We start from the raw sequence: 57032 nt of genomic DNA on the forward strand, positions 1-57032 counted from the left end.
AGGCACCGGATACCTGCTAAAAGATCGGGTAGCGGACGTGGCGTCCTTCCTGCAGTCCTTATCTGTGGTTGCTGATGGCGGCACCGTCATTGACCCATCCGTTGCCTCAGCCCTCATGTCCGCCGGCCGTTCGGGGCTAGGGGAACTCACCCCACGCGAGAAGGAAGTCCTGGAACTGATGTCACGAGGACTCTCCAACTCTGAAATCGCCACCTCGCTGGTGATCTCTGGCGCGGCAGTAGCCAAACATGTGTCCAACATCTTCCTCAAGCTGCGTCTGCCTCCCGAGGAAGAAAACCGGCGCGTGAAAGCTATTTTGGAGTACCTGACGGCTACCTAACGCGTATCCGCTACGGCTTGGGCACCCTTTTTTTTGTGAACCTTGCAGCGAATAGTTGTGAACCTTACCTCCGATTAGGTCACCCTATCCCATGGCTCGATACACTGATCCCAAAAAGTAATCCACGCAGGGAGACACAATGCAGGATCAAACAAAGCTCATCCACTCCGGCTACCAGCCAGGCAATACCGACCCCCGTCAAGTGCCGATCGTCCAGTCGACCACCTACACCTTCGACTCCTCGGATGACATCGCAGCGGTTTTTGACGAGCCCACCCACGCCCTGATCTACTCCCGCTTCGCGAACCCCACCGTGATGGCAGTAGAGGCGAAGGTCGCTGATCTCGAGGGCGGCGCCGCAGCCATGGCAACCTCCTCCGGACAGGCCGCCACCGCAATGGCGATCATGAACATCTGCTCCGCAGGCGATTCTTTCGTTTCCTCCTCGCAGATCTACGGCGGTTCCTCCAACCTGTTCGCAACCACACTCAAGCGCTTCGGCATCGACGTCATCTTCGTAGACCCGGACGCCTCCGAAGAAGAGATCGCCGCCGCGTTCCAGCCGAACACGAAGGCATTGTTCGGGGAAATTATGGCGAATCCGTCGATGACGGTACTGGACGTCGAAAAGTTTGCGCGCATTGCCCACAGCCAGGGCGTGCCGCTCATCGTCGACAACACCTTCGCCACGCCCGTCCTGTGCAAGCCGATTGAGCACGGGGCCGACGTCGTGGTGCACTCCACCTCGAAGTACATGGACGGCCACGCTATTCAGGTCGGCGGCATGATGATCGACGCCGGCACCTTCGACTACACCAACGGCAAATTCCCGGGGTTCACCGAGCCGGATGAGTCCTACCGCGGCGTGGTGTACACCAAGGATTACGCCGCAGCGCCGTTCGTCATTAAGGCCCGCATGCAGCTGCAACGCGACTTCGGCGCGTACCCATCCGCGCACTCCGCGTTCATGCTCAGCAACTCCCTGGAGAGCCTGGACGTGCGAATGCAGCGCCACTGCGCCAACGCGCTGCAGGTTGCGGAGTTCCTGGAGGGACGCCCCGAAGTCGCGGAAGTCCGCTATCCAGGACTGAAGTCCTCGCCATACTACGAGCTCGCCCAGAAGTACTTGCCACACGGCGCCTCCGGTGTGGTTACCATCGACCTCGCCGGCGGTCGTGAAGCCGGCACGAAGTTCATGGACGCGCTCAAGATCGTCACCCGCCAGGTGCACGTCGCCGACGCCCGTTCCTGCGTCCTCCACCCAGCGTCCACCACGCACCGCCAGGTCCCGGACGAGCAGCTGCCAGCCGTCGGCATCACGCCAGGCCTCGTGCGGCTATCCATTGGCCTTGAGCACATCGACGACCTGCTCGAGGACATTCAGCAGGCGCTGGAGGCACTTTAGACCCATAATGAGCATATGGTCTGCTCTCGTCGTTTATTCTTGCTCGGCACCGCGACCACGTTGTCCGGTGCTGCACTAGCCGCCTGCTCCGCGCTGGGGGAGAAGCCCGAGCCGGAACACATCGCCACGTTTGATGCTTCGGAGATCCCGGTGGGAGAGGCGGTGAGTTTCGGTAACTTCTTCGTCGCGCAGCCACGCGAGGGCCTATACAAGGCCTACAGCTCCGAGTGCACGCACCAAGGCGGCACCGTGGATACCTTTGAAAACGGTAAGGGTCGGTGCCGGGAGCATAACTCCACCTTCGACTTGGAAACCGGAGAAGTGACCTGGGGCCCGGCGCGCGAGCCACTCAAGCCCGCCTCACTGGAAAACCGCGGGACCACGCTCTATCTGAACCCTTGACGGTTTCACGTGAAACATCTCGGTTGAGAGGGGCGGGAAACGTGATAGGGATTCGTAGCGCGGGACAAATCCCTTCGCTTTGTCTTTGTATCTGCCCAGCACACCGAGCCACAACGGCGTAGGGATTGGAATACGAAAACAAATCGCTATCAGCCACCCCCAAACCAACCACTAGCCAAGAAAAAAGCACCCCGCAGGGTGCTTCTTACTTCTGGATTACTTTCCGAAGACCTCTCGGGTGAGTTCTTCCTCGCCCTCCAGGTTGGTTTCCTTCACGAGCTTCCCGCCAGCGAACTTGTTCACCATGATGGCGATGGCGCCATCGCCGGTGACATTACATGCGGTACCGAAGGAGTCGATGGCGATGTACGCGGCGATCATCAGCGCTACCTGACTTTCATCGAAGCCCAGGTTGGATTGCAGCAGGCCAACGGCGGCCATGATTGCGCCGCCCGGCACGCCTGGGGCCGCGATCATCATGATGGCCAGCAGGAAGATGAAGCCAAACATTTGGGCAGGTGGCATATCCATGCCGTTCATCCACATGATGGAAAAGGCGAAGAGGCCGATCTTCATCATCGATCCCGACAGGTGGATGGTGGCGCACAGTGGCACCACGAAGCCGGCCACGGCCTCGGATACCCCATTCTTCAAGGTGGAAGCGTAGGTGACTGGGATGGTTGCTGCGGAAGAAGACGTGCCCAGGGCGGTGCCGTAGGCCGGCAGCATGTTCTTCAGTGCAACGAATGGGTTCTTGCCAGATACGGCGCCCGCAATCACGTACTGCAGGAGCAGGACGATCCAGGTCATGATCGTCGCCAAGAGCAGCACCTTACCGAAGGCCGTCAGCGTCAGCATCAGGTTGCCGTTCATGCCCATGGACAAGAAGAGGCCGAAGATGAACACCGGCAGCAGCGGGATAACGAACTTAGCGATCACCTTCATGATCACCTCGTTCAGTTCATCCGCCGCCGCGAACAAGGTGTCGGACTTCACGGCCGTCATGCCCAGGCCGACAGTAAAGGCGAGCAGCAGCGCCGCCATCACTTCCATCGGCGCGGGCATCTCCACCTCGAAGTAAGGGGAGAGGGCAGTGGCGTCAATATCTTTACCTTCCACCATCTGCTGACCTTTAAGCAGCCACGGGTAGACGGTCACGGCGATGAGGTACGCGATGGAACCGGACACAATCGTGGAGGTGTAGGCAATGCCCGTCGTGACGCCCAGCCATTTGCCCGCGCCACGGCCGAGCGACGCGATCGCCGGGGTGATGAGGGCAAAGATAAGAATCGGCACAAAGAAGCCGAGGAAGTTACCAAACAAGCCGTTGAATGTCACGAAGACGCGGGCGAGCCATTCCGGGAAAATGAAGCTGCAGACGATGCCTAGGATGATCGCGACGATCACCTTAAACAGCAGCGATCCAGTGAATTTTTGCAATGGATTACCTTTCTAAGAAAAACCACTTGTAGTATGCACGATCCTGGAATATATACAAAGTTTTTAGGTCGTAAGATAAGGCGTATGACGATTATCTCGATTGTGGTTCTGGTTCTCGCGGTGCTGGCAATGGCCGTCGGTATGCTGGCGTGGACCCGCCACCTACCTGGAAACGGCCTCGTGGGCTTGAAGGTGCCTGAGGTGCGTAAGTCGAAGGAGACGTGGGATGTCGCCCACGCGGTGGCCGCCCCAATGTGGACCGCGGCGGGCGTATCGATGCTGTTTGGTGGGTTGGTAGGACTGCGCTTATCGACGCTCCCCGGGCTCATTTTCCTCATTGTCACCGTGTTCGTCGCCCTTGTTTTCTTAGGAATTGGTGCAAATCTCGGCGCTAAAGCGACCTATTTGATGGACCGGCAAGAAGACGAGGGCTGCGGCGACTCTTGTGGCTGTGGCAGTGAGGAGGAGAAGCCTGAGGTTGATGTCGCGGCGCTCCGGAGGGCAATGGGCAGTGACTCCTGATTTCATTCTCCAGCTGCGCGAGAAGGTGGGGCACCAGGAGCTGTGGTTGCCGGGAGTGACGGCAGTGATCCTTGATGGCGATCGGGTGTTGCTGGTCAAGCGCTCTGATAACGGCCAATGGACTCCGGTCACCGGGATCTGTGAGCCTCAGGAAGAGGCTCACCTCACGGCAATCCGTGAGGCCAAGGAAGAAACTGGCGTGGATATCAACGTCGAGCGGCTGCTGTGGGTTCAGGCAGTGGGGCCGGTGGAGTATCCCAACGGCGATGTCACCAGCTATATGGACACCGCGTTCGTTTGTTCCCTGGAAGAGGACTCGCCCGAAGCGTATGTTGCCGACGATGAATCCACTGAGGTGCGATGGTTCCCCCTCGATGCGTTACCCCCGATGAAACCCCGCTTTACGCACCTCATTCACGCAGCTAACACAGGAATTTCGGGATTCGGTTCCCAAAACTGAACAAACCGTGTTACTCTAACCACATGACTTATTCGAATGCACAGTGGTGGTGGCCCTACTAGCGGGCCCCCTTTGGCATCTCGAAACAAGGCCCGCACCGCACAGGTAGCGGGCTTTTTGCATGTCTGTCTACCTGTTTCACACAAACAAAGGAGACAAACAATGCGCAAGACCCTACTTCCCGCTTACTTCGGTCAGTTCGGTGGCCAGTACGTTCCCGACGAGCTGCTTCCCGTCCTCGACCAACTCGAACAAGCGTATGTGGATGCGATGAATGACCCGAGCTTCCGGGAAGAGCTCGATGACTTATACCGGAACTACCTGGGACGCCCGACCCCGATTACCGAAACCAAGAACATTACGTTCCCTAACGCGCGGATCTTCCTCAAGCGCGAGGACCTCGTTCACGGTGGCGCCCACAAGGGCAACCAGGTGGTAGCCCAGGCGCTGCTGGCCAAGCGACTAGGTAAGACCCGCCTGATTGCGGAAACCGGCGCTGGACAGCACGGCACCGCGACCGCGATGGTCGCCGCCCTCTTTGGCATGGACTGCACCATCTACATGGGTGCCAAAGACGTCGCTCGCCAGCAGCCCAACGTGTACCGCATGGAGTTGATGGGTGCCACAGTGGTACCGGTAGAGGAGGGTGGCAATGGTCTCGGCAACGCCATCGACGTAGCGCTGCAGGACTGGGTCGATTCCTACGACACCACCCACTACCTGCTCGGCACCGCGGCCGGCCCGCACCCATTCCCGACGATCGTGAAAGAATTCCAGGCCGTCATCTCGCGGGAATCCAAGCCACAGATGATCGAGCGCACCGGCGGGCTTCCCGACGTCGTCGTGGCGGCCGTCGGCGGTGGCTCCAACGCGATCGGCGCGTTCGCTGACTACCTTGACGACGCCGACGTGAAGCTGGTCGGCGTAGAACCCGCCGGGGAAGGCTTGGATACCCCACGACATGGGGCGCCACTGTGCCGAGGCAAGGTAGGTGTGCTGCACGGCTCGAAATCCTACGTGGTGCTCAGCGGTGAGTCCCACTCCATCTCCGCGGGACTCGACTACCCGGGCGTCGGCCCGGAGCATGCCCACCTGCTGGAGTCGGGGCGCGCTCAGTACGTGGGAATCACCGACGACGAAGCCCTCGCCGCGCTCCGACTGCTGGCACGCAAGGAAGGAATCATCCCGGCCCTGGAGTCGAGTCACGCGTTGGCCTACGCATTGAAGCTGGCTGAGGACGCCACTGAACCAACAAACATCCTGGTCAATCTGTCCGGTCGGGGTGATAAGGACATCGAGTACATCCGGGGGCTCGGCCGATGAAGATCCCTTACGAAGACGCAGCAACGATCTACGCACGCTACCGCGGCCCCAACACGGCACTGCTGGAGTCCGCCGATGCTTCCAAACGGCCCATTAAATCACTCGCTATTTTGCAGGCGAAGGGCAAACTTACGTGCCACGGCGACACCGTAACAGCGACCGGGGCCATCGTCCCGGAACTAGATCGGCAGTTGGAGAAATACGGCAGCGGGGGAGTGTACCGCTTCCCCCGGGCAACGGCATTGGACGAGCGTGAGCGGCTCCTTGAACCCAGCTCCACCCTTCCGCTGAAACTCCTGGAGCACGAGTTGCTCATCGGTGGTTTCGCCTTCGACTATTTGGAGTCCTTCGAAGAGCTGCCACCGGTCGCGCCGGGGCGCAACACCTTCCCGGATTACGAGTTCTTGGTCTCCGAGATTTCGCTCCACATCGACCACGCCTCCGAAACCGCCGAAATCATCGGGGGCGTTCCACGTGAAACATCATGTGAATCGCAGCCCGCGGGCGAGGCTCCGGAAGGTATGACCGACGCCGAGTTCGAGCAGTGGGTGGTCGAGCTGCAGGACAACATCCATGCTGGCGATATTTACCAAGCCGTGCCCTCGCGTGCCTTCTACCGGCCCTGTAGCGATGCCTTCGGCGCATACCTCAGACTCAAGGACTCGAACCCCAGTCCGTATCTGTTCTTCCTCCAGGGAGAAGACTACGAGTTGTTTGGGGCCAGCCCCGAGTCCTGTTTGAAGTTTGACCCGGTTTCACGTGAAACCGAGCTCTATCCCATCGCTGGCACCCAGCCCCGTGGCGCGACCCCGGAGGAGGACACCCGCCTCGAGCTTCTGTTGCGCACCGACGCCAAAGAGATCGCTGAACACACCATGCTGGTGGACCTTGCCCGCAATGACCTGGCCCGGGTCTGCTCCGAGCGACAAGTCACGCGACTGATGGATGTAGATAAATACTCGCGGGTGATGCACCTGGTGTCTGAGGTGAGCGGCACCTTGGAAGAGGGCCTCGACGCCCTCGACGCATATCGCGCCTGCATGAACATGGGCACGCTTACCGGGGCTCCAAAAATCCGCGCAACGGAGCTGATTCGGGGCGTCGAAAAACAGCGGCGCGGGTCCTACGGCGGTGCGGTCGGTTACCTCCACAATGGAGCCATGGACACCTGCATTGTCATCCGCTCCGCCTTCGTGCAGGACGGGGTGGCGACTGTCCAAGCAGGCGCCGGCGTGGTCCGAGATTCCGTACCCGCCAGCGAGTCGGCAGAAACCCGACACAAAGCCCGAGCAGTTCTGGAGGCGCTATGCGAGTCCTAATCGATAACTTCGACTCTTTCACCTACAACCTGGTGGATGCGATCGGTGATGTTACCGTCGTGCGTAACACCGCGACCCCGCAGCAAATCCGCGAGCTAAATCCCACCACCATCATTTTGTCGCCTGGGCCGGGCCGCCCGATTATGCGACCGATCATCGAGGAATTCTTCGGCGAGGTTCCGATCGTGGGCATTTGCCTAGGATTCCAGGCCATCGTGGAATATTTCGGTGGCGAGATCAAGGAGGTCGGGCCGGTGCACGGTTTCCGCGATACTCTGGTCTCAGATCACCCTGTTTTCGCGGGACAATCGGTTGCTCGTTATCACTCGCTGGGCTGCACCGAGTTGCCTGACGGCTTGGAACTGCTCGCCACGTGCGAAGGGATTGTCATGGCAGCGCGGTCCACGGAACACAAGGTTATCGGTCTGCAGTTCCACCCTGAATCCATCCTGACCCCTAACGGCGGGGCACTACTCGATTTCTGTTTGGAGTGTTTCACGTGAAACTTCTCGAATTCCTGGATAACCCGAACCCCACCGTCGACGAAGCACGCGAAGTCTTCGAACCTTTAACCATCGGCGAATATGAGGACGTTCATATCGCCGCGCTGCTTGCGACGATCCGCACCCGTGGCGAAACCATCGCCGATGTCACCGGCGCCGCACTCGCGTTCCTCAATGCTGGTCGCCCGTTCCCCATCACGGGGGAGGGGATCTTGGACACTGCGGGAACAGGTGGCGACGGCGCCAACACCATTAACATCTCCACCGGCGCCTCCCTCGTCGCTGCCGCCGGGGGCTGCAAACTGGTCAAGCACGGCAACCGCTCCGTGTCCTCCAAGTCAGGATCCGCCGATGTGCTGGAAGCTCTGAACATCCCGCTCGACCTCAACGTGGATCGCGCGGTCAAACAGTTCGAAAACGCGAACTTCACCTTCCTCTTCGCCCCGGCCTACAATCCTGCGGTAGCACACGTGCAGCACGTGCGACGCGCATTGAAAGTTCCGACACTTTTTAACACCATGGGCCCGCTGCTGAGCCCCGCCCGCCCGGAATTCCAGCTCATGGGGGTGGCCCGGCCGGAGCAGGGCGAGCTCGTCATCCACACCATGCGCGAACTGGGACGCGGCCGCGCACTCGTCGTCCACGGATCTGGCACTGACGAGATTGCCGTACACGGGCCGACCACGGTCTGGGAACTGCGGGACGGTGACATCCAGCAGTACACGGTGACCTCGGAGGAGATGGGCGTCGGTAAGCATGCGCTGGCAGACCTCCGCGGTGGCGACGGTACGGAAAACGCCCGGCACCTGCGCGCCGTGTTTGCTGACGAAGCACCGGCGGCGCATCGGGACGCGGTAGCCCTCAACGCCGGCGCAATGTTCTATCTGTGCGGCCACGCTGCCACCATCGCGGAAGGCACACAGAAAGCGCTCAGGCTGCTTGCCGACGGCACCGTGCACGAATGGCTACGCAAGCACGAGGAGGCGGACTACGGTGCTTGATCGGATTGTCGCATCGCGACGCACGCAATTAGACGATATTTCCTATGGGTCCGCCCCTAGGTCAGAGCGCTCCCTAGAAACGTCACTGTTACGAAACGGGCCACAGTTCATTATGGAGTGCAAATCGGCCTCACCATCGCTGGGGGAGATCCGTGCCGACTATAAGCCCGCGGAACTGGCCAGCATCTACTCCCGCTACGCGGCCGGCATCTCTGTCCTCTGCGAACCGACCTGGTTCGGCGGGTCTTATGCACACCTCGCCACCGTCGCTGCCACCACGCACCTGCCAGTGCTGTGCAAGGATTTCATCGTCGACGAACGCCAGGTGCGGGCAGCACGCTACTACGGGGCCGACGCAATTCTGCTCATGCTATCCGTGCTTGACGACGACGAATACCGCCACCTAGCGGCCGTCGCGGGGGAACTCAGCTTAGACGTCCTTACCGAGGTGGTGGACGAGGACGAGTGTGCGCGAGCCAACGCGCTGGGCGCCCGGATCGTCGGGATTAACCACCGCGAACTTGCCACTCTCACCATCGACCTGAACCGCTCAGCGCGACTTCGCCCGCTGATCGACGCGCCCGTAGTGATCGGGGAGTCGGGAATTCGCTCGCACGACACCGTTCGCAGCATGGATTTTCTGGACGGTTTCCTCGTTGGCTCCCATCTCTCCGGCTGCGAAGATGTGGATGCAGCGGCGCGGGCGCTCGTGTTCGGGGAGCACAAGGTCTGCGGTATCACCTCACCCGAGATTGCTCAAACGGTATGCGCGGCCGGCGCAACCTATGGCGGATTGATCTTCGCGCCGGAATCACCACGCAATGTTTCACGTGAAACATCAGAAAAAATCATGGCCGCGGAGCCCGGATTGAAATACGTCTATGTCACGCGCGAGCACAGCGGGTGGGATCTTCCGGACGGCATCCATGCCATCCAGATTCACGGGGAAGCAGCGGACGAAGACGCCTTGCTTCGCGAGGCGCGAGCTACCGGGGTAGAGGTGTGGCGCGCGGTGGATATGTCCCGCGGCTTCCACTATGAGTACGACGTTGACCGGATCGTCCTCGATGTCGGCAACGGTGGCACCGGACAGACCTTCGACTGGGACACCATCCCATCAGGGGTCAATGCCATGCTGGCCGGAGGATTAACTCTCGACAACCTGACGCAGGCCCTCGATACCGGCCTGCCACTCGACCTTAACTCCGGGCTTGAACGCGAACCTGGGGTGAAAGATCCCGGCGCGATCCTCAGCGCCTTCCGAACCATTAAGGAGCACCGATGAAACTACCTGCATATTTCGGCGAGTTCGGCGGCCAATTCGTTCCCGAGGTCCTCATCCCGGCCCTCGACCAGCTCGAAGCGGCCTTTGTCGACGCCCAACAGGACCCACAGTTCCAGGCCGAACTCAATGCGCTGCTCAAGGACTATCTCGGCCGGCCGACCCCACTGTATGAGTGCCGCAACCTGGGTGGGCCCGCCCGGATTTTCCTGAAGCGAGAGGACTTGGTCCACGGTGGCGCACACAAGACCAACCAGGTACTTGGACAAGCGCTATTGGCTAAGCGCATGGGTAAGACCCGTATCATCGCCGAGACTGGCGCGGGCCAGCACGGCACGGCGACCGCCCTGGCCTGTGCATTGCTGGGACTTGAGTGCGACATCTACATGGGCGCTCATGACGTCGCCCGTCAGCAGCCAAACGTGTACCGCATGGAATTGATGGGCGCCCGTGTCATCCCCGTAGACACCGGCTCCGGAACCCTGAAAGACGCCGTGAACGAGGCACTGCGAGACTGGACGGCCACCTTTAACGAATCCCACTACCTGCTTGGTACCGCGGCCGGACCGCACCCATTCCCAACGATCGTACGGGAATTCCACCGCGTCATCTCCACGGAAGCGAAAGCGCAGCTGCTGAAGCAAACTGGGGGATTGCCCGACATCGTCGTGGCCGCTGTCGGTGGTGGCTCCAACGCGATCGGCATCTTCGCTGATTTCATCGACGAGCCGGACGTTCAGCTTGTGGGTGTCGAGCCGGCGGGCGAAGGCCTGGATTCCGGCAAACATGGCGCCACCATCAATGCTGGAAAAATTGGAATTTTGCACGGTGCCCGCTCCTATCTGATGCGCACCTCTGAGGGCCAAGTGGAGGAGTCTTACTCCATTTCTGCGGGATTGGATTACCCGGGCGTCGGCCCGCAGCATGCCCATCTGCACGCCACTGGACGCGCGCAGTATGTCGGCATCACCGACCAGGAGGCGTTGGAGGCCTTCCAGCTGCTGTCGAAGAAGGAAGGCATTATCCCGGCGCTCGAATCCAGCCATGCGCTCGCATATGCCTTGAAACGTTCCGATGAGCCAGTAAACATTCTGGTGTCCCTATCCGGCCGTGGCGATAAGGATATCGACCACGTGAAACGAACCTTGGAGGGTAACTAATGGACCGCTACGCAGTACTGTTCGCCGAATGTACCGGCGTTTTTGTCCCCTTCCTCATGCTGGGCGATCCGAGCTACGAAAAATCGAAAGAGCTCATCCGTACGGCCGTGCACAACGGTGCGGATGCACTCGAACTTGGTATTGCGTTCTCTGACCCGGTCGCTGACGGCCCCACAATTCAGAAGGCTCACCTGCGTGCGATGGACACTACACCGGCTCGCGCACTTGAGCTGGTGAAGGAGATACGCGAGGAATTTCCCAACCTCCCGATCGGGCTCCTGGTGTACGGCAACGTGGCATTCTCCATGGGCTCTGACGAGTTTTACGCTGCGGTAGCAGCCGCCGGCGCCGATTCTGTTCTCATCCCAGACGTGCCGGTCCGCGAGTCTGCGCCGTTCCGTGAGGCTGCACATCGGCACGGAATCAGCCAAGTGTTCATCGCGCCACCACATTCCAGCCAGGAGACGCTACAGATGGTGGCAGAGCACTCCGAGGGCTACATTTATGCCGTATCGCGCAACGGTGTGACTGGCACTGAACGTGAAGCGCGGTTCGAATCGATCGGGGATACGGTGGCCAACGCGCACACGCCGGTGCTGCTTGGGTTCGGCGTGTCCACACCGGCACATGTGGAGGCAGCGCTGGAAGCCGGCGCTGATGGCGCCATTGTGGGCTCTGCCCTTGTCAAACTGATCGAAGAAGAGCGCTACGAGGACTTCGCCTCCACTGTTGCAGCTCTGAAAGCTGCAACTCATACAGGGAAGCAGGGATAGCCCCGAGCACGGCAATGTTTCACGTGAAACATTGACAGTGACGTAACGTCACAGCGTTTAATGGAGGCGTGCGGATAAAAGAACTCGCCGACACCGCCGGAACCACTGTCCGGACGGTGCGGTACTACCACGAAGCGGGGCTGCTCCCCACACCATCCGGGACGCCCCGAAACTACACCTTCGAGCACCTCGTGCGCCTGATCAGGATAAGAAACCTGGTTTCCAGCGGCCTGAGCCTAGAGCAGGTGAAGAAACTGATCGGTCGAGGTCGGGTTAACCCCGCTGAGGAACTTCGCCAAACTAAGCAATCGATCGACGAGCGCATCAGCCAACTACTGGAACAACGCCGGCGGATCGAGGCTCTGGAGCAACGCCAGAACCAAACCCCCACAGCCATTCCACTCCCACAGCGGGTCACTAATTTCTACCGCTTGTTGCTTGAGCGCGAAACCGATCCCACCCTGCGCCGCGTTATTAAACGCGAGCAACGAATGGTAGAGGTGCTGTCTCATCTTGGCTGTTTGGATAGTCTCGACCATCTTTGGGATGCCAACCCTTCCGAAGAATACCTCGACGTCGCCCGACGCATGTTCCATTCCTTTTACCACATCACAGAGCTACCGCCAGAAGAGGCGGAAGAGGAAATCGACCAACTACTGGACGAACACCTCCAAAAATCTGGTTTCGACCGGGAGGATGTCCCCGAAATCTTAGAGAAGTTCCTCAGCATGCCCAGAGCGCTGGATCTCATTTATCTCGCTTATCCGCATCCGAATCACAAAATGTACGTCAACAAATTCATCAGCACTTACCTGCAGAGGCCATCATGAACGTCATCAACATTGAGCAACTCACCGTCACGTTTGGAGCTTTCCGAGCCCTCGATGGCCTCACCATGGAGGTAGCACAGGGTAGCATTCATGGTTTCCTCGGCCCCAACGGGTCTGGCAAGTCGACAACGATTCGCACTCTTCTCGGGCTGTTACATCCTTCAGCAGGCAAGGTTAGGGTGTTGGGGGAGGACCCTCGTGCGCACCCGGCAGTATTGCAGCGCGTGGGTTATGTGCCCGGTGACGTGTCGCTGTGGCCGAACCTCACCGGCGCCGAGACGCTCCGGGCTCTGGAGGCACTGCGGGGAATACCGAGCAATCGCGCTCGGGAGGCTGAGCTTATCGACGCCTTCGACCTCGATCCCACGAAGCGCGCGAAGTCCTATTCCACGGGCAACCGTCGGAAGGTGCTTCTTGTAGCGGCACTCAGTATGGATGCGGAGCTCCTCATCCTGGATGAGCCCACCGCAGGGTTGGATCCGCTCATGGAACGAGTGTTCCAGGAGCAGCTGCGCCAAGAAAACCACAATGGGGCTACAGTGTTGCTATCAAGTCACATTTTGAGCGAGGTGGAAGCCCTGTGTGATAACGTCACTGTGATTAAACAGGGAAGGGTTGTAGGTGGTGGCTCGATCGAGTCGCTGCGCGAACTTTCGGGCCACAAAGTCACGGCAAACGTGGATGGCGAACATATTACGCGCACCATTCCCGAGACGGAAGTGAATGCATTGCTCGCAGACCTCCTCCGCCGTGGTGCCACCAACATTGGCGTCACCACCGCCAGCTTGGAGGAAACCTTCCTACGTCACTATGAGACAGGGGAGACGCGATGAATGCTTTAACAGTCGCTCGTTTGAATCTACGACTCAATCGTGCCTTTCTCCTATCATGGCTTGTCCCATTATGGAGTATTCCCATCCTTTTTATCCCCAGCTATAAGAATTACTATCCTGAGCTGGGCGATCGAGCCACCCTAGTCCACGGGATGAGGGTCAACCTGGGAATGCGAGCCATGTATGGCGAAGTGTATGAGCCCGGCACCCTGGGTCAACTTATATCCTGGGAGGGCGCCGGATGGCTTACGATCCTAAGCGCCGTCATGTCGGTGCTCCTACTTTTTCGATGCTACCGCAAGCCGGAAAGCAGTAGCTTAGGTGAGCTGCCGCGGGCCACAGGCATGCACCCGTTGGACATCGCGGCAGGTGCGCTCATTCTCATTGTGGGCGTTGCTATTGCGCTCGGGGCCGGAATCACGGCCATCCTCTTGGCTTTGAACCACTTTTACGGCGAGATCGACACCCGTGGGTGCGTCGCATACGGGTGCGCTATTGCGCTCAGCACGCTGGCATCTGCGCTTCTAGCGGGGTGCGTCAGCCTGCTTAGTGGCTCGGAAACCACGAAACTGGGCATGCTGACGCTCGGTGCAGGGTTTATGGTGCGCGCCGCTGGAGACATAGAGCAAAGCGACACAATCAGGTGGCTGACGCCCCTGGGGTGGATGGGAATCGTCCGGCCATTCACCGATGACAATTGGTGGTCCCTAGCGGCGGCCGCTACCATCACTGGTGTGTTGGCTTTGCTCTGGCTTGCGGGGGAGCGAGGCCGACAGTATGGGTTCGGCATCCTGCCGACGCGCACACACCGCACTAGGAAACAACGCCGGATCGCCACCCCTTGGGGACTGCGTCGGCTGTTGGACCGTAGTTTCCGTCTCACCTGGCTGCTAACCGGTTTCATCCTCGCATTCTTCATGAATAGCCTCAGTGCTTCCATGGATGAGTTGCTCACTCAGGATGACAAGACCGGCCAAATCTTCAAGCAAATGTTTAGCGAAACCGACTTGGAGATCGCGTTCATCACGTACCTGGCCGATTTCCTCGGGATCTTGTTAGGTGTCGCCGCAGTTGCTGGAATGCTGAAGCTTCGATCCGAGGAGCGAAATCGGACCGTGGACCTGATGCGGTCCCGTGGTGTCAGTAGGACGCTCCCGATGGCGCTTCAGGCCGGGAGCACGGTGCTGTTCATCGTGGAGAGCTGCCTAGCTACTGGGCTCGGGGCGATCCTTGGTGTCTCCCGAGACGCGTGGCCAGTGGCACTCTCGGCTAATCTCACGCAATTTGCCCCCATGTTCGCACTCGCTGGCCTTACCACGCTCATCATCGGCCTGACATCGCGATACGGGTGGCTGGCATGGCTCCCAATTATCTACTCGGGCGCAATGACGATCATCGGCCCGCTGTTGCAAGCACCAGAGTGGCTCCTGAATACCTCGGTCTTTAACCACGCCATCAATTCGGAGAACACCGGCAACCTCGTGGCGTGGCTGGTCCTCGTCGCCGTCGGTGGGGTAGCCATGGTCGGGGGAGTGGTTTTGGCTGGTCGGCGCGAGGTTCTCTAGGCTGGCTGTATGCCTGATTTTTCCTGCAGCCGACGCCTCTTCCTCATCGGCACCGCCACCACATTCGCCGGCGCGGTGCTCGCCGCGTGCGGGTCTGACGCGCCCTCAACCGTCACGGCCGGAGACGTCCCCGTCGGTAGCGCCGTGCTTATCGACGGCTTTATCATCGCGCAACCCGAACCAGGCGTGTACAAGGCCTACAGCAACGTGTGTCCTCATCAGGGCTACACCATCTCCAAAATTGACGGCGACACGGCCATCTGCCCGAAGCATAATTCCGTCTTCCAGTTAGCGGACGGCGCCTGTATCGCAGGCCCGGCGCGCAGTGGCATGTCCCCGGCAAAGCTTAGCGCACAGGGTGATCAACTCACCGTGGAAAAGTAATGTTTCACGTGAAACTGGTTTTGTAGCTCCGGGGGATCGGGACCGATACTCCCAGCTTCTGAGCCGCGTGTAGCGGCCAGTGGGGGTCATTGAGTGCGGCGCGACCCATGAGGACCACATCGACCTCATCGCGATCCAAGTAGCCCTGGGCTTCCTCCGCAGTAGTAATGAGTCCCACGCCTGCTGTGAGCATTCCGGTTTCGCGACGAATCTCCGCAGCCAGATCGGTCTGATAATTCGGCGCCACCGGGATGTCCGCTTCGACTAGGCCACCGCTGGAAACATCCAACACATCCGCGCCACCTTTCTGCAGCAACTGGGCCAGTTCGATTGATTGCTGCAGATCCCAGGATGGCCGGTCGGGAATCCAGTCGGTGGCGGAGATCCGCACGAGAAGCGGCATCCCCTCCGGAATGGCGTCGCGAACGGCGGATAGGACGTCGAGAAGCATACGCGTGCGACCAGCAAACGAGCCTCCGTAGCCGTCTATTCGCTGGTTCGACAGCGGTGAAAGGAACTGGTGCAGGAGATACCCGTGCGCGGCGTGGATCTCCACGGCGTCAAAACCAGCTGCCACGGCAGCCCGCGCAGCCTCCGCGAACTGGCCAGGCAGCGCTAAAAGTTCCGCATGGGTCATCGATTCCGGAGACACCGGCGACTCGGTTTCCGCTTTGCGGCCGGCATGGGCCAGCTGCACGGCAATCGCACCCCCATGCAGATGCACGAACGAGGTGATCGGATGCCACTTCATGATGTGCTCGTGCGACCACAGCCCGGTGTCCCGGACGCTGATCCGCCCCTCGGGGACCACCGCCGTCGCCTCCGCGATCATCAACCCGAACCCACCAACGGCACGCGCGCCGTAGTGCATTAAATGCCAACTGTTCGGCATCCCATCGAGGGTATCCACCTGAAACTGGCACATCGCCGGTAGCCACATGCGATTGCGCAGCTCCAAGTCACGGATCGTGATCGGGGAAAAGATATCCATATAGATAAACAATACTTCGCAGCGCGAGTGTCAGGAAGACCTTAAACTGTCTGCATGAAAATAGACATCCTGATCGTGCTCATCGTGCTCGCGGTGGTGGTAGCAATCGTCGCCCCAGTTTCCGGCGACGCCGCCCACTACTTCGCCATCGCCACTTCCATCGCGATCGCCCTCCTATTTTTCCTCTACGGGGCCAGGCTTTCCCCGGCCGAAGCGCTAGCGGGCTTCAAACACTGGAAGCTCCACCTCACCATCCTGGTGTTCACCTTCGTCCTGTACCCGCTCATCGGGCTCGGTCTCAAACCCCTGTCAGGACTCGTGCCCGACGGGCTTTACGACGGCATCTTGTACCTCACCCTCGTGCCCTCCACGGTGCAATCCTCGGTTGCCTTCACCTCCATCGCCCACGGCAATGTGGCCGGCTCTATCGTCAGCGCCAGCGCCTCCAATCTGCTGGGCGTGTTCCTCACCCCGCTTTTAGTCATGCTCACGATGCAAGCCGGGGGAGGGGTCCAGGTGGATGCCCAGGTCTTCATTGACATCGCCGTCCAGCTCATGCTGCCGTTCATCCTGGGTCAGCTCGCCCGGAAGTGGGTGAAGGGCGTGGCGGCTCACAAGGCGACCAAGGTGGTGGACCGCGGATCGATCACCATGGTGGTGTATTCCGCATTTTCTGCGGGCATGGTGTCCGGGGTGTGGCAGAGCGTGACGGTGGGGCAGATCGTCGGGCTGTGTGTGTTTTCGGTGGCATTGGTCGTCGTTATGCTTGCACTCACCCGCTGGCTCGCCACGCTGCTGCGCTTTGATCGCGCCGACCGCATCGCCATCGAATTCTGCGGCTCAAAAAAGTCACTGGCTACCGGGCTACCGATGGCATCCGTCATCTTCGGCACCGCCAACCTGGGCCTGCTGATCCTGCCACTGATGATCTACCACCAGGTACAGCTCATGATCTGCTCGCTGCTCGCCTCGCACTATGCTAAAGCGCATGAACCTGATCTACGTTAAAACCACGATGCAGGTGCCGGGCATGCAGGACGTGGTGCACTACGCGGAACTGGAGCACCTGCCCGGCTCGCCGCTATGCCGCCCGCTGCGGATGCTGGAGGCGTCGGGAAGCACCATCACCGGCGCTTTCCGACGCGAACCCGCCCTCTCAGTCGGCATGGCGAACGAACCACAGCAGATCATTCCGCACCCAGACAGCTGGGGCGACATGCCGGACATCAGCTCCGAGCGGATGACAGTTGAGACCTTTGAAGCGCTGTGGGTTAGTTATCTTCCAGATCAGCAGGGAACGTAGCGAACAGCGGCAGTGGCATCGGCTGCCGACGCAGCACCTCCGCCCACAGATCGACATTCCCAGGAGCGATGATGTCGGAGGCGAGCGCGGAGGTGGCGTACCAGTAGCCCATGCCGAGTTCTTCTTCCAGCTCTGAGCCAGCCCATTCGACAAACCCCGCGAACAGGCGGATCGATTCCACGTACTGCTGGATCTCCTCAACGGGGGCGCGCAGATCAATCACCACGATGCGATGCTCCAGGTACCGCAAGAATGGCACGGCAGAGATATCAGCAGGGGAGAGTCCAGTCTTAAGCACGCCCAACGCCACCACGGCGTCACGGTTTGCTTCGCCCCCCACATAGAAAGCCTGTGGCTTGGCCACCAGCGGAACCAGGTGTTCCATGATATTCGCCACGGCCACATCACCCCGGCGGTTCAGCACCACCCCGAGGGTATGGGAAGGGGTTTGCTCCACGATGAAGACCACGCTGCGGCTCCGGAAATTTAAGTCCATACCAGGGGCCGCGAGTAGCAGGCTCCCCGGTTGGGCATCTCCCAGCTCTAACGCTCGGAAGAGCCGATCAGCGAAAAAGTCTTCCATCTACTGTTCCTTCCACCACGCGAGCAACTCGCGCTCTGCTTCCTCCCGCTCCAGCGGCCCACGCTCTAAGCGAAGTTCCTTCAGGAACGCCCACGCGCGCCCCACCTCTGGTCCGGGCTGCAAACCCAACAGTTCCATAATCGCATTTCCATCAAGATCTGGCCGGACCTTCGCCAAATCTTCTTGCTCAGCCAGCTCTGCGATCCGCGCCTCCAGGTTGTCGTAGGCGCGGCGCAGTCGTTCGGACTTGCGCTTATTGCGCGTGGTGCAGTCCGCCCGCACCAGTTTGTGCAAGCGAGGTAGCAGCTCCCCAGCGTCCGCCACGTAACGACGCACAGCTGAATCAGTCCACGCGTCCTCCCCGTAGCCGTAGAAGCGCATGTGGAGGAACACCAACTGCGAGACATCGTTCGTCATCTGCTTGGAGTGCTTGAGCCAACGGAAGCGTTTGCGCACCAACTTCGCCCCCACGACCTCATGGTGGTGGAAGCTCACCCGGCCGTCGTGAAACGCGCGGGTAGCAGGCTTGCCGCAGTCGTGCAGCAACGCCGCCCACCGCAGCACCAAGTCCGGGCCGTCCTCTTCCTGGGCCATCGCCTGACGCAACACCGTCATGGAGTGGGCGTACACATCCTTGTGCTGCATGTGTTCGTCGGTTTCCATCCGAATCCCCGACAGCTCCGGCAGAATCCGGTCCGCGATCCCGCAATCAACCAGCAGGTCAAAGCCATCCCACGGGGCGGACCCTGCCATGAGCTTATCCAGCTCTACCTGAATGCGTTCCTTAGTGATGCGGTCAATCTCCGCAGCCATATCCGTCATGGCGGCCGACACTCGAGGCGCTACCTTAAAGCCCAGCTGGGATACGAATCGGGCGGCACGGAGCATACGCAGTGGGTCATCGTGGAAGCTGATCTCCGGCGCGCTCGGGGTATCGAGCACACCTTCCAACAGCGCGGACAACCCGCCGAGCGGATCGTGGAATTCGAAGCTGCCATCGCGACGGATCTCCACCGCCATCGCGTTGACAGTGAAATCACGACGCACCAAGTCACCCTCGAGCGTGTCGCCGAACTGTACCTCCGGGTTACGGGAAGACCCGTCGTAGGAATCAGAACGGAACGTGGTGATCTCGATCTGCTGGCCATCCTTTTCCGCAGACAGGGTGCCAAACTCGATGCCGGTATCCCACACCACATCCGCATACTCATCCAAGATGGCGCGGCTCACTTCCGGGCGGGCAGAGGTGGTGAAGTCAAGGTCGTGGCTGAGCTGGCCGAGCAGTGCATCGCGGACCGATCCTCCTACTAAGTAGAGAGTGTGGCCATGGTCGTCGAAAAGCGCGGCGAGGAGCGCGAGGGCGGACAATGACGCAAAACGGGCGGAGAGATCGGAATTCACCCCGCACATTCTACCAATTCGCCGGTTCAGGGCCACGGCAGGATACGATATTAGGGATGACTGACCAGCAACCGAACCCGAAGCCACGGCGCCGCTCCTCCCGAGGGGCTACGTCGTCGCGCCCTGGTCAGGAGAAACGCCGGCGGCGCAGGCCTCGGCGACGCAACAATGCAGCTAATGCTAATGCCCCGGAGAAGAGGACTCGGAAAGCTAACCCGAAGCGCCGGACGCAGCGCTATTCGGAGCGCAGCCACATGCGCACCAGCGATGAAACCTCAGCCGGTGGCCTGGTGGTCAGTGGCCTCGCCGAGGCCGTGAACGACCACGGTGACGTTGATCTTTCCAAGATCTACGTGGCGCTCATCGGCCGATTGGATCGTCGCGGTCGGTTGCTATGGTCCATGCCGAAGGGGCATGTAGAGCCGGGGGAGGAGCGCGCCCTGACCGCCGAGCGGGAAGTGTGGGAGGAAACCGGGGTCCACGGCAAGGTATTCGCTGAACTTGGCGTGATCGACTACTGGTTTGTCTCCGAAGGCACCCGCATCCATAAAACAGTGCACCACCACCTGTTGCGCTACGTTGACGGGGACCTCAACGATGAAGATCCCGAGGTCACCGAGGTGGCGTGGATTCCGGCCAGCGAACTGATCGAGCGCCTGGCCTACGCTGATGAACGCAAACTCGCCCGGATTGCGCACGATCTGATCCCGGAGTTTGCTCGCAAAGCGAAAGCTGAGGGAAAGGCGACTCCTCGCTAATGCGCGCGCTGACCATGCTTGTGACCGCCTCGTTGCTGGTGTTGCCGAGTACGCCGGCCCTGGCATTGCCCTTGCCGACGGCCCCCACCGACCCGATCGTGGCCAGCCAATGGGCAAACCCGGAGCTGCGGCCGCTGGACTCCGCTAGTGCGATCACTACCAGCATTGACGCCATCAACGAGCATTCCATCACCGTCACCATCAGCAACAATGCGCAGGTGCCTCTGCGTGATGTCTCGGTGCGGGTGCAGCGCGCAGAGCCCGTCTCCACCGTGGCGCAGGGAAAGTTCGCGCTATCCCAGGACCAATCCTTCTATGGCTTCAATACGGGGTTTGTGCCGGTGGATGTGGAGCTTGCTCCGGCAACGAGCCACACCTTCACCGTCGCGCTGCACCGCGAGGAATTGGGGATCACGGACCCGGCAGTGTACCCGCTACTGATTAATGTCAATGGGGAATTGTCTGGTGCACAGCAGTATGTGTCGTCGCAACGCACGTTGCTGGAAGTGGAAGAACACGCGGTAGATAAAGAAAAGCAGCCCACCCCACTGAGTGTGCTGATCCCGATCACGACCACCACGGACATCGTGCCCGGTGAAACCGGAGAGGCTCCGAACCATCCACCGCTTATCCTGCGTTCGGAGAAACTGGCCCAAGATATCGGCCACGATGGGCGCCTCAGCACGCTAGTGGATACCTTCAACACGGGCGACCCGTCGGTCTGTCTGGCGCTGGATCCGGAAGTGGTGGAGACGGTGGACCGCATGACGGCTGGCTACCAGGTTGCCGAGGATCGTCCGAGCACGGTGGAACACAAACCACGGCTGCGTGACTCCTGGGGCACTAAGGACAAGCAGATCAAGGGCAATCCGGGCACCGGCACGGAGGACGCTAAAGCGTTTTTAGGAAAGCTGCAGAGCATTGCCCAGTCCGGGGGCTGCATCGTTCCTCTTCCGCGGGCAAATGCGGAGCTCAACGCTGTTGCCCAGACTGGTAATTCGCAGCTCATGGAGGAAGCAGTGAGCAGCGGGGCTTCCAGTTTGAGCAAGCTGCTAGGGGTGTCAGTGCGCCCCGATGTGGTGATTCCCGGCTATGGCTACGTGGAGCAGGGCACAGTGGCAGCTCTTTCCGAACCGACGACATTATTGGTGGCGGATAATACGATTCCGGCAAACGCCACAATGATGTCCGACAATGTGAAAGCGGTGGGCTATCACTCGGATGTGACAGCCATGTTGGCGACGATGGGCGACACCCCGGCCACTGCCGGTTTTGCGAACCAGTGGCAGCGCTTTGATTACCGACTGGACTCTCCGGTTGCACGGCGCGCGAGTGCGACAGCTGCCGTGACCCTGGCAGTGGGGGAGGGGGACCACCCGGTGCTGGTGATGCCGCCGCCAACCTTGCAGGTGGATGATGCTCGGGCATTGCAGCTCCACCTCAGACACCTGTTGGAGAGCGGTCGTGCCACGCCACTTTCGTTCTATGACTTCCTGGCACAAGAACCCAGCGTTTCCGCGCCAGCTGAGGGATCGCCGTTTGAGGATCCGACGGTTTTGTCGGATGTCGAGGTGCTGCACGCGCAGCAACAGGCGAAGAGCATTGATGATCTGACGTCATTGATGATTGATGCGCCGACGATTGCGCTGACCCCGCGCGGTTTCACTGATCCGCTGCGGCATGATCTGTTGCGGGCGTTGTCAGTTAATGGGCGTCGTTCGATGATGGGTTATGCCTTGCGTACGGAGAGCAGTGCCGACATCCTGGGGAGGAACAGTGCGATCCTGCAGCAGTTGCGTAGCTCGGTGGTGCTGCTTCCGCCGGGCAACGTGTACACCCGCACGTCTGAATCCTCTCCGCTGCTGATCGTGGCGGAGAACGGGCTGCCACTGCCTGTCGACGCCAAACTCAGTTACTCCGGCCCGGAGGGCGCCAAGATCAACACGGCGGAGTCACTGAAAATCCCTGCTCGTGGTTCGATCACAGCGCAGATGACCGCTGATCTTCCGGACGCCGAACGCAATGACCTCACCGTGTGGCTGGCCACCCAAGCCGGCGCACCGATCAGCGCTCCCGTCGATATTCGTGTCCAAACCCGCTCTGGTTTGCTGGGCTTTGGTGGCATCTCTGCATTGCTGCTTGCGGTGCTCGGATTTGTTATGTTTCACGTGAAACGTCGCTAAAGTTTTGCATTTCCTCGCGAATCCTCACAGAATGGCCTTTCGTGGACTCCTCTCAACAATCTCAAGGGCAACGCTCGCGGATTGTGGCTCCGGCCCCACCCGCGCCGTCGACAAGCCCGGTGGCGCCAAGGCCGCGCCCCGCGCCGCGTGACGACGACCATTCCCTCCTCACCCACGCCCCCAAACAGCAACAACAGTCAAACTCTGATCTCGTCAGATCCACCGGCTCCATGGCGGTAGCAACTCTGGTCTCCCGCATCACGGGCTTCCTCCGCAACGCCATGATCGTGTGGACGCTGGGTGCTGCGATTTCCTCCGCATTCAACACTGCGAACACGCTGCCGAACCTCATTACTGAAATCGTGCTCGGCGCGGTGCTCACCTCGCTCGTGGTGCCGGTGTTGGTGCGCGCGGAGAAGGAAGACCCGGACCGCGGTGAAGCGTTCGTCCGCAGGCTCTTCACTCTGGCGGCCTCGCTCCTGATCGTGGTGACCATCCTGTCGGTGCTCGGGGCTCCACTGCTCACGGCGCTTCAGCTGCGTTCCGACGGCCAGGTCAACCTGAGCCAGGCCACCGCCTTTGCAGTCCTACTGTTGCCACAGATTTTCTTCTACGGCATCTTCTCGCTCTTCATGGCGGTGCTCAACACCAAGGGCATTTTTAAGCCAGGCGCCTGGGCCCCCGTGGTGAACAACCTCATTGCGCTCGCTACCCTCGGGGCATATTGGCTGGTGCCGGGTAAGCTCCATGCCCGGCAAACTGTATCCATCGCAGACCCGCATGTGTTGCTCCTGGGTGTCGGCACAACCCTGGGTGTGGTGGTGCAGGCCCTGATCCTGCTGCCGTACCTGGCCAAGGCCGGGGTGAGCCTCAAACCCCTGTGGGGAATTGATGACCGCCTCAAGCAGTTCGGCGGAATGGCGCTGGCGATTATCGTCTATGTCGCCATCTCCCAGGCCGGTTACGTGGTCACCACCCGTATCGCCTCCGGCGCGGATGAGGCAGCACCGAACATTTACCAGCAGGCCTGGCTGCTGCTGCAGATGCCGTACGGCATCATCGGCGTCACGCTGCTTACCGCGATCATGCCACGCCTGTCCCGCCGGGCCGCCGAAGGTGACGACGCCGGTGTGGTCGCCGACCTCATCTTGGGCACCAAACTCACCTTCTTGGCCCTCATCCCAGTGGTGGTGTTCTTCACCGCCTTCGGCACCTACATCTCCATCGGCCTGTTCGCGTACCTCGAGTTCTCCATGGACGCGGCCACCACGCTCGGCTGGACGCTCTCCTTTTCCGCCTTCACCCTGATCCCGTACGCCCTCGTGCTGCTGCACCTGCGCGTGTTCTACGCCCGGGAAGAAGCCTGGACCCCCACCTTCATCATCGCCGGTATTACCGCGACCAAGGTGATCTTGTCCTACCTTGCGCAGGCTATCGCGACCTCCCCGGACCGCGTGGTGGTGCTGCTGGGTGCCGCGAACGGTTTCGGCTTTGTGGCTGGTGCCGTGATCGGCGCGACACTGCTGCGCCGCCAGCTCGGATCCCTCGGGGCCCGCGACATTCTGCGTTCCTCACTGTGGGTCGGTGGCGCTGCGGTCATCGGCGCAGCGGGTGCGTGGACGCTCGATATTGCGCTCTGGAGTCTGCTTGACGGGTTGTGGAGTTTCCTGGGCTCGGCGGGATTCTTGATCCGCACCGCACTCATCGGGTTCTTCTTCCTGGCCATCACGGCCGGGGTGCTCGCGAAATCCCCGCTGGAAGAAGTGCAGCGGTTCACGGACGTCGTGAAGCGTCGCCTGGGCCGTGCCACCCCAAGCCAGACTGCCGCGGTGAGCGCCGCGGTGACCCCGACGGAGGCCATGCCGATCCCGGCGCCGATGTCTGCCGGCATGGTGCAGCCGCCACGACTGCTGCCAGGCGCGCCCGTGCTGGATGGTAGGTTCCGCCTGCTCGCCTCCTTCGGCGAGTCCGGCGATGACCAGGTAACCGCGAAGTTCTGGCAGGCCAAGGAGGTGAGCACCGGCCGGGATGCTGCGTTGGTGTTCGTGGAGGCCCACGGCACATCGCTCGCAGCTCAGGCCGGGGCGGCAGCTGAGGTCACCCGCCGGACCCGCAAGCTCGTCGAGTTGGGGTGCCCCGCTGTCGCGCCGGATGTGACCGTGATGGCCTACCGCTCCGGCTGCCTAGTCATCGCTGACTGGGTGGAAGGGTCGGCGCTCCGAGCCGTAGCTGAGTTGGGTGCGGCGAACCGTGACGCGGCCGCCGCTGCGCTCGCACCGCTTGCCGACGCCGCTGCCACGGCACACGGCGCCGGGGTGCCTCTCGGGATGGATTCGATCGACCGTATCCGCATTTCCAAGTCCGGTACCGCCGTCCTAGCCTTCCCAGCCGTGTTGTCGAGCAACAATCCCGCCAACGACTGCACCACCCTCGTCAGCGCCTTCAAGATACTCACCGGCGAACAGCTTTCCGGTGATGCTGCTCAGGTGGCGGCGTCACTGCGTGGGGTCTCTCCTGAGGAGCCACTTCCGGTTGCCCCCGAGGAACATCCAGAGCCCACCTCACGGGCTGGTTTCGGAGCGAAGGGCTATTCCCGCACCATGACGGGCGTGCTCATCGCCATGTCCATTACCTTGGTGGCGATCATCGCGCTCCTTACTGCGTACCTGCTCGGGGTGATGGGAGGCTTCCGCGAGGACTCCCCGGTGCGGGTGGAACCCGATGTTGTGCATGTCACGATAGAACCGGTTCCTACCAGCTAGTTTCTGGTAACCGACGAGCCGCTCGGAAAGAGTTATCCACACCACGAGATAACTCACCGAGCGGTTTTTTGTTCGCCGCGGCACAATGAGGGAGACATTCACAACTCGGGGGGTTCCATGAACGATCAAACTTTGGTGACCGATTTCATCGCTGGGGACGATGCGGCATTCGCGCAGATCATCCATCGCTACCACCATTCGTTGTGGTGGACGGCGCGCAAGTATGTCCGCAGCGATTTCGATGCCCAGGATGTGCTGCAGGAAGCGTACCTGCGGGCTGCACTGGGCCTGCGCCACTACCGCGCGGACTGCAGCTTGAAAACATGGCTGCATCGGCTGGTACTCAACGCCAGCCACGACTACCGCACCGCCAGGTACCGTTCCAACGAGCTTTCACTGCTCGATGATCACACTTATGATTTCCCGCACCCTACCTACAACCCACTAGACTCACTGGACCTGACGCTGACGCTGATCAACGTGCTGCATAAGCTTAACGACGACCAAAAAACCATCCTTTTCATGGTGGATGTACTGGGGTACACCATCTACCGAACCGCGGATGATCTGGGAATATCATCAGGAACCCTGAAGTCCCGCCGGTCACGCGCCAAGTCCTATATTCGCGCCAAACACCCGGAACTAGTGCGCTAGACTAAGCCCCATGACTGAAATCCATGACGTGGCAATCATCGGCTCTGGCCCTGCGGGCTATACCGCAGCAATCTACGCGGCTCGCGCTGAGCTTAAGCCGATCATGTTCGAAGGCATCGAGTACGGTGGCTCACTGATGACAACCACCGAGGTGGAGAATTTCCCTGGCTTTGCCGAGGGAATCATGGGACCAGAACTCATGGATCAGATGCGCAACCAGGCCGAGCGATTCGGTACGCAGCTGCTCATGGAGATCGTGGATCGGGTAGACCTTTCGGGGGATATCAAGAAGCTGTATGTGGGCGATGAGGAGTACCAGGCCCGGGCCGTCATTCTCGCGATGGGTGCGGCGCCACGTTATCTGAACGTCCCAGGTGAGCAGGAGCTGCTCGGTCGTGGCGTGTCGTCCTGCGCAACGTGCGACGGTTTCTTCTTCAAGGATCACGATATCGCCGTGATCGGTGGTGGCGATTCTGCGATGGAGGAGGCAACGTTCCTCACTAAGTTCGCGAAATCCGTGACGATTGTGCACCGCCGAGAAGAGTTCCGAGCATCCGCAATCATGTTGGAGCGGGCGAAAGCTAACGAAAAGATCAAATTTGCTACGAACAAAGTCGTGTCGCGCGTTGTGGGCACCTCTTCAGTGGAAGGCTTGGAGCTTACTGACACCGTCACTGGCGAAGTCTCTGAGCTTCCAGTCACCGCGATGTTTGTGGCCATCGGACATGACCCTCGTTCTGCGTTGGTGCAGCCGGACGTCGCCACAGACGATGCCGGCTACATCACGGTCGCGGAGCCTTCGACCCACACCAACATCCCCGGTGTGTTCGCGGCCGGTGACATAGTGGATAGCCACTACCAGCAGGCCATTACGGCTGCGGGTGCTGGCTGCCGCGCAGCGATTGATGCCGAGCATTACCTGGCGAGCCTGTAAGGAGTTTTGTTGTGATTGTCGATGTAACTTCGGATACCTTCCGTAGCACTGTGATCGAGTCTTCCAAGCCTGTGCTGGTGGATTTTTGGGCCGAGTGGTGCGGGCCGTGTAAGAAACTCGGCCCAGTTCTGGAGCAGGTTGCTGAGGAGCTGGGAGACGCTGTTACCATTGCGAAAGTGAACGTGGATAACGAGCGTACGTTGGGCGCGATGTTCCAAATCATGTCTATTCCTGCTGTCATGATTTTCAAGGACGGCAAGAAGGTCGATGAGTTCGTTGGGGTGCGCTCTAAGAGCGATATTGTGGCCAAGCTTCAGGCACAACTGTAAGGGGAGAGTAAAGCGTTGTCCGATCTGTTGCGGGTTGGCGATAAGAGCCCTCGGGTAGCCGAGGTCCGAACCATTTTGGCGGGCCTGGGTTTGTTGCCGACCTTCGACGTAAACCTGGTCCCGGAGTCTTCCCAGCAATATTCTGAGGCGGACACCATCTTTGATGAGGAACTCGCCTCCGCTGTTCGCGCGTTTCAGCAGAGCAGAGGAATCCTCGCTGATGGCATCATCAGGGAAAGGCTGCTGCGACTTCTGCGCGAAGCATCGTACAAGCTAGGTAATCGCGTCCTCATTTTCCAGCCCGGGAACGTGATGGTGGGCGACGATGTTGCCCAGCTCCAGACCCAGCTGCAGGACTTGGGGTTTTATGCGCAGCGTATCGACGGCCATTACGGTGAAGCCACGTACCTGGCAGTGAAGTCCTACCAGCTCAATTACGGTCTGAATGAGGATGGAATCACGGGCCCTGACACGGTTCGGGCGCTCGGGCTGTTAGGACGCCGTATTAAGGGCGGTTCCAAGCAAGCTATTTCGGAGCGGGAGCAGGTCCGTAAAGCTGGCCCGAAGTTGGCGGGTAAGCGAGTAGTTATTGACCCGCACCTGGGTGGCGAACACACCGGTCAGGTGGTGCAAGGCAAGTTCGGCACGATCACGGAGGAAGAGATCCTGTGGGATCTGGCAACCCGGATTGAGGGCCGGATGATTGCCGCTGGGATGGAGGCAATCCTGTCCCGGCCTCGTCATAGCGATCCTTCCATCAAGCAGCGTGCGGACATCGCGAATGCTTTTGGGGCGGATTTGTTGATTAACCTGCAGTGCGATTCTTACCCCAATGAGAAAGCTGGTGGCGCGGCGACGTTCTACTTTGGTTCGGAAATCGGGGCAACGTCGCTCACAGGTGAGATGCTGTCGGGCTATGTGCAGCGCGAAGTAGTGGCCCGCACTGGGCTGGTCAATTGTGGCAACCACGCCCGCACCTGGGAGATCCTGCGCATGTCCAAGATGCCAACGATCGAGCTAGTGTGTGGTTATCTGTCTAACCCGACGGATGTTGCCATTTTGACGGATCCTAAGAAGCGGGATGCCATTGCGGAAGCAGTCGTGGTTGCTGTGAAGCGCCTGTACCTGCTGGACGAGGACGATCAGCCCACCGGTACCTTCAAGTTCACTGAGCTGTTGGCCGCCGAGGACATGTAGGTTTCGGGACGGCCTGCTGCCTTTAGCGGGATACGTCCCCTAGCTGCACGAAAGTAAATCCGGCCTCGCGAAGCTGCGGTATTGCTGCTCGAACTCCTTCGGCGGTTCCGTGCCCTGGCTGGTTCATATGCATGATTGCAATCGCGCCGGGGCTACTGTGCGCCAATGATTTTGTCACCGCGCGCGCAGCGAGGGTTGCCCCGGCATCCCCATTAACGGAAAAGCCGGCAATAGCTACCCCCAAGTCGCGCGCAATCCGCACGGCGATGTCGTCGTAATGCGCAGTGCCAGAGCGGAACCATTTCGACTCGACGCCCAAAAACTCACGCAGGAACCGCCGATTTCCTTCGATTTCCTCGACGAGCTCCGCAACATTTGCTGTCCCCGCAATGCCATAAGCCGACCTACCATTGACCGACAAGGGTTTGTGCGAGGTCCCGTGGTTTTCGATCTGAAACAGGGGATGAGCAGCGATTTCTTGGGCTCGCCGCGGGTTGGCATCAATCCACCGTTTGTTCCAAAACAGCGTGGCGGGGACGTTTTGTTCCTGCAGCGTAGCAAGCAGAGCCTCATCGATGCGTGATCCTTTTGGCCCGCCACAGGCATCGAAGGTCAGCGCAATCGTCTTCGCCTCGGGAGGCATCGTGCGCACGATGCCTGGCACATCAAGTCCCCAGGCGTGCGCGCCCGCGTGCTCGTAGCGCGCAATGATGTCTACTTCCGGTAGCAGGGTCTGAGTTGGTGGCGCCGCGCTCGTCGTACTGCTTGCAGTCGGGTTCATGGTGGCGCCACGACGCTCGGTCTGCAGCGTGCATCCAGCCACTGCCATGACGGGCAAAGCGAGGCCGGCAGCAAGGAAACCGCGGCGAGAAAGTTCAGAAGGATGCCCCACGAGCACCAAGTTTATGCAACCTCATGTCTTCGCATGCTTACCGACGCCCGGGGCTGGCAAAGCGGGGAGGCGGCACATCAGCTACGTGTGCCGGTTGCGGTTAGAATTGGTCACAATCATGAAAGGAAGTTCTGCTTCGTGAACGGTGACCTAAATATATACTGCGACGAAAGTACTCACCTGCCGGGTGATGGTATGCCCTTCATGGTTCTCGGTGCCATCGCTTGCCCAACAGAAAAAACGAAGGAAGCAGCCTCGCGACTGAGAGATTTGCGGAGGAAGCATGATCTTCCAAGCTACTTCGAGATCAAGTGGAACAAAATTTCTCCATCCAAACTGGATTTCTACTTGGATGTTATTGATTATTTCTTCGATGACGACGATCTAGGTTTCCGTTGTGTTATTGCCCCCAAAGCTGAGCTTGACCATCAGCGATTCCGTCAGACACACGATGACTGGTACTACAAAATGATGTTCCTGCTGATACGCAACGTCATCCCATCTTCTGGCAGGGCGTTTATCTACCTCGATAAGAAGGATACTCGAGGCGCGGGAAAGGTCGCGAAGCTCAAAGAGGTGATATCGAATTCGATGTACGATTTTGACCGCAGGATCGTACAGCGAATTCAAATCGTTGAGTCTCACCATGTCGGTCTCCTCCAGTTGTCAGATTTACTGCTGGGTTGTGTCAATTACGCCAGCCGTGCTCAGCTCGACAGTGAGGCAAAAACACGCGTTCTACATCGGGTCCAGGAACGGTCAGGGCTAAAATTGACTCAGACAACGTTACTCACGGAAACAAAGTTCAACGTCTTTCGTTGGAACCCACAGGAGTAGCATCTGTGATCCATCTCGAACCAACGGAAGTCTTCAATCCAGGACAAATGACGTGCGATGAATACCTAGATTCGCTCTTCAATACCTTCCTAAAGACATTGATTCATCGACCTCTTTATTGGAAAACGGCAGGCTGCCGTGTAAGTTTCCGCCGTTATGAAGAAGTCGATGGACGTTACGCGAGCTTCTGGCATCTCATTAGCGGTGGGAGTCAAACCGACACTGAGCGTAATGTTGAAATCGAACGTTGCCGTCGGATTGGTTGGATTCGTCCGATGGTGGAGGCCTTCAATCAAGATTTTCCTAACCGCGAGAACCACATCTATTGGTGGGTTAGCCCTGACCCACGCTGGCGAGGCCGCAGGTATGGTCTAGCTACTGAAGGATTCGAATACGTTCTGTTCATTGAGGAACGTCCTAAGTATGCTCTTATCATCACGGCATACTACGTAAAGCAAACCCGTCGTCGCGCAAAGTTTAGAGCCGAGCATGACGAATTTTGGAAGGAAAAGCAAGGGCCGCCCGCGTAGCGAACGGCCCCAGATACTCCTTCAACATCCTGGTTGATGAGCTATAAACAAGGATAGCAGGCCATGTCAACCCATCCTCTGTAGCGCGGTATCTTCCGGGGCTGCAGACGTATTATTGGACGTCTCGCGCTGCAAGTTCGATTTAATTCGGGAGTTGATAGGCAGCGTGAAACTGACTCATCCGATTGACGAGCAGTGGCAGCTTTTCGATGTCGCAAAAGGACAAACTCGGTGCCCCTCACACCACGGCCACCGCCAACAACTCCGACACTTCCGCGGCAGTGAGCAACCCATCGACGGGTGGCAGTTCGATACGAAGCCGTGGCACCTCATCGTGGTCGGCGACCACCCAAAAACCCGCTGCTAACAGGGCGGATTCGGGGATGAGTCCGATAGGTCCGTAAGTGGAACCGGAGCGCCAACCGAAGGCCTCAACGGCGGGGATGTCGGCGGCAAGGAGGTGGGTGAGGCAGGCGTCGATAAGCACAGTGTGCGCGCCCTCGGTGAGCCGCGAGCCGAACAGTGAGCTGAGCACGGTGGCGTCGGGGGAGACCGGGCCACTGGGCATCTCTAACACTCCCGGCAGCAAAACTGGGGGAGCGAAGAGGATGGTAGCTACGTCTGGGATGGCAAACCCGCAGGTGCCATAGGTCATCAGGGTGTTGCTCAGCCACAGCTCCTTGGTCATGGCCACGTCAGTTGCTGCGGAGCCGGCCTCCCAGAACGCGGAACGCAGACAGGCCGGATGCACGTTCGACAGTGACACCGGCTCAATGCGCATTAGCCCTCCAGCAAGCCCATGATGCGGTCGAAGTCATCGCGGTCGCCGAATTCCAGCACGATCTTGCCCTTGCGCTTGCCCACAGAGACGGACACCTTGGTGTCAAAGCGGTCGCCGAGGCGGTCAGCGGCCTCAGTGGCAAAGGCTGGCGCTGGGGCCTTGGTGCGCTGCTTCGGGGCCGGTTCCTCACCACGGTTGAGCAGAGTGACGGCTTCTTCCGTGGCACGTACCGACAGCCCCTCGGCCACAATGCGGGTGGCGAGCTCGGACTGGGCCTGAGCACCAGCCTTGAGGCCCAGGAGGGCGCGCGCATGCCCCGCAGACAGCACGCCCGCGGCTACCTTGCGCTGCACATCCACCGGGAGTGCCAGCAGGCGAATCATGTTGGTGATCAGCGGACGGGACCGTCCGATCCGGGCAGCGAGTTCGGCTTGGGTGACGCCGAATTCTTCCAACAACTGCTGATACGCGGCCGCTTCTTCCAGCGGGTTGAGCTGCGCGCGGTGGATGTTTTCCAGCAGTGCATCGCGGAGCATCTCGCCATCATCGGTTTCCCGGACGATCGCCGGGATCTTATGCAATCCCGCTTTGCCGGCCGCGCGCCAGCGGCGTTCACCCATGATGATCTCGTAGCCACTGTCCTTCTCGCGAACGACGATGGGCTGCATGAGTCCGAACTCCTTGATGGAGTGCACGAGCTCAGCCAAAGCCTCGGGGTCGAATACCTGGCGTGGCTGGCGGGGATTCGGGCGAATGTCCCGGAGGGGGATTTCGCGGTAGGTTGCGCCGAAGGACGTTTCCGAAGTCGCCTGTTGCTGGCCCGCCTGTTGCGCGGGTGTGGATCCGTTGCCCAGAATAATGTCGGCAGCAGAGCTGGTCAGGCGTGGTTTTTCTTCCGGGGTGCTCGGGATCAGTGCGGCGAGTCCGCGGCCGAGGCCACCTTTACGAGTTTCGTTCGCCACTACTTTTCTCCTTCTGGCTGTTGTCCGATGGGTCCGGATTCTTCGGTGGGCAGGTAATCGCACCTGGTCGCGAGTTCCTTCGCTGCATCGAGGTAGGCGAGTGCGCCGCGCGAACCGGGGTCGTATTGCAGCACGGTTTGCCCGTATCCTGGCGCTTCGGAAACCTTCACGGAACGCGGGATCATGTTGCGCAGCACCACGGGGCCGAAGTGTTCCCGGACTTCGTTGGCCACTTGCTCGGCGAGTTTAGTGCGAGCGTCGTACATGGTCAGCAAGATCGCGCTGATGTGCAGCTTGGGGTTGAGGTGCTGCCGGATCATGGTGATGTTGTTCAGCAGCTGACCCACGCCTTCCAGCGCGTAGTACTCCGCCTGGATGGGAATGATGACTTCGTTCACCGCGGTCATGGCGTTGATGGTGAGCAGGCCTAACGACGGCGGGCAGTCAATAATCACGTAGTCGAAGCCATCGAGGGTGGCGAGGGCGTCGGCAAGCCGGTATTCGCGTCGCACCATAGACACCAGCTCGATTTCGGAGCCGGCGAGGTCAATGGTGGCGGGGATGCAGAAGAGATTGTCGTTGAAGGTGGATTTCTGCATGGCTTCGGCCGCGGTGCATTCCCCGATGAGCATCTCGTAGGAGGACAGCACCCCGGATCGGTGTTCAACGCCGAGCGCGGTGGATGCGTTACCTTGCGGATCCAGGTCCACGACCAGCACTTTCAGCCCGTGTAGTGCCAGTCCGGCGGCGAGGTTCACTGATGAGGTAGTTTTACCTACTCCGCCTTTTTGGTTCGCAATGGTGATGGTGCGAGGCACCTCGGGGCGGGGGAGTGACAGTGCGTTTGGCGTCATCACCTTCGCTGCCCGCCTAGCTGCGGCGGCAATTGGTGTGTCGTCCCAGAACTGCTCGTCCATTCACATTTCCCTTCCCAAAATTTTGGCCTTTTTATCCTACTTGATCCGCGGCACGATGATGAGGGTCGTTGGCTCTTCCAGGTGTGCCTGGCCCACAATGCGGATCTCCGCGAGCCCGCCGCCAGCCTTTTTGATCTCTTTCGCGTCCCGCTGCAGCTCTTCCGCCACCGAGGATCCTTTGAGGGCAATCATCCTGCCGCCCTTTTTTACCAGCGGGAGGGACCATCCGGCGAGCCGCCCTAGGGGAGCGACGGCGCGCGACGTCACGACGTCGACAAGCCCCACCTGCGCCCGCACGGCCTTTTCTTCGGCGCGGCCGCGGATGACGGTCACGTTGTCAAGGCCGAGCTTCTCGACGACCTCCCCCAGGAACACGGAGCGCTTTAGCAGTGGCTCGATCAGAATGATATTCAGGTCAGGACGTGCGATCGCGAGGGGAATACCCGGAAGACCAGCACCGGAACCGACATCGGCGACGGTCACCCCATGTGGGATCGCCTCCTGCGCCACGGCACAGTTGAGGATGTGGCGCTCCCAGAGCCTAGGCACCTCACGGGGGCCGATGAAGCCCCTGGTAGAGCCGTCTGTCGCGAGGAGATCGTGGTACTTTTCCGCCAATTCGAGGCGATCCCCGAACACATCCGCTGGTTTCACGTGAAACATCCTTTCTTGCTCTTCTCACTCTACTGTGGCATGAAAAAAGCCACCCTTGCGGGTGGCATGTGGTGGAAGCTTACTTGCGTTTCTTCTTCGGGTTGTTGGGTCGCTGACCTGGCTTCGGGGCGGACGCTCGCTTTGCTGCCTTTTTAGCCTCGATCTCTGCTTCTTCTTCCTTGTCCATCTTGTCAAAGACGTACTTCATCTGGAAGTAAGTCCAGATGTTGTTGGCGCCCATGTAGCACAGCAGACCGATGTGCCACAGCACACCAGTGAACAAAATCGTGGCTGGCATGAACCAGAGCATCATCTTGTTCATCATGTCCATTTGAGACGCCATCATGTCATTAGCAGGGGCCTTCTGCTTACCGGAGGCAATGCGCGCTTTCTGACGTTCCAGCGACATCCGAGCATTGAAGTGCGTGGCGAGCACCGTCAGCACGATCAGCGGAGCCGCAACCATGGCGATCTTCAGCTTGCTCAGATCGGCGCCGGGGAAGGCAGCGTACTGCTCTGCCGGCATCGAGATGTACGAAGACAGTGGCACACCGAACAGTTTCGCATCCAGAAAGGACTGCACATCTTCTGGCTTGAAGAAGTAGTTGGCGGTGTTGCGGTTTTCCTCAATGGACATCCCCAGCTGTCCCGCGCCGGTACCGGTGCGGTTGAAGGAGCGCAGCACGTGGAACAGGCCAATGAACACCGGCATCTGCACCAGTAGTGGCAAGCAACCTGCGATTGGGTTGACGCCCATCTCCTTTTGGAGCTTGCGCGTCTCCTCCATCATCTTCTGCTGGTCGTTCTTGTACTTCTGGCGAATTTCCTGCATCAGTGGCTGCATTTCCTGCATCTTGCGACCGGAACGCATCTGGTTGATGGTCGGCTTCACCAGCAGGATACGGATGGTGAAGGTCAGGAAGATGATGGCCAGGACCCAGGTGATACCGGATCCGGGGTCGAGCACAAAAGAAAATACTTTGTGCCAGAACCACAGCACAAAGGAAATCGGCCAATAGATGAAATTGAGCACTGTGAGTCTTAACTCCTTTTGGTTTTGCTTGGGCGGACGGGGTCAAATCCGCCCGGATGCCAGGGCCCACATTTAGAAAGCCGCACTAGGGACATTACGGTACCTTTCACGGCTCCGTGTTCCTTCAGTGCATCGAGTGCATACGCGCTGCACGTTGGCTCAAAACGACAGGTAGAACCCATCTTAAGTGGCGAGATGTACTTTTGGTATACCAACACCAGGCGCAGCAGCGCTTTAGTTGCGGGTGAGTTTGGTGAGTGCGTACTGCACATCGTCCATGAGCTCCTTGCTGGTTGCGTGGCCGGCGCGTGGCAGCGCCCTAATGACAACGTCACAGCCAGCGGGGATAGTTCCCGAAAGGTGATGGCACACATGCCGAAGCCGTCGGTAGGTTCGGTGTCTGACGACCGAATTACCGACGGCTTTGGAAACGATGAGACCGAAGTGAGGTCCGCCGAAACGAACAAACTCACTCTGATCCGCGATCACAAGATGGACGACAACCGTTTTGGTTCCCGTCCGACGCCCCTTACGCACTACGCGCCGGAACTCGGCAGAGTCCAGCTTGAACTGCTGTGGGAGCACTCTTGTAAATTACGCGGTCAGCTTTGCACGGCCCTTGCTACGACGAGCCGCAACGATTGCGCGACCGGAACGGGTACGCATACGAGTACGGAAGCCGTGAACACGTGCACGACGACGGTTGTTCGGCTGGAACGTCCGCTTGCCCTTTGCCACGGTTACACTCCTAAAGTTCTGATCGGGAGACGTCATGGCTGCGAAAAATTGGCTGGCGCGCTTAACGACGCCAGTTGTTCAAAATCCGCGGCCCTTAGGTCACCCTGGTTTGGATGATTGTTAACAACTCGGACGTTGAAATGTGTCGCACACGCTTAGCTAAGCGGCGCGTCACAGGCCGACTAACTTCCGAGCCGCCAGGCTTGAAGAACAAACCCGGCGTTATGCACACCAAAATCTAGTGATGTGACAGACAGGTGAAATCCTACGCTATGGCTGGGTGCGAACCAAATCGACACGCCGGGGGAAATGACTACCCCTTGAATGACATTTTTGTAATTCGAGCGCTGGTAGGACGCGTTTTTGCACGGTTATCCACATGTAGCATGTTCACTACAGAGTGGGGCATTTTCCCTATGTAGACAGGGTGCGCGAGAGCCGAGTAAGTATAGAAATACGCGTTTCATTCACAGCCTGTGCGTAAACCAAAATGTGTATAACTCTCGACCAAAACTTTAGAGTTTAAAATTTCATCGCTAAAGATGCAGGTCACAAGGTTTTCCACCCCCATGAAAGTTATCCACAGGCTATGACGTATCCTGTGTATAACTTGGTGTAAAAAGTTATCCACAGGTGTGTACAACTCTGTGGAAGCACAGGACAATGACAATTTCATGATGTGGACAACCTATCCACCGCCAAAAGAACAACCGTCCGACCACATCCATCGGACAACTGCGTAGCAAAAAGGAATGTAAGTGACCCAGATTTCAGATGATCTGCAAACAACGTGGCATGAGATCGTCGCAGACCTCACCCGCCTAGCCGAGGAACCCGGCTCAGGCGTGGCACCGCTGACCGTTAAGCAGCGCGCATTCCTTGCTCTGGTCAAGCCGATTTCTTTCATTCCGGGCTACGCCATCATTTCCACACCACACAACATGGCTCGTGACGTGATCGAAAATGATCTCGGCGATGCCATCCGCCTCGTCCTGCAGCGCAAAATGGGTCGCCCCTTCTCGCTCGCCGTATCCGTGGAGCCAGATAACCCTGATCAACACGAGTTGCCGCTTGAGAAAAAGCCGGCGCAACAGGATCACTGGAAAGAGGTGGTCGTCGATACGCCCGCGCCTGAACCGGCCCCTGTCGTGCGGGAAGCACCGTCCACCGACAAACGAGACCTCTCACTGAATCCGAAGTACACCTTCGAAAATTTTGTGATCGGCAGCTCGAACCGTTTCCCAGTCGCCGCCGCCAAGGCGGTCTCGGAATCACTGGCTCAGGCCTACAACCCGCTGTTTATTTGGGGCGGATCCGGCCTCGGGAAAACGCACCTGCTGCACGCCATCGGTAACTATGCAAAGGTGCTGCAACCTGGGCTGCGCGTGAAATACGTGTCCTCTGAGGAATTCACCAACGACTACATCAACTCGGTGCGTGATGACCGTCAGGAAAAATTCAAGCGAAACTACCGCAACCTGGACGTGCTCATGGTTGATGACATCCAGTTCCTGGAGGGCAAGGAAGGCACCCAGGAAGAGTTCTTCCACACCTTCAACGCGCTACATCAGGCGGACAAGCAGATCGTCTTGAGCTCTGACCGCCCACCAAAGGAGCTAACTACCCTCACCGACCGGCTGCGCACCCGATTCAAGGCCGGCCTCATTACTGACATTCAGCCGCCTGACCTGGAAACACGGATGGCCATCTTGTCCAAGAAGGCGCAGTCCGAAGGTACCGTCGTCGATCACGAAGTTCTGGAGCTCATTGCATCCCGGTTTGAGACATCCATCCGTGAACTCGAAGGCGCCCTCATCCGCGTCACTGCCTATTCCTCGCTGATCAAAGAACCAATCGACCTCAAAACCGCCGAGATCGCCCTGCGCGACATCATGCCCGACGCCGACGACGTTGAAATCAGCGCTGACCACATCATTGAGCAGGCAGCCGAGTACTTCGACGTCACCGTTGATGCGCTCACCGGCGTCGGCAAGACCCGTGCGGTGGCACATGCGCGTCAGATCGCCATGTACCTGTGCCGCGAACTCACCGATCTTTCCTTGCCACGTATCGGCGAGTACTTCGGCGGTAAGGATCACACGACAGTGATGTACGCGGTGCGCAAGATCAACAAGGAAATGACCGAAAAGCGCGATACTTACGATCAGATCCAGTCGCTGACCTCGGCGATTAAGAAGCGCAAGTAGCGGGTTGCTGATAGCGATTCGGTCGCTGGAACTAATCCCTATGCCTATCCAAAGCAAAAGCCCAGGTGGCGAGCATGAATAGGCATAGGGATTTTTTGTGCAACCACCGATCGCTATCCGCGCATTCTTGGCCGCAAAAAACTATCCACAGATGTTATCCACACCTGTGTAATTACAAGAGTGTGATTCCGTGAAACAGCACACAAGCGGGCATGTGCAAAACTACGGCAAATCTGTGCAAGAACACGTGGATCATTTGTGGATAACCAACGACTGGCAAAAGTATCCCCAACCGGCCATTGTTATCCACAGATCATTCACATGCCATCCACACGCTAGGATTGAAGCGATGAGCTGTGGAAAACCCGAGTTATCCACAGTTTGCACAGGACTTACTGTAGTTACCATTCTTTTACTTGTAATTCTTAAAGAAGAAAGAGGGCGTGGGGATAGTTCTTCGAAAGCACCTCGGGCCGAGGCTGCTCGATTTACCTTCGCTCCTCTTCCCAGGTAGCTTTGTGTGTAATTACGAAACTTTGAAGGAGACTTAGCGAGCATGGAGACATCAATTTCATTCCGTGTGGCCAAGGACGATTTGGCTAGCGCGGTGGCTTGGGTTGCACGTAGCTTGCCGTCGAAGCCAACTCAGCCGGTGCTCCGTGGCATGCTGATCACCGCAGACGATGATGGTCTTGAGCTTGCTGGCTTTGACTATGAGGTGTCTACCAAGCAACGAATTTCTGCCGAGGTTTCCCAAAATGGCCGCATTGCTGTTGCCGGTAAACTGATCGCGGATATCACCAGCACGTTGCCTAACAAGCCTGTTGATGTCACGGTTGATGGTTCCAAGGTGCTGCTTTCTTGTGGCGCTTCTCGCTTCGAGCTGCCGAGCATTCCACTCGATGATTACCCGCAGCTCCCTGCCCTCCCTGAGGTCACCGGTGCGATCGACCCGAAGCTCTTCACCGAGGCCGTCACCCAGGTTGCTACGGCTGCTGGCCGCGACGAGACCCTCCCGATGCTTACTGGCGTCCACTTTGAGGTTCACGGCGAAGATGTACTGCTGGCCGCTACAGACCGATTCCGTCTTGCCGTGCGCAACTTCAACTGGATTCCGCGGAACCCGCAGGTAGAAGCCAAGTTGCTGATCCCAGCGAAGACGCTCTTGGAAAACGCCCGCAGCCTGGATACCAGCCTCAACGATCCTGTTGAGATCGCGGTGGGCAACGATGAACAGATCGGTAGCGATGGTCTGTTTGGTGTGCACGCCGACACCCGCCAGACCACCACGCGTATGCTCGACGCGGACTTCCCGAATTTCCGCCCGCTGCTGCCGAAGTCTCACACCTCCATCGCCAGCGTGGAGATTGCACCGCTTCTCGACGCCATCCGCCGCGTTGCCCTCGTTGCTGACCGCAACGCGCAGATCCGCATGAGCTTCTCTGAGGGCCAGGTCGTGCTGGACGCGGGCGGCAACGATTCCGGCCATGCAGAGGAAGTTCTTCCGTGTGCTTTTGCAGGTGAACCGCTGCACATCGCGTTTAACCCGGGTTATCTGAAGGACGGTCTAGCCGTGATTAACACGAATCGTGTTGTTTTCGGTTTCACGCAGCCTTCTCGCCCGGCGATCATGATTCCGGAGCCAGAGGTGTTGCCTGAGGCTGATGGCAATGGTGAGTTCCCGACCCCAGCCACGGACTTCACCTATTTGTTGATGCCAGTTCGCCTGCCGGGCTAAATGCACCTTCGTCACCTGCAGTTACGGGATTTCCGTTCATGGCCGACGCTTGAGCTTGAGCTGGGGCCGGGCGTGACCGTGTTTGTGGGCAGAAATGGCCACGGAAAGACGAACATTGTCGAGGCCGTCGGGTACGCGGCACACCTGTCGAGCCATCGGGTTCCCACCGATGCGCCGCTCGTGCGATCTGGGCAAGACAACGCCCTGATTTCCGCGACGGCGATCAATGACGGCCGTGAGCTGACTGCGCACTTGCTGGTGAATGCCCATCGGGCCAACCAGGCGCAGATTAACCGTACTCGCCTGAAAAGCCCCCGCGAGCTGCTGGGAGTGGTCAAGACGGTGCTGTTCGCCCCGGAGGATTTGGCCCTGGTCAAGGGTGAGCCCTCGGAGCGGCGCAAGTACTTAGACACGATCCTGGCCACTCGTCAGCCGCGGCTCGCGGGCGTGAAAGCGGACTACGAGCGCGTCGTTAAGCAACGCAATGCCCTATTGAAGTCGGCGGGTGCCGCGCTGCGCCGCGGGTATGACGACGCAGACGGGGCTAGCGCCTTAACGACGCTGGATGTGTGGGATTCCCAACTTGCCCACCTCGGGGCGCAGTTGATTGCGCACCGACTTATGTTGGTCGCTGAATTACAGGACGAAGTACCCAAGGCGTATTCCACCATCGCCCCGGAATCCCGGCCTGCATCCGTGAGTTACAAGTCCACCGTGCCTGTCTCCGGGACAGACCCGGCGGTGATCGAAGCCGAGATGCTCGCGGAACTTGGGGGCCGGCGTGCTAAGGAAATCGATCGTGGAGTGTCATTGGTCGGGCCCCACCGCGATGACCTGGAGCTGATTTTGGGTAACGATCCCGCAAAAGGATTCGCCAGCCACGGGGAGACGTGGTCGTTTGCGCTTTCGTTGCGGATCGCCGAATTTTATCTGGTCAAAGGCACCGGATCTGATCCCATTTTGATATTGGACGACGTTTTCGCGGAGCTCGACGCCAAACGGCGCACCAAACTAGTACAGATCGCTCAAGATGTAGAGCAAGTGCTGATCACCGCTGCCGTGGATGGAGATTTACCCGAAAACCTGGTTGATGTCACTACCCACACAGTGACTGCGATCGACGATCCGGAACTCGGCAGAATTTCAAGGTTGGACTATGAGCGAGCCGATTGACCCAATCCAGGCCGCCTTCGAAAACGTTCGCAAGCAGGCGAAACTCAAAACCGGGAAGGCGCCGGACTTAAGTAAGCAGGGGCAGGGGCGTCGTAAAGCGCCTGCTTCCGGGCGGCGTCGCGGCATCCCCACCGGTAAAGACGGCAGGCCGCTGCGCAGGCGCGACAATTTTCAGACCCTCAGCGACGTGCTCAAAGGCGAGATTCGTAGCCGGGGTTGGCAAAAAGACATTGCCGGCGGTTGGATTTTCTCGCACTGGAATGTGCTGGTCGGCGACAAAATCGCCCAGCACACGCGCGTGCAGATGATGAAAGACAAAGCACTGTTCATTCAATGCGACTCCACCGCGTGGGCGACAAACCTGCGCCTTATGCAGCGTCAAATCCTGCAGGAAATTGCAAAACACGTCGGGCCGGACGTGGTGGCGGAGCTGAAGATCTTTGGCCCGAACGTACCAAGCTGGCGCAAAGGGCCGCTACATGTCAAAGGTCGCGGGCCGCGGGATACCTACGGATAACCAAATAAAGTTGCGATTTCAGGTTGATTGCGAGTAGGTAACAATCGTTGAATGGCGTTCAGTGGCAGGTGATGATATTTATATTCATTACCAGCTATCCTTTGAGGAAGGAAACCATGTTTGGAAAAAAACCGCGCTAGTGATTGCCTGTATGGCGGGAATGTCTTGAATGATCTCACCTGCTGCAGTTGCTGACCCATCGAGTGCGATTGAAGTTCCGGCTCAATCGAATATCGAAGCTGTGCGTGAGGCTCAAGAGCAGTATCGGCAGACTGCAACCCCAGAAGAGTACGCCGCAGCCATGCGCGCCTATGAGGAACTACGTACTACGGGCGCAATCAGTGAAACCACATTAAATAGCGGTCCAAACACAGCAACCTTGAGAGCGGCCTGCATTTCAATTCCTAAGTGGGCGATTGTTGCCTACGGCTGGAATCTCAAAGCGGGTGGTTATGTATCAGCTATAACTGCTACTGGAGTATCCGGTACCATAATTGGACTTCCTGCTGCACAGGTGCTGATCGCAATTGGAGCCATCGGAGTTGAAGGCGGGCAGGGATTAATCAATTGGGCAGAATCTACTACATGGCCAAAACAAATTTGCATCTAGCTAGGTGATTGACTTGATTTCGACTGTGCTGCCGTATGTTATCGACGGGTTATTCATTTCTGCTTTGGGCTACTCGGCTTGGTATCAAGCTGACCGAAGACGTAAAGCGGAAAAGAGGATAAGCGAGTTAGAGGCGATCATCGGCAAGAAGGAACCCCGCGCTGGTTTTGGTGAAGGAAACTGATTTTTGCCCGGCCACACCAGTGAGTTTTCTGAAGCATCAGCAAAAAGGCGCCACAATCGTCCCTGAGCACTCGCGTCCGTCATCCCAGTAGGGGAGCACACAGTGTAAGATAGAGGGGTCTATCGGCAATTTTAGAGCAAGGAGTGCTAGCGACCCGTGGCTGCGCAACATGAATATGACGCTTCATCGATCACTATCCTTGAGGGTCTTGAAGCTGTCCGTAAGCGCCCTGGCATGTACATCGGTTCCACCGGTGAGCGTGGCCTCCACCATCTGGTGTGGGAAGTAGTTGACAACTCCGTCGATGAGGCGATGGCGGGATACGCCACGCACGTCGATGTCACCCTGCTCAAGGATGGCGGGGTCGAGGTCGTTGACGATGGCCGTGGTATCCCAGTGGAAATGCACCCTTCTGGCGCTCCTACCGTCCAGGTTGTTATGACCCAGCTGCACGCCGGCGGTAAGTTCGACTCCGAATCCTACGCAGTGTCCGGTGGTTTGCACGGCGTGGGTATCTCCGTGGTCAACGCCCTGTCCACCCGAGTGGAAGCCGACATTAAACGTGATGGGAAGCACTGGTACCAGCGCTTCAACAACGCCGTTCCAGAACCACTGGAAGAAGGTGGCGGAGCTCGTGGCACCGGCACCACCATTCGATTCTGGCCAGACCCGGAAATCTTTGAGACCACCACCTTCAAGTTCGAAACCATCTCCAAGCGCCTGCAGGAAATGGCCTTCCTGAACAAGGGTCTGACCATCACCCTCACGGACAAGCGCGTCACCGAGGAAGAACTCGTACTGGAAGAAATCGCTGAGGAAGGCGACACCGCCCAGTCCGTCTCTCTCGAAGAAGTTGACGCCCAGGCCGAGCAGAAGCCGAAGAAAACAGAGAAGAAGCTTGTTTTCCATTACCCGGATGGTCTGAAGGACTACGTTAAATTCATCAATAAAACGAAGACCGCGGTCCACCCAAGCATCGTCACCTACGAAGCTAAGGGGGAGGGTCACGAACTAGAGATCGCATTGCAGTGGAACTCCGGCTTCTCCGAGTCAGTGCACACCTTCGCTAATACCATCAACACCCACGAGGGGGGTACTCATGAGGAGGGTTTCCGCGCTGCGCTGACCTCCCTGATGAACAAGTACGCCCGTGAGCACAAGCTCCTCAAGGACAAAGAGCCTAATCTCACCGGCGATGACTGCCGTGAAGGCCTTGCCGCCGTGGTCTCCGTGCGGGTGTCTGACCCACAGTTTGAAGGCCAGACTAAGACCAAGCTCGGCAACACTGAGGTGCGGTCCTTCGTCCAGAAGGCCACCAACGAACACCTTCATGACTGGTTTGATGCCAACCCTGCTGAGGCCAAGGTCATCATCTCCAAGGCGGTATCCTCCTCTCACGCACGCCAAGCTGCCCGCAAGGCCCGCGACCTGATTCGACGTAAGTCCGCCACCGACCTCGGCGGCCTGCCAGGTAAGCTTGCGGACTGCCGTTCCAAGGATCCAGTAAAGTCCGAACTGTACATCGTGGAGGGTGACTCCGCAGGTGGCTCCGCCAAGTCCGGCCGCGACTCCATGTACCAGGCCATCCTTCCGCTCCGCGGCAAGATCCTGAACGTGGAAAAGGCCCGCCTGGATAAGGTGTTGAAAAACAACGAAGTGCAGGCCATCATCACTGCACTCGGCACCGGCATCAATGACGAGTTCGACATCGCCAAGCTGCGTTACCACAAGATCGTGCTCATGGCCGACGCCGACGTCGACGGCCAGCACATCGCAACGCTGCTGCTCACCCTGCTGTTCCGCTTCATGCCAGAGCTGATCATCCAAGGCCACGTCTATCTCGCGCAGCCACCGCTGTATAAGCTCAAGTGGGCCAAGGGCGATCCTGGCTTCGCCTACTCCGACGCCGAACGCGATCAACAACTCGCCGAAGGCCTCGAAGCCGGACGCAAGATCAACACCGACGACGGCATCCAGCGCTACAAGGGCCTCGGCGAAATGAACGCCAACGAGCTGTGGGAAACCACCATGGACCCATCCATCCGTATCCTGCGTCGCGTAGACATGGAAGACGCGCAGCGTGCCGACGAACTGTTCTCCATCCTCATGGGTGACGACGTCGCCGCTCGCCGTTCCTTCATCACGCGTAATGCGAAGGATGTTCGCTTCTTGGATGTGTAACCGCTGTCGAATTTGTGGTTCTGTTTTGGCCAGATCGAGCCAGAAATTCGACGCAAGTTAACCTATAATAGGGAAAATGAATCGTGCACCCCATCCCTGTGCAAGTATTTCTGATGCCCTGGGAAACACCCCGCTGGTAAGTCTGGAACGACTCGGACTCAATAAGCTCACTGCCTGGGCCAAGTTGGAGCAGTTCAATCCCGGTGGTAGCGCCAAGGATCGGACGGCGCGCGAGATGGTGAAAGTGGCCGATATTGCTCCCGGCACTATGGTGATCGAATCCAGCTCGGGAAACCTGGGGCTGGCGCTGTCTCGGGAAGCTGTGTTGGGTGGCTGGGATTTCCACTGCGTGGTTGATCCCCGCGCGAACAAGGCCACAGTTAATTACATGAAGGCCATGGGCGCGACCGTCCACGTCCTCACCGAGCCAGATCCGGAGACCGGGGATTGGCTCGCGGCCCGCCGCAAGAAGGTAGCTGAGCTGCTCAAGGACAACCCGGATGCGATCAATCTGGATCAGTACTCGAACACCGCGGCTTTTCACGCACATGCGCAAGGCACCATGCGCGAAATTCACGAACAACTGGGCCACGCCCCAGACTTTCTCCTCGTAGCTGTGTCCACCACCGGAACTATCGGCGGCTGCCAAAAATATGTGCGTCAACACGGACTGGGTACCCAACTGGTCGCAGTGGACGCCGAAGGCTCGGTGCTCTTTGGGGGTGAGCGCGGCACGCGCCACCTGCCCGGATTTGGGGCAGGGGTGGTGCCGGAGCTTTCGTCCCAGGTCCGCCCGGATCGGGTTATGAGGATCGCGGATCGGGCGTCGATAAGCGCTGCGCGGAATTTAGCGCGCACCACAGCGATTGTGCCAGGGGCATCGGGCGGCGCGGTGATTGCGGCACTGCTCCAGCTTGATCGCGAGCTGACCGAGCCTGCCGAGGCAGTGGTGGTTATTCACGATAGCGGCAATTTCTACCTGGATACGATCTACAACGACGAGTGGGTGCGGGAGAACGTGAAATGAGGATCGCAATTGTCGGCGGCGGGCCACGCGGATTGTGGGCGGCCGAGGAACTGATGAACTTGGCGTGGCAGCGTGGCCTTGCGCTGCACGTGACGGTGTTCGATGGCGGGGGAGTAAAAGCTTACGATCCGTCCCAGCCGGACTATTGGCTGCTCAACGTCACCGCGGAGATGGTTGAGTCCACCACGCTGGGATCTTTCAATGAGTGGTCCGGCAACACCGAGACCTACCCGCCCCGGGCGTGCGTCGGTGAGTTCCTTGCCGAGTCTTGGACCGGCCTGCCCATCCCGCCGCGCTGCACGATCACGCGTGTGGGCCACGAAATCGCCGACTCGCAGGCACTCACCAGCGAGTTTGACCAGGTCCTCGACGTCACAGGGCATGACGCGACCTGGCCGGGCGCGCTTGATGACGCCCTGACGGTCTATCCCCACGGCTCCCTGGATTCCGTGACCCCGGGCAGCACCGTCGCGATTCGCGGCACCGCCCTGACCTTCATCGATGCCGTCCTTGACCTCACCATCGGTCGGGGCGGAAAGTTCAAAGATGGCGTGTACCACCCTTCCGGATACGAGCCCAAGCAGATCATTCCGGTCAGTCGCTCGGGCAGATTCATGAACGTCAAGCCGGATCACTCCCCGCAGACCGATTATGTGGTCGATCGATTCGGTCCTGCTATTGGGGCTGCTGAGTCGACAGCGGAGATTACTGCGCTCTTGCAGCAGGCGGCGGCCACCCTAACCGAGGACTGTCCTGACAACATTGCGGCGGTGCTGGCGGGAACTGCTGCGCCGGCAGATGGCGTCGCTGAGCTGCGTGCGAGCATTGCGGTTGCCGTAGGGGAGCGGCCACTGGATGCGCGCGGAGCGGTGGGGGTGGCGTATCGTGCGCTGTATCCGCAGCTCGTCGACCGAATCTCCTTCCAGGATCCGCTCCCAGGATTTAAGGAACTGACCCGCATCTTGGAGCCGGTTGCCTTCGGCCCGCCGTCCTGTAATGCCCTCAAGATCCTGGCGCTTATTGACGCTGAACTCATCGCTCCACCCGTGACCGGGGATATTCCCGGGGCGGACTTTGTAATTGATGCGGTGCAAGCACCACCCCCGTATCCGCCGGTGCGCACAGATCGGGACGGTTTCCTGCCGGGGTCCGACAATTTTGCGGTGATTGGCCGCGCGACCGAGCTCTGGGTGCTGGGTAACGACACGCTCTCGCGCGCCTACCACGATGTGATTCCGCGGTGGGCGCGCCGGGTGGTAGCTGCCCACTCGCCACAGGAAGTGCATGGCCTACCACCAATGCCGGCGCGGCTGGAGCCGTGGGCGCAGCAACTGACGGAGTCCTATTCCGATGCTCGCCGCCTGATTGACACCTACGGTAGCCCGATCAACGTCCTGAATTCGGAGCCGATGCTGCGCAATGCCCAAGAACTGGTGGCCGCCGGTCAGGATCACGACGTGGAAATCCGCGTGTTCTTCGCACGCAAGGCAAACAAAGCGCTGACTTTTGTTGACGCCATCCACCAGGCCGGGCACGGCGTGGATGTGGCGAGCTTCCGCGAACTGCAGCAAGTGCTGGATCGCGGAGTTGCAGGGGAGAACATCATCTTGAGCGCCGCGATCAAGTCCGATGAGCTACTGCGCTTGGCAGTCGAGCGCAATGTGACGATCAGCGTGGACAATGTCACGGAGCTGCGGCGCATCGTCCAGCTGGCAGACCGACCGGTGCGCGTCGCCCCGCGCCTGGCTCCCAACCCGAAGCGCTTGCCACCGACCCGCTTCGGTGAGCGCAGTTCCACCTGGATCCAGGCGCTGACCAGCATAGATCTTGGTCATGTCTCGGTAGTCGGAGTTCACGTCCACCTGCACGGCTACAGTGCTTCCGACCGGGTCACCGCTCTCCACGAGGCCTTCCACCTCATCGATGCCCTGCCACACCCTATCGAATTCATCGACCTCGGCGGCGGCGTGCCCATGAGCTACCTCGCGGACCCTGCCGACTGGCAGCGCTTCCACACAATGCGTGCGCACCCACACCTTGCCCCGTTCACCTGGAAAAACGACCCGCTGAAGACGATTTACCCGTATTGGCAAACCCTCACGCGTGGCACCTGGCTCGGCGAGGTCCTCACCTCCGAAGGCATCGCCGACGGGCTGCGCAGCCGGGCCCTTAGGCTGCACCTGGAGCCGGGCCGTTCGCTTCTCGACGGCTGTGGCCTTATTCTGGCCCAAGTGGAATTCGTCAAAACCCGCAGCGATGGCCTGCCCCTGGTGGGCCTGGCGATGAATCGCACCCAATGTCGTACCACCTCGGACGATTACACAGTCGACCCGCTGCTCATTCGCGCGCCGGGCAATGCATCCGGACCCGAGGTGGAAGCATTCCTGGTGGGTGCCTACTGCATCGAAGACGAGATCATCTTGCGTCGTCGCATTCGATTTCCTCACGGGGTGGCTCCGGGCGACATTGTTGCGATCCCGAATACTGCCGGATACTTTATGCACATCTTGGAAAGTGCGTCCCATCAGATTCCATTGGCGAGGAATGTTCAGTGGCCTAGTAGCCAATTGGACGACATCGATAGGCTTAGTTGATCTTGCGCTGCGGAAGTTGCTAACCAGGGGGCATCTGGGTTTCGCCCTAAGATGGTGGCATGACCACGTTGATCCACGTGGATAGTTTCAACATCACGCGAGGCAAGAAGCACATCCTTCGTGTTTTATCCTTTGAGCTGCAAGAAGGTAGCATCACGGGCATCATCGGTCCTTCTGGTTCTGGCAAGACGACGCTGCTCCGAGCCATCGTTGGTGTGCAGAAATACCAAGGCGAGTTACATGTCCTTGGCCACCCAGCCGGTGACGCTGCCAATCGCGGGCGAATTGGCTATATGACGCAAAGTGCCAGCGTCTACGAGTGACTCACCGTCCGCCAAAACCTCAGCTACTTTTCCCAGCTCACGGGTTCAGCAGCCGAGGTTGACAGCACAATCGAATTCCTGGGTCTTACCGAGCAGCGCGACCAAAAAGTGAGCACGCTCTCGGGTGGCCAACGCAATCGGGTGAGTTTGAGAGCACCGCTCGCTGGTATCGTCGGCGGGTCTTTTGGCTTGCTAGCCAGTGCATTTGCCGAAAACGGATTCCAGGCGGTGCAGTTCATGCCCGTTTTCTTTGGCCCGCAGTTCTTCCTGGGCGGCGTGCTGGTGCCGCGCTCGGATATGAATTCCGTGCTCCAGGTGGTCTCGAATTTCCTGCCGCTGTCCTACGTGATCGACGTGCTGCGAAAGCTGCTGGTTTCCACAGAAATCTACGGCGAATTTTGGCGCGACATGTCCGTCGTGGCGGCCTTCGCGGTGGGAGCACTCATCCTCGCGGCGGTGTCCATGCCGCGCGCCACGAACACTTATCGCCTTGATCGTGAGAACGAGCGGGCTCTGATTGAAGCCAGCATGGATGAACTCTTAACAAGTGAGGATTCGGTATGCCTCGATGAGTGGCAGCATGTGCCGCAAGTATGGGACGCTGTGCGACGCTTGGTCGATGATGGTACCTCAACGCGATTTTTCTTGAACGGAAGCGCGACTCCGCGAACTGGGATAGATATTCATTCTGGCGCTGGCCGGATTTTGTCTTTGCGCATGCGTCCCTTGTCAGTGGCTGAGCGTGTTGGAACGACACCAACCGCGTACATAGCCGACTTGTTCGAAGGAACAGCAGATGTTCGCGGTGAAACTGACTGGACGCTCCAGAAGTATGCGGACGCCATTTGTTCCACTGGTTTGCCGGGTATCTACCAAATGAGCGGGGGAATGCGTCGACAAGCTATCGCGTCGTACATCGGGCGGGTAATTGACCGTGACATCGCTGACCAAGGCTTGATGGTTCGCAAGCCTGAATCCATGCGCGCATGGTGGGCGGCCTACGCGGCTGCATCGTCAACCACAACTGCGTACAACAAGATTTTGGATGCGGCGACACCAGGGGATGCCGGAAAGGTGTCCAAAGACGCTGCCCTGGCATATCGTGATGCTCTCACCGCGTTGTGGCTGCTTGATCCAGTTCCGGCGTGGTTCCCTAACCGTTCACCCTTCAAGAAGCTGACTACAGGGCCGAAGCATCAAGTTTTCGACCCAGGCATCGCTGCAGCTCTGATTGGGGTGACGCCAGAAATGCTAGTTTCACAGAACCCGAGTAGTTGGGAACTCTTTGGCCAACTCTTTGAGTCATTAGCAACTTTGACCGTTCGTGCGGCCGGCCAAGCCGCCGAGGCACACACTTCTCACCTCCGGACTCAAGGAGGATTGAAAGAAGTGGATCTCATCCTTGAGCGTTTTGATGGCCGTGTCATTGCATTCGAAGTCAAACTTAAGCCGGTGCCCAATGACCGAGATGTGCGCCATCTGCATTGGCTCGGCGAACAACTCGGGGGTCGACTCAAGGAAAAAGTTGTCATCACGACGGGCACGCATGCTTATCGACGCTCCGATGGTGTCATCGCTGTCCCACTGGCACTGCTGGGTTAGCAATCATTGGATCTGACCAAGATTACCCGTGTTACAACCAACCGCGGCCCGTAAAAACCGGCATGCTAGTGGCATGGATCTTGCAACTCTCCGCATTTCTCTTAATGACACCAACGTTTACCGAATCGTCGAGCTACCTCATGAGGTTTCGCTGAATGCGTTGCATCGTGTTGTCCAGTTCGCCTTTGGTTGGGAAGATATGCATCTCCATTCGTTCACTTCACCAGCGATGAAAGGTGTTGAATGGACGAATTACATTTCGGAACCAGAGCGTCAGCGTGACGACAGCACGGAGTTTCTGCATGTTCTGGCTCCCAAAGTGGGCGACAGACTGACCTATGTGTATGACTTCGGTGACTGGTGGGAGCACACCATCGAAGTAGTTGAATTGCAGCCCGGAAAGGCTCAGGGGCCTTGGACACTTGGCCTGCACGAACACTGGTTTGAACCTATTCGAATCATTTCAGGAGTCGGAATGTGCCCCCCTGAGGATTTCGGCGGCCCTGGCATCTGGACCGATTTCCTGAAATGGTCGGCAGGTGCCCAGGTAGAACACAAGATGTTCGAAGAGCGGATGGAGTTTTTCTTCCCTGATTACCGTCGGCAAGATATTGCAGAAATAGCAACACTTCCGATCCGGGGTATCGAGCAGTATCTGCCACTGGGGCCCGCTTTTGATGCCCGACATGATTATTTCCTACCGCTTGATGAATCGCTGCCTCTTGCCGAATTCGTGGCGACCGGACAGTTGTGGAATCTGCAGCGCATCGTGGCTGAGGCATGGCAGTCCTGGCTTGATCCAGACGAGATGGCTTCTCCTCGTGAGCTCCTAGAAGTTATCTATTTCTTCCTTGATTTGGTGGGAGAGGGGGCGAAGCTCACGTCAGCTGGCTACTTGCCGACGAGTATCGTCACAGAATTGGAGCAGTGGGGGAGCGAGCACGGTCAAGATTGGATCAGCACGGGGCGTCGTAAAGCGCCGTTTAGCGAGCGGGATGTGGCGCGCGCGGGGTGGCTGCGGGAGCTGCTTTGCGACGCCGGGATCCTCAAAATCCAGAAGAAAATGATTGTCCCGGTGAAGAGCGCTCAGAAGAAGGCGCAGGACCCGGAGTGGCTGTTGGAAAGAATCTTGCGAACGATTGCGAGAAACAATCACCCGATTGAAACCGGCCTCGAGTTGTCTACTTACATCATGTATGTGTCCTACGGCGACATGTGGCCGAACCAATTTGTTCCAACTTTCAGCCACATCATTGGTGACATGGACCTCGCCGTGAGGGATATGCACCAACGCTACCTGGACTACCTACACAATTTCATGGCGCTCGGTTACGTGGAAAAGGATCAGCGCTGGCGTAGTGCACTCGTCAGGATGTGCCACATGGTGGACGAGGATCTGAAGAAGCCAGACTAGCGTCACACAATCAGGAAAGCAGCTGGTAGACCCTACCGGTCGAGACCCCCAACAGTTCGGCGGTGTCGGCGGACGAAATGCCGCGATCTTTCAGCTGGCGAGCGACATTGCGGATCCGTGCGGCCGCAACTTCCTGTAGACGCGCGGCCTGCTCAGTTTGTGCTTTAGCCTCGGCAATCTCATTCTCGAAGCCGTCCAACGTTGCGCGAATGAGAATTTCGACGTGGGAGTGATCAACCTCTGGCTCAACGGTGTCTAGATAGTCTCGCACTTGCTGTTTTGCGTGTTTCAATGCGGAGACGCTCGTTGCATTGTTGTCGTCAACCACCAAGTCCCAGCCGCCTTCCCACCTGGAGGCTTGCACGACAATTCGGTTAGTTTCCATGTCTCACCTCGTTAATAGCCTTTAGCTCGTGTCGAGTAACTGCCGGTGAAAGCTCTCGCGTCTGTGTCAAAACCACCGGACGGTTAAGGCTTGGGTGTTCCCATACTTCGTGGTCGCCTTTTCCTTGGCGGGCAAAAGTAAACCCGGCATCAATCAGTAGTTTTACCAGGTCGCGATATTTCATCGGCTTGGTCACACAGTCAGTACAGCCCCCACTATACAAATGCTGGCAATGGTGAAAGTGGGGACTAGAAAGTCCCGATTTCCAGTGGATTACCGGCATGACCTGCCGTTTTCTGGCTACTAGAAACCTACTGGAAAATCGGGGGCTTCTAGTAGAAACAGCTCTGACCTGCAGAAAAATATTAGAGACAGTTTACTAGAAATGTTTCTAGTGACCTTTTGGTCATGGACAACTACTCCATCGCTGACCTTTGCTCGCGTCCGGAAGATCAATGGTTTGATCGAAAGTCCTCTTCAATTGCACCCAAGGACCTCGCGGACATCTCGTGGCCTTCGCCAATGCTGAGGGCGGACTTCTTGCTGTTGGAATTACAGACGACGGCAAGGTGGAAGAGAAGCTTACCGTCGAGCGCGAGAACGATCTGCGGGTCGCCGCCCACAATCACACAGATCCCGCAGTGCGACTTCGCATTGAGAAGCTGAACTCGGTGCTGCTTTTTCACGTCGAGCCGGGTGAGCGTGTCCACTTCACCGAAAATGGTGATTGTTATCTCCGGCTTGCAGAAAAATCGGTGAAGTAGGGCGTTGACCAGCAGCAAGAGCTCCGCTATTCCAAGGGTGAGCAGCTTTATGACGCCACTGGGCTGCGCACCACTAGCTCCGATGACCTTGACATGGAAGCACTAGCAGGTTTCGCTCGGCGGATAGGTTCCAGCTCGCCTGAAAATGCCTCAGAGCTCGTAGTTTGATTACTCGAAGTGCGCAAGAGCTTGGCATCGCTTTCCGACGCCGGTCTCGTCGAATGGCACGGCAATTCGCCACGAGACCCCCGAGCTCGGTGGGTCGCCAAGCCACCACTGAACTAGAGACCAATGATTCCAGTAGCTTTTAATAATAAGCAGATTGGGATCAAGCGAGAATCGGTCCGGGGAATGAGTTGCTGTGTTTCCTGGATTCCTAAATCAATTTGCCTGCCGGGGACTCCTGCGCGAGTGACCTTGCGCTGCTCGTTAGAGGACGGGAGGTATTTTGCGCGCTACCCCGCGTGCTTTTCGACGACCTCGCCCAGGCCACCAACATTTTCAGCGACGACATTGGCGGCCTTGCCGCGAATTGATCCGTACAGCTTGGTGAGTGGGCTGTTGTATAGCTTCTCAGCTTGGCGGTCGGCGGTGGCCATGAGCTTGTCGGAAATTTCCTCGCTGTGGGCTTCCAGGTGCTTGCTAAAAGAGGTGTCGGCTGGCTTGGAATCCCAGTAAGGGGCGAGAATTTCTAACATCTCATCCAGTACGCGTTCCACTCCAGCTTCGACAATGTCAGCTTTCGCCTTAGTGGCAGCAGTTAACCCACCTTTAAGAGCCATGCCGGCAATACCGGTTTGGCTCTCGATGGTGGTGCGGACGAAGTTAGCGAGGTCAGTAACGAGTGCTGCGCGGTCATTAATAGTGATCATGCAGCCAGTTTAGCTAAAGAACTCCTTTTGGATGGCGCGGAGCGTGTCGGCAGAGTGCTTGAAACGTTCCAGTTCGTGCTCGGAAATCTCCAGCTCAACGACGCGACGGATACCCTTGCGGTTCACGATCGCCGGGGTACCAATGTAGATGTCCTCCTCCCCGTACTCGCCTTGCAGCAGCGCGGAGACTGGGAGTGCGACATCCTGATTCTGCAGGATAGCGCGGGTAATACGGGCCAAGCCCATGCCAATGCCGTACGAGGTTGATCCTTTGGCGTCAATGATGGTGTAGGCAGCGTCGCGGGTTTCTTCGAAGATCTTCTCTAGCTTTGCCTCTAGGGATGGGTCCTTCTCCAGCTGCTTGCGCATGGACACGCCAGCAATCGTGGCAGAGGAGAGCACCGGAAGTTCGGTGTCGCCGTGCTCGCCGATGATGTAAGCGTGGACCGAGGTAGGGGAGACCTCGTAGAGTTCGCCCAGCATGTAGCGGAACCGAGCGGAGTCCAAAATGGTGCCAGAACCAAGCACGCGCTCGTGAGGCAGCCCAGAGTACTTCCAGGCGGCGTAGCTCAAGATATCCACTGGGTTCGACGCCACCACGATGATGCCGTCGAAGCCATTGGCCATGACTTGATCAACGATCGATTTCATGATCTTCATGTTCTTGTCCACCAGCTGCAGACGCGTCTCACCTGGCTTCTGGGCAGCTCCGGCACAAATGACGACGATGGCGGCGTCCGCACAATCCTCATAGGTGCCTTTGGTGACCTTCGTGCGTGAATGCGCCCATACCACGCCATGGTTGAGGTCCATGACGTTACCTTCAAGCTTCTTTTCATCGATGTCAATGATTGCGAGGTGATCGCAGGTTCCTTGGTTGACCAGTGCATAGGCGTAGGCGACTCCGACGTCACCCGCACCGATGAGAACCACTTTGTTTCCTACAGTTTGCTTCATGCCATAGCCTTTCTTCGGGTTCATTTCCATTATGCGCCCGAATGGAGCAACATGCAGGGCTTAAAGCAGACTGATTCGGGTGAAAACAGACACAATCGGGCAGGTTTGGGGGCTAGAAATTACCGCTTCAGGTATTCGTTTTTGGTTAACCGCTTGTTAGCATGACTCTATGAATCAAGATATAACCACCGACAAGCCTCGGATACTGGCTATTACAGCCTGTCCGACAGGTATCGCACACACATATTTGGCGGCTGAAAATCTAGAGACCGCGGCCAACGAAAAAGGCATCAATCTGAAGGTGGAAACGCACGGATCGATTGGTGTAGAAAACGCTTTTACTGAAGCTGACATCAAGAATGCAGATGCGGTGTTAATCGCGGCAGATACGGTGATTGAAAAAGACCGCTTCGTCGGTAAGCGCTTGCTTGCTGTGTCTGTTGACGAAGCCATCAAACATCCCGCTACATTGCTCGAACGCACCCTCAGTGCCGGTTATTGGAACGAGGGAAAGAATGTCGCGGGAGAAAATGACAACGCTTCGACGCGCGACGGGACTTCCTTAGGACGCCAGCTTTATCAGGCACTGATGAACGGTGTTTCTCACATGGTGCCCTTTGTTGTCACCGGCGGTTTGCTCATCGCAATTGCGCTGTCAATCGGTGGCCAGGCCACTGCTGAGGGCTATCAAATCCCGGAAGATTCGTTCTGGTTCACTATCAGTTCCATCGGAGCCTTGGCGTTTAGCCTGATGGTGCCTGTGCTGTCGGCCTTTATCGCATCGGGTATAGCGGGCCGGCCTGGTCTGGCCCCCGGGTTTATTACCGGTCTGATAGCGACGACAGGCACGCTCTATAACTCCGAAGCCGGAGCAGGCTTCATCGGCGGTATTATCACGGGCTTTCTTTCCGGCTACGTGGCACTGGCGATTAAGAAAATTCCGGTGGGCAAATACATCGCTCCGATCATGCCGGTGATTATCATTCCGATCTTCACCACGCTTGTTGTCGGGTTGTTGTTTGTCTACCTGTTGGGCAATCCGATTTCGTCGCTGTTTGAGGCGCTTTCGAACTGGTTGAATTCCCTCGAAGGAACCTCGGTCATTGTGTTGGGCGCTATTTTGGGCGCGATGATCGCTTTCGATATGGGTGGCCCCTTTAACAAGACGGCGTTCCTGTTTGGCGGTGGCATGATCGCAGCGGGCAATGCAGCTCCGATGGGCATGGCTGCTGCGGCGATTGCCGTGCCTCCGCTCGCGGTGGGTGCGGCCACCTTGATTCGCCGGGACTGGTTCAGCAAACCAGAGCGCGAATCAGGTATTGCTGCATTGTTCATGGGCTTTTTCGGCATTACCGAGGGAGCGATCCCCATTGCTGCGGCGCGTCCGCTGCATGTCATCCCCGCGAACGTTATTGGTGGTGCGGTAGCCGGTGCGTTGGCGGGAATGTGGGGTGTCAAAGACAATGTCATGCACGGGGGACCAATCGTGGCGGTGCTCGGTGCTGTGGATGGAGTGCCAACTTTCTTCCTCTCGCTGGGGGCAGGTATTGCTGCTACCGTTGCTTTCTTACTGTTGGTCATGCGGGTTTCGCGGAGCAAGACCGACAGCCAGGAGCAGGCGCTTATCGACGCCGATCTGGTTTTCCTTGATCACGATGCCCCGGCGGGGGAAAGAAATGATGTTGTCCGAGGTCTGGTCGAATTCGCCGCACAGCAGGGGCGCATTGCGGATGTCGAGCAGGTAGTCCGCTCTGCTCTTGATCGAGAAGCACAAAATTCCACGGCTGTTGGGAATGCAGTTGCTATTCCGCATGCTCGCTGTGGCGGAGTGAAAGTCCCGACTCTTGCTTTCGCACGCTTGCCGGAACCGGGAACCCATTGGTCCGCACCAGACAATGCCCCGGTGCGGTTGGTGTTCTTGATTGCCGTTCCTGAGGACGCTGGGAAGGAACACTTGCGGCTGCTGAGTAAACTCGCCCGCGCTCTCATGCGTGACGATTTCCGGGAAGCACTCCTGAGTGCGTCCTCACGCGAGCAGGCGCTTGGCCAGATCCGGGAAGTTACGGAATTTGGTTCAGTAACTCACCCAGTGCGTCACTGACGGAGTCAACCACTTCGTCGGTGGCTTGTTTCACTTCATCGGGAGACCACGGGAGGCTGAAACTGCGGTGAGCCAGAGCGTGCATGGTCAGGTCGTTCCAGGAATCACCGAAGGTGAAGATCGGTTGTTCGTGGAGGCCAAGATGATCGATGAGCCATTGCAAACCAGCGCCTTTACTGATGCCCTTCGGTGCTATGTCGATGAAGTCCTGGTTTCGAACCGGGGTGTTGGTCGGAACCGTTGAGATCTTGTCGAACAGTAGTTGCAGCTTGGCCTCGTCATGTGGAACCCAAAACGGAACTTGGGTGATGGTGTGGCGAGGCAGGTCGGCAATATCAACATCGATGAAGTCGTCGAGAACGAAACTGTGGGAGTCTGTCGTACTGTCATACAGCCGTAGAT

General features: G+C 58.6%; 58 protein-coding genes and 1 pseudogene (2 of these 59 running past the window's edge). 41 read left to right on the forward strand and 18 right to left on the reverse strand.

All coding sequences use genetic code 11. The features are described from left to right. From HW450_RS07615 to HW450_RS07625, 3 genes are all read left to right on the forward strand, one after another. Positions 1 to 340, forward strand: the 3' portion of a protein-coding gene (locus HW450_RS07615; RefSeq protein ID WP_182385056.1) for a response regulator transcription factor. The gene continues 317 nt to the left of window position 1, outside the view; only the last 340 of its 657 coding nucleotides appear in the window; the start codon falls outside the window, past its left edge; it ends in the stop codon at positions 338 to 340. 139 nt (positions 341 to 479) lie between these two features. Then, positions 480 to 1745, forward strand: a complete 1266-nt coding sequence (locus HW450_RS07620) for an O-acetylhomoserine aminocarboxypropyltransferase/cysteine synthase family protein (protein WP_182385057.1) — start codon at positions 480 to 482, stop codon at positions 1743 to 1745. 15 nt (positions 1746 to 1760) lie between these two features. After that, the gene (locus HW450_RS07625; RefSeq protein WP_182385058.1) at positions 1761 to 2147 is read left to right on the forward strand and encodes a Rieske (2Fe-2S) protein; all 387 of its coding nucleotides are present in this window, start codon (positions 1761 to 1763) and stop codon (positions 2145 to 2147) included. A gap of 216 nt (positions 2148 to 2363) precedes the next feature. On the opposite strand, the gene HW450_RS07630 is transcribed toward HW450_RS07625, so the two are convergent. Continuing rightward, positions 2364 to 3587: a dicarboxylate/amino acid:cation symporter gene (locus HW450_RS07630; RefSeq protein WP_182385059.1), complete on the reverse strand. Its 1224-nt coding sequence runs from the start codon at positions 3585 to 3587 to the stop codon at positions 2364 to 2366. A gap of 84 nt (positions 3588 to 3671) precedes the next feature. On the opposite strand from HW450_RS07630, the gene HW450_RS07635 reads away from it, so the two are divergent. The 13 genes from HW450_RS07635 to HW450_RS07695 all read left to right on the forward strand — a co-directional run bounded on the left by HW450_RS07635 (position 3672) and on the right by HW450_RS07695 (position 15542). Beyond that, positions 3672 to 4109 (forward strand): SdpI family protein, encoded by a 438-nt coding sequence (locus HW450_RS07635; RefSeq protein ID WP_182385060.1) that lies wholly within the window; start codon positions 3672 to 3674, stop codon positions 4107 to 4109. Beyond that, the gene (locus HW450_RS07640) at positions 4069 to 4569 is read left to right on the forward strand and encodes an NUDIX hydrolase (RefSeq protein ID WP_182385061.1); all 501 of its coding nucleotides are present in this window, start codon (positions 4069 to 4071) and stop codon (positions 4567 to 4569) included. Before HW450_RS07635 ends, HW450_RS07640 begins: the two co-directional genes overlap by 41 nt. 162 nt (positions 4570 to 4731) lie before the next feature. Continuing rightward, positions 4732 to 5892 carry a tryptophan synthase subunit beta gene (gene trpB / locus HW450_RS07645; RefSeq protein WP_182385062.1) on the forward strand — a complete coding sequence of 387 codons (1161 nt, stop codon included), beginning with the start codon at positions 4732 to 4734 and terminating at the stop codon, positions 5890 to 5892. Next, a complete protein-coding gene (locus HW450_RS07650; protein ID WP_182385063.1) occupies positions 5889 to 7211 on the forward strand; it encodes a chorismate-binding protein in 1323 nt (440 codons plus the stop codon). The genes trpB (HW450_RS07645) and HW450_RS07650 overlap by 4 nt, the downstream gene beginning before the upstream one ends. Next, on the forward strand, positions 7199 to 7714 hold the full coding sequence (locus HW450_RS07655; protein ID WP_182385064.1) for an anthranilate synthase component II: 516 nt from the start codon (positions 7199 to 7201) through the stop codon (positions 7712 to 7714). Before HW450_RS07650 ends, HW450_RS07655 begins: the two co-directional genes overlap by 13 nt. Next, positions 7711 to 8715, forward strand: coding sequence for an anthranilate phosphoribosyltransferase (gene trpD / locus HW450_RS07660; protein ID WP_407926217.1), 1005 nt, complete (start codon positions 7711 to 7713; stop codon positions 8713 to 8715). The genes HW450_RS07655 and trpD overlap by 4 nt, the downstream gene beginning before the upstream one ends. Continuing rightward, a complete protein-coding gene (gene trpCF, locus HW450_RS07665) occupies positions 8654 to 10000 on the forward strand; it encodes a bifunctional indole-3-glycerol-phosphate synthase TrpC/phosphoribosylanthranilate isomerase TrpF (RefSeq protein WP_182385065.1) in 1347 nt (448 codons plus the stop codon). Before trpD ends, trpCF begins: the two co-directional genes overlap by 62 nt. After that, positions 9997 to 11157, forward strand: a complete 1161-nt coding sequence (gene trpB, locus HW450_RS07670) for a tryptophan synthase subunit beta (protein ID WP_182385066.1) — start codon at positions 9997 to 9999, stop codon at positions 11155 to 11157. The genes trpCF and trpB (HW450_RS07670) overlap by 4 nt, the downstream gene beginning before the upstream one ends. Then, positions 11157 to 11930, forward strand: a complete 774-nt coding sequence (gene trpA / locus HW450_RS07675; protein WP_182385067.1) for a tryptophan synthase subunit alpha — start codon at positions 11157 to 11159, stop codon at positions 11928 to 11930. The genes trpB (HW450_RS07670) and trpA overlap by 1 nt, the downstream gene beginning before the upstream one ends. A gap of 68 nt (positions 11931 to 11998) precedes the next feature. After that, entirely contained in the window at positions 11999 to 12760 is a 762-nt protein-coding gene (locus HW450_RS07680) for a MerR family transcriptional regulator (RefSeq protein WP_182385068.1), read from the forward strand. Continuing rightward, positions 12757 to 13593, forward strand: coding sequence for an ABC transporter ATP-binding protein (locus tag HW450_RS07685; protein ID WP_182385069.1), 837 nt, complete (start codon positions 12757 to 12759; stop codon positions 13591 to 13593). The genes HW450_RS07680 and HW450_RS07685 overlap by 4 nt, the downstream gene beginning before the upstream one ends. A 344-nt stretch (positions 13594 to 13937) precedes the next feature. Beyond that, a complete protein-coding gene (locus HW450_RS07690) occupies positions 13938 to 15158 on the forward strand; it encodes a hypothetical protein (protein WP_182385070.1) in 1221 nt (406 codons plus the stop codon). A gap of 9 nt (positions 15159 to 15167) precedes the next feature. Then, complete coding sequence (locus HW450_RS07695) at positions 15168 to 15542, forward strand: Rieske (2Fe-2S) protein (protein WP_182385071.1); 375 nt, start codon at positions 15168 to 15170, stop codon at positions 15540 to 15542. A gap of 4 nt (positions 15543 to 15546) precedes the next feature. On the opposite strand, the gene HW450_RS07700 is transcribed toward HW450_RS07695, so the two are convergent. Next, a complete protein-coding gene (locus HW450_RS07700) occupies positions 15547 to 16533 on the reverse strand; it encodes an NADH:flavin oxidoreductase/NADH oxidase (protein ID WP_182385072.1) in 987 nt (328 codons plus the stop codon). 54 nt (positions 16534 to 16587) lie between these two features. On the opposite strand from HW450_RS07700, the gene HW450_RS07705 reads away from it, so the two are divergent. Together HW450_RS07705 and HW450_RS07710 are read left to right on the forward strand one after the other, a co-directional pair. Then, positions 16588 to 17541: a bile acid:sodium symporter family protein gene (locus HW450_RS07705; RefSeq protein WP_182385073.1), complete on the forward strand. Its 954-nt coding sequence runs from the start codon at positions 16588 to 16590 to the stop codon at positions 17539 to 17541. After that, positions 17522 to 17836: a hypothetical protein gene (locus HW450_RS07710; RefSeq protein WP_182385074.1), complete on the forward strand. Its 315-nt coding sequence runs from the start codon at positions 17522 to 17524 to the stop codon at positions 17834 to 17836. The genes HW450_RS07705 and HW450_RS07710 overlap by 20 nt, the downstream gene beginning before the upstream one ends. Here HW450_RS07710 and HW450_RS07715 read toward each other — a convergent pair. Together HW450_RS07715 and HW450_RS07720 are read right to left on the reverse strand one after the other, a co-directional pair. Next, on the reverse strand, positions 17805 to 18419 hold the full coding sequence (locus HW450_RS07715) for a YqgE/AlgH family protein (RefSeq protein ID WP_182385075.1): 615 nt from the start codon (positions 18417 to 18419) through the stop codon (positions 17805 to 17807). The genes HW450_RS07710 and HW450_RS07715 overlap by 32 nt on opposite strands. After that, complete coding sequence (locus HW450_RS07720; protein WP_182385076.1) at positions 18420 to 19829, reverse strand: CCA tRNA nucleotidyltransferase; 1410 nt, start codon at positions 19827 to 19829, stop codon at positions 18420 to 18422. Positions 19830 to 20068: 239 nt separating this feature from the next. Between HW450_RS07720 and HW450_RS13245 the strand changes: the two are divergent. From HW450_RS13245 to HW450_RS07755, 7 genes and pseudogenes are all read left to right on the forward strand, one after another. After that, positions 20069 to 20578, forward strand: a pseudogene (locus tag HW450_RS13245) (NUDIX hydrolase); the annotation flags it as partial. Then, a complete protein-coding gene (locus tag HW450_RS07730; RefSeq protein WP_182385078.1) occupies positions 20578 to 22761 on the forward strand; it encodes a DUF6049 family protein in 2184 nt (727 codons plus the stop codon). The pseudogene HW450_RS13245 and the gene HW450_RS07730, both read left to right, overlap by 1 nt. A gap of 230 nt (positions 22762 to 22991) precedes the next feature. Next, positions 22992 to 25523 (forward strand): murein biosynthesis integral membrane protein MurJ, encoded by a 2532-nt coding sequence (locus HW450_RS07735; protein ID WP_182385079.1) that lies wholly within the window; start codon positions 22992 to 22994, stop codon positions 25521 to 25523. A gap of 117 nt (positions 25524 to 25640) precedes the next feature. After that, the gene (locus tag HW450_RS07740) at positions 25641 to 26177 is read left to right on the forward strand and encodes an RNA polymerase sigma factor (RefSeq protein ID WP_182385080.1); all 537 of its coding nucleotides are present in this window, start codon (positions 25641 to 25643) and stop codon (positions 26175 to 26177) included. 10 nt (positions 26178 to 26187) lie between these two features. Next, positions 26188 to 27111, forward strand: a complete 924-nt coding sequence (gene trxB / locus HW450_RS07745) for a thioredoxin-disulfide reductase (RefSeq protein WP_182385081.1) — start codon at positions 26188 to 26190, stop codon at positions 27109 to 27111. An 11-nt stretch (positions 27112 to 27122) separates the two neighbouring features. Then, positions 27123 to 27440, forward strand: a complete 318-nt coding sequence (gene trxA / locus HW450_RS07750) for a thioredoxin (RefSeq protein WP_182385082.1) — start codon at positions 27123 to 27125, stop codon at positions 27438 to 27440. A gap of 15 nt (positions 27441 to 27455) precedes the next feature. Next, positions 27456 to 28637, forward strand: coding sequence for an N-acetylmuramoyl-L-alanine amidase (locus HW450_RS07755; RefSeq protein ID WP_182385083.1), 1182 nt, complete (start codon positions 27456 to 27458; stop codon positions 28635 to 28637). Between the two features lie 22 nt (positions 28638 to 28659). Here HW450_RS07755 and HW450_RS07760 read toward each other — a convergent pair whose 3' ends face one another. Next, entirely contained in the window at positions 28660 to 29529 is an 870-nt protein-coding gene (locus HW450_RS07760) for a polysaccharide deacetylase family protein (protein WP_232843215.1), read from the reverse strand. 33 nt (positions 29530 to 29562) lie between these two features. On the opposite strand from HW450_RS07760, the gene HW450_RS07765 reads away from it, so the two are divergent. Both HW450_RS07765 and HW450_RS07770 read left to right on the forward strand, forming a co-directional pair. Further along, complete coding sequence (locus HW450_RS07765; protein ID WP_182385084.1) at positions 29563 to 30366, forward strand: DUF3800 domain-containing protein; 804 nt, start codon at positions 29563 to 29565, stop codon at positions 30364 to 30366. A gap of 5 nt (positions 30367 to 30371) precedes the next feature. Continuing rightward, the gene (locus tag HW450_RS07770) at positions 30372 to 30896 is read left to right on the forward strand and encodes a hypothetical protein (RefSeq protein ID WP_182385085.1); all 525 of its coding nucleotides are present in this window, start codon (positions 30372 to 30374) and stop codon (positions 30894 to 30896) included. Between the two features lie 238 nt (positions 30897 to 31134). Here the strand turns inward: HW450_RS07770 and HW450_RS07775 are convergent, their stop codons facing one another. From HW450_RS07775 to rpmH, 8 genes are all read right to left on the reverse strand, one after another. Next, positions 31135 to 31677 carry a hypothetical protein gene (locus tag HW450_RS07775; protein WP_182385086.1) on the reverse strand — a complete coding sequence of 181 codons (543 nt, stop codon included), beginning with the start codon at positions 31675 to 31677 and terminating at the stop codon, positions 31135 to 31137. Then, positions 31677 to 32639 (reverse strand): ParB/RepB/Spo0J family partition protein, encoded by a 963-nt coding sequence (locus HW450_RS07780; protein WP_182385087.1) that lies wholly within the window; start codon positions 32637 to 32639, stop codon positions 31677 to 31679. The genes HW450_RS07775 and HW450_RS07780 overlap by 1 nt, the downstream gene beginning before the upstream one ends. Then, the gene (locus HW450_RS07785) at positions 32639 to 33556 is read right to left on the reverse strand and encodes a ParA family protein (protein WP_182385088.1); all 918 of its coding nucleotides are present in this window, start codon (positions 33554 to 33556) and stop codon (positions 32639 to 32641) included. Before HW450_RS07785 ends, HW450_RS07780 begins: the two co-directional genes overlap by 1 nt. Positions 33557 to 33592: 36 nt before the next feature. Next, positions 33593 to 34219 (reverse strand): 16S rRNA (guanine(527)-N(7))-methyltransferase RsmG, encoded by a 627-nt coding sequence (rsmG, locus tag HW450_RS07790; RefSeq protein ID WP_182385089.1) that lies wholly within the window; start codon positions 34217 to 34219, stop codon positions 33593 to 33595. Between the two features lie 70 nt (positions 34220 to 34289). Next, positions 34290 to 35243, reverse strand: coding sequence for a membrane protein insertase YidC (gene yidC / locus HW450_RS07795; protein ID WP_182385090.1), 954 nt, complete (start codon positions 35241 to 35243; stop codon positions 34290 to 34292). 8 nt (positions 35244 to 35251) lie between these two features. Beyond that, a complete protein-coding gene (gene yidD, locus HW450_RS07800) occupies positions 35252 to 35515 on the reverse strand; it encodes a membrane protein insertion efficiency factor YidD (RefSeq protein ID WP_182385091.1) in 264 nt (87 codons plus the stop codon). Next, a complete protein-coding gene (gene rnpA, locus HW450_RS07805; RefSeq protein ID WP_182385092.1) occupies positions 35478 to 35828 on the reverse strand; it encodes a ribonuclease P protein component in 351 nt (116 codons plus the stop codon). The genes yidD and rnpA overlap by 38 nt, the downstream gene beginning before the upstream one ends. A 9-nt stretch (positions 35829 to 35837) precedes the next feature. Next, a complete protein-coding gene (gene rpmH / locus HW450_RS07810; protein WP_182385093.1) occupies positions 35838 to 35981 on the reverse strand; it encodes a 50S ribosomal protein L34 in 144 nt (47 codons plus the stop codon). 758 nt (positions 35982 to 36739) lie between these two features. Here rpmH and dnaA point away from each other — a divergent pair. From dnaA to HW450_RS07865, 12 genes are all read left to right on the forward strand, one after another. After that, a complete protein-coding gene (gene dnaA / locus HW450_RS07815) occupies positions 36740 to 38188 on the forward strand; it encodes a chromosomal replication initiator protein DnaA (protein WP_182385094.1) in 1449 nt (482 codons plus the stop codon). Positions 38189 to 38744: 556 nt separating this feature from the next. Then, positions 38745 to 39926, forward strand: a complete 1182-nt coding sequence (gene dnaN / locus HW450_RS07820) for a DNA polymerase III subunit beta (protein ID WP_182385095.1) — start codon at positions 38745 to 38747, stop codon at positions 39924 to 39926. Then, entirely contained in the window at positions 39927 to 41099 is a 1173-nt protein-coding gene (recF, locus tag HW450_RS07825; protein WP_182385096.1) for a DNA replication/repair protein RecF, read from the forward strand. Beyond that, positions 41083 to 41616: a DciA family protein gene (locus HW450_RS07830; RefSeq protein WP_182385097.1), complete on the forward strand. Its 534-nt coding sequence runs from the start codon at positions 41083 to 41085 to the stop codon at positions 41614 to 41616. The genes recF and HW450_RS07830 overlap by 17 nt, the downstream gene beginning before the upstream one ends. A gap of 169 nt (positions 41617 to 41785) precedes the next feature. Next, complete coding sequence (locus HW450_RS07835) at positions 41786 to 42226, forward strand: hypothetical protein (protein WP_182385098.1); 441 nt, start codon at positions 41786 to 41788, stop codon at positions 42224 to 42226. A gap of 4 nt (positions 42227 to 42230) precedes the next feature. Then, positions 42231 to 42410 carry a hypothetical protein gene (locus HW450_RS12995; RefSeq protein ID WP_220463892.1) on the forward strand — a complete coding sequence of 60 codons (180 nt, stop codon included), beginning with the start codon at positions 42231 to 42233 and terminating at the stop codon, positions 42408 to 42410. A gap of 156 nt (positions 42411 to 42566) precedes the next feature. After that, positions 42567 to 44591: a DNA topoisomerase (ATP-hydrolyzing) subunit B gene (gene gyrB, locus HW450_RS07840; protein ID WP_182385099.1), complete on the forward strand. Its 2025-nt coding sequence runs from the start codon at positions 42567 to 42569 to the stop codon at positions 44589 to 44591. A 76-nt stretch (positions 44592 to 44667) separates the two neighbouring features. Continuing rightward, a complete protein-coding gene (locus HW450_RS07845; protein WP_182385100.1) occupies positions 44668 to 45618 on the forward strand; it encodes a pyridoxal-phosphate dependent enzyme in 951 nt (316 codons plus the stop codon). Then, positions 45615 to 48212, forward strand: coding sequence for an FAD/NAD(P)-binding protein (locus tag HW450_RS07850; RefSeq protein ID WP_182385101.1), 2598 nt, complete (start codon positions 45615 to 45617; stop codon positions 48210 to 48212). Before HW450_RS07845 ends, HW450_RS07850 begins: the two co-directional genes overlap by 4 nt. 59 nt (positions 48213 to 48271) lie before the next feature. Continuing rightward, complete coding sequence (locus tag HW450_RS07855) at positions 48272 to 48535, forward strand: ATP-binding cassette domain-containing protein (protein WP_182385102.1); 264 nt, start codon at positions 48272 to 48274, stop codon at positions 48533 to 48535. 108 nt (positions 48536 to 48643) lie between these two features. Further along, positions 48644 to 50137 carry a DUF4143 domain-containing protein gene (locus tag HW450_RS07860; protein ID WP_232843216.1) on the forward strand — a complete coding sequence of 498 codons (1494 nt, stop codon included), beginning with the start codon at positions 48644 to 48646 and terminating at the stop codon, positions 50135 to 50137. Positions 50138 to 50210: 73 nt separating this feature from the next. Further along, on the forward strand, positions 50211 to 51551 hold the full coding sequence (locus HW450_RS07865) for a plasmid pRiA4b ORF-3 family protein (protein WP_182385103.1): 1341 nt from the start codon (positions 50211 to 50213) through the stop codon (positions 51549 to 51551). 10 nt (positions 51552 to 51561) lie between these two features. Here the strand turns inward: HW450_RS07865 and HW450_RS07870 are convergent, their stop codons facing one another. Together HW450_RS07870 and HW450_RS07875 are read right to left on the reverse strand one after the other, a co-directional pair. Then, positions 51562 to 51936, reverse strand: a complete 375-nt coding sequence (locus HW450_RS07870) for an antitoxin HicB (RefSeq protein ID WP_182385104.1) — start codon at positions 51934 to 51936, stop codon at positions 51562 to 51564. Further along, the gene (locus HW450_RS07875; protein ID WP_331251759.1) at positions 51926 to 52219 is read right to left on the reverse strand and encodes a type II toxin-antitoxin system HicA family toxin; all 294 of its coding nucleotides are present in this window, start codon (positions 52217 to 52219) and stop codon (positions 51926 to 51928) included. Before HW450_RS07875 ends, HW450_RS07870 begins: the two co-directional genes overlap by 11 nt. Positions 52220 to 52445: 226 nt before the next feature. On the opposite strand from HW450_RS07875, the gene HW450_RS07880 reads away from it, so the two are divergent. Next, positions 52446 to 52700 carry an AlbA family DNA-binding domain-containing protein gene (locus tag HW450_RS07880; protein ID WP_182385106.1) on the forward strand — a complete coding sequence of 85 codons (255 nt, stop codon included), beginning with the start codon at positions 52446 to 52448 and terminating at the stop codon, positions 52698 to 52700. Between the two features lie 455 nt (positions 52701 to 53155). On the opposite strand, the gene HW450_RS07885 is transcribed toward HW450_RS07880, so the two are convergent. Together HW450_RS07885 and HW450_RS07890 are read right to left on the reverse strand one after the other, a co-directional pair. Continuing rightward, complete coding sequence (locus HW450_RS07885; RefSeq protein ID WP_182385107.1) at positions 53156 to 53572, reverse strand: DUF6918 family protein; 417 nt, start codon at positions 53570 to 53572, stop codon at positions 53156 to 53158. A 9-nt stretch (positions 53573 to 53581) separates the two neighbouring features. Further along, the gene (locus tag HW450_RS07890; protein ID WP_182385108.1) at positions 53582 to 54529 is read right to left on the reverse strand and encodes an L-lactate dehydrogenase; all 948 of its coding nucleotides are present in this window, start codon (positions 54527 to 54529) and stop codon (positions 53582 to 53584) included. A gap of 169 nt (positions 54530 to 54698) precedes the next feature. Between HW450_RS07890 and HW450_RS07895 the strand changes: the two genes are divergently transcribed. Continuing rightward, positions 54699 to 56630: a fructose-specific PTS transporter subunit EIIC gene (locus tag HW450_RS07895; RefSeq protein WP_182385109.1), complete on the forward strand. Its 1932-nt coding sequence runs from the start codon at positions 54699 to 54701 to the stop codon at positions 56628 to 56630. Here the strand turns inward: HW450_RS07895 and HW450_RS07900 are convergent. Further along, positions 56590 to 57032 carry the 3' portion of an HAD-IIB family hydrolase gene (locus tag HW450_RS07900; RefSeq protein ID WP_182385110.1) on the reverse strand. The gene runs 331 nt beyond the window's last position, so only the last 443 of its 774 coding nucleotides appear in the window; its start codon lies off the right edge, out of view — the gene reads right to left on this strand; the stop codon is at positions 56590 to 56592. The two genes, HW450_RS07895 and HW450_RS07900, sit on opposite strands and share 41 nt — an antisense overlap.

This window comes from Corynebacterium hindlerae (assembly GCF_014117265.1).
GTDB classification, from domain to species: domain Bacteria; phylum Actinomycetota; class Actinomycetes; order Mycobacteriales; family Mycobacteriaceae; genus Corynebacterium; species Corynebacterium hindlerae.

Excerpts from the sequence above, each read along its gene's own strand:
- HW450_RS07620 (WP_182385057.1), top strand. The coding sequence starts at position 480 with ATGCAGGATCAAACAAAGCTCATCCACTCCGGCTACCAGCCAGGCAAT.
- HW450_RS07625 (WP_182385058.1), top strand. The coding sequence starts at position 1,761 with ATGGTCTGCTCTCGTCGTTTATTCTTGCTCGGCACCGCGACCACGTTG.
- HW450_RS07635 (WP_182385060.1), top strand. The coding sequence starts at position 3,672 with ATGACGATTATCTCGATTGTGGTTCTGGTTCTCGCGGTGCTGGCAATG.
- HW450_RS07640 (WP_182385061.1), top strand. The coding sequence starts at position 4,069 with ATGTCGCGGCGCTCCGGAGGGCAATGGGCAGTGACTCCTGATTTCATT.
- trpB (WP_182385062.1), top strand. The coding sequence starts at position 4,732 with ATGCGCAAGACCCTACTTCCCGCTTACTTCGGTCAGTTCGGTGGCCAG.
- HW450_RS07650 (WP_182385063.1), top strand. The coding sequence starts at position 5,889 with ATGAAGATCCCTTACGAAGACGCAGCAACGATCTACGCACGCTACCGC.
- HW450_RS07655 (WP_182385064.1), top strand. The coding sequence starts at position 7,199 with ATGCGAGTCCTAATCGATAACTTCGACTCTTTCACCTACAACCTGGTG.
- trpB (WP_182385066.1), top strand. The coding sequence starts at position 9,997 with ATGAAACTACCTGCATATTTCGGCGAGTTCGGCGGCCAATTCGTTCCC.
- trpA (WP_182385067.1), top strand. The coding sequence starts at position 11,157 with ATGGACCGCTACGCAGTACTGTTCGCCGAATGTACCGGCGTTTTTGTC.
- HW450_RS07685 (WP_182385069.1), top strand. The coding sequence starts at position 12,757 with ATGAACGTCATCAACATTGAGCAACTCACCGTCACGTTTGGAGCTTTC.
- HW450_RS07690 (WP_182385070.1), top strand. The coding sequence starts at position 13,938 with ATGCACCCGTTGGACATCGCGGCAGGTGCGCTCATTCTCATTGTGGGC.
- HW450_RS07695 (WP_182385071.1), top strand. The coding sequence starts at position 15,168 with ATGCCTGATTTTTCCTGCAGCCGACGCCTCTTCCTCATCGGCACCGCC.
- HW450_RS07700 (WP_182385072.1), bottom strand. The coding sequence starts at position 16,533 with ATGGATATCTTTTCCCCGATCACGATCCGTGACTTGGAGCTGCGCAAT.
- HW450_RS07705 (WP_182385073.1), top strand. The coding sequence starts at position 16,588 with ATGAAAATAGACATCCTGATCGTGCTCATCGTGCTCGCGGTGGTGGTA.
- HW450_RS07710 (WP_182385074.1), top strand. The coding sequence starts at position 17,522 with ATGAACCTGATCTACGTTAAAACCACGATGCAGGTGCCGGGCATGCAG.
- HW450_RS07715 (WP_182385075.1), bottom strand. The coding sequence starts at position 18,419 with ATGGAAGACTTTTTCGCTGATCGGCTCTTCCGAGCGTTAGAGCTGGGA.
- HW450_RS07720 (WP_182385076.1), bottom strand. The coding sequence starts at position 19,829 with ATGTGCGGGGTGAATTCCGATCTCTCCGCCCGTTTTGCGTCATTGTCC.
- HW450_RS07730 (WP_182385078.1), top strand. The coding sequence starts at position 20,578 with ATGCGCGCGCTGACCATGCTTGTGACCGCCTCGTTGCTGGTGTTGCCG.
- HW450_RS07735 (WP_182385079.1), top strand. The coding sequence starts at position 22,992 with ATGGCGGTAGCAACTCTGGTCTCCCGCATCACGGGCTTCCTCCGCAAC.
- HW450_RS07740 (WP_182385080.1), top strand. The coding sequence starts at position 25,641 with ATGAACGATCAAACTTTGGTGACCGATTTCATCGCTGGGGACGATGCG.
- trxB (WP_182385081.1), top strand. The coding sequence starts at position 26,188 with ATGACTGAAATCCATGACGTGGCAATCATCGGCTCTGGCCCTGCGGGC.
- HW450_RS07765 (WP_182385084.1), top strand. The coding sequence starts at position 29,563 with ATGCTTACCGACGCCCGGGGCTGGCAAAGCGGGGAGGCGGCACATCAG.
- HW450_RS07775 (WP_182385086.1), bottom strand. The coding sequence starts at position 31,677 with ATGCGCATTGAGCCGGTGTCACTGTCGAACGTGCATCCGGCCTGTCTG.
- HW450_RS07785 (WP_182385088.1), bottom strand. The coding sequence starts at position 33,556 with ATGGACGAGCAGTTCTGGGACGACACACCAATTGCCGCCGCAGCTAGG.
- rsmG (WP_182385089.1), bottom strand. The coding sequence starts at position 34,219 with ATGTTTCACGTGAAACCAGCGGATGTGTTCGGGGATCGCCTCGAATTG.
- yidD (WP_182385091.1), bottom strand. The coding sequence starts at position 35,515 with ATGTGCAGTACGCACTCACCAAACTCACCCGCAACTAAAGCGCTGCTG.
- dnaN (WP_182385095.1), top strand. The coding sequence starts at position 38,745 with ATGGAGACATCAATTTCATTCCGTGTGGCCAAGGACGATTTGGCTAGC.
- recF (WP_182385096.1), top strand. The coding sequence starts at position 39,927 with ATGCACCTTCGTCACCTGCAGTTACGGGATTTCCGTTCATGGCCGACG.
- HW450_RS07830 (WP_182385097.1), top strand. The coding sequence starts at position 41,083 with ATGAGCGAGCCGATTGACCCAATCCAGGCCGCCTTCGAAAACGTTCGC.
- HW450_RS07835 (WP_182385098.1), top strand. The coding sequence starts at position 41,786 with ATGATCTCACCTGCTGCAGTTGCTGACCCATCGAGTGCGATTGAAGTT.
- HW450_RS07845 (WP_182385100.1), top strand. The coding sequence starts at position 44,668 with ATGAATCGTGCACCCCATCCCTGTGCAAGTATTTCTGATGCCCTGGGA.
- HW450_RS07850 (WP_182385101.1), top strand. The coding sequence starts at position 45,615 with ATGAGGATCGCAATTGTCGGCGGCGGGCCACGCGGATTGTGGGCGGCC.
- HW450_RS07855 (WP_182385102.1), top strand. The coding sequence starts at position 48,272 with ATGACCACGTTGATCCACGTGGATAGTTTCAACATCACGCGAGGCAAG.
- HW450_RS07865 (WP_182385103.1), top strand. The coding sequence starts at position 50,211 with ATGGATCTTGCAACTCTCCGCATTTCTCTTAATGACACCAACGTTTAC.
- HW450_RS07870 (WP_182385104.1), bottom strand. The coding sequence starts at position 51,936 with ATGGAAACTAACCGAATTGTCGTGCAAGCCTCCAGGTGGGAAGGCGGC.
- HW450_RS07875 (WP_331251759.1), bottom strand. The coding sequence starts at position 52,219 with ATGCCGGTAATCCACTGGAAATCGGGACTTTCTAGTCCCCACTTTCAC.
- HW450_RS07885 (WP_182385107.1), bottom strand. The coding sequence starts at position 53,572 with ATGATCACTATTAATGACCGCGCAGCACTCGTTACTGACCTCGCTAAC.
- HW450_RS07890 (WP_182385108.1), bottom strand. The coding sequence starts at position 54,529 with ATGAAGCAAACTGTAGGAAACAAAGTGGTTCTCATCGGTGCGGGTGAC.
- HW450_RS07895 (WP_182385109.1), top strand. The coding sequence starts at position 54,699 with ATGAATCAAGATATAACCACCGACAAGCCTCGGATACTGGCTATTACA.